Source organism: Bacillus sp. FJAT-26390, assembly GCF_001682865.1.
In the GTDB taxonomy this organism is placed as follows: Bacteria; Bacillota; Bacilli; order Paenibacillales; family Paenibacillaceae; genus Pristimantibacillus.
Genome location: NZ_MAQX01000034.1, coordinates 384,024 through 441,694, shown reverse-complemented (window position 1 = coordinate 441,694; position 57,671 = coordinate 384,024). Strand labels below are relative to the sequence as shown.

The following is a 57,671-nucleotide window of genomic DNA, read 5'->3' as shown; positions in this document are numbered from 1 at the left end:
CGGCGACGGCAGTACTTTTTTTGCGATGGATGCCAAGTATTTCTACCCGATGATGTTCTGGAGCTACATCTGGCAGACGATTGGCTGGGGCTCGATTATCTATTATGCGGCAATTACCGGCATTAACCCGAATCTATTCGAAGCAGCCAAAATAGATGGAGCAAACAAATGGCAGGAAATTCGCTACGTTACGCTGCCTTCCATTATGCCGACAATCGTAATCGTGTTTATCCTCTCATTGGGAGGCATTATGACTGCGGGCTTCGATCAGCTTTATTTGATGAGAACGCCGGGCAATATGCATCTCTCCGACGTGTTGGACACGTACATTATCCGCGTCGGTATTCAAAGCGCGCAATTTGGTTATGCGACAGCAGTTGGTCTTATGCAAGGCTTGATCGGATTTGTGCTCGTCGTTCTAGCTAACCGGGTAACCCGAAAAGTATCGGACAATTCGTTATGGTAAAGCAAGTATTCCTTCGGAGAAGCGTTTAACACGTTTTTCATAAATCAGACAGATAGGAATGGGAGAGAGATCATACATGAAAAGATGGAGTAAGCTGCTCATTACACCAATTGTTGCTGCTTTGCTGCTAGCGGGCTGCTCGGGGAATGGGAACAACGAACAAGCAAGCGCTGGGAACTCGAAGGATAATTCGTCAGCAGGCAAGCCGGAGACTTGGATTGCTGATCGTACGATCAAAGGACTTGTGTTTATGGACAGCGACATCGACACTGAAATGAACCCGGAAATTGCGGCCGAGCTTAAGAAAAAGACAGGCATCACGCTTGAAATGCAGGCGGTTCAGGGAGGCGATTCCACCGAATTGCTGGCAGCCGGCATCGCTTCTGGCGATCTGCCCGATTTTATCGCGTATTATTTGGACAACAGCGGGCGTCCTGAGATGGCGGTCATCCTGAAAGCGGCAGCCGAAGGAATGTTTGCGGATCTAACGCCTCTATTTAAGGACACAAAAATATACAGCAAGTATCTGGAGGAAGGATACCTCCCGAAGGATACGAAATACGGCTCGATGTTCCGTCCTGAATTCAATGGATCATCCTACCTTGCCCATATGAATATATTGCGCCAGCCGGGCTACACCGTACGGAAATATGTAGCGGGCCCGTTTATCCGCAAGGATATTGCCGAAGCGCTAAAAATCGATCCAAGAGAAATTCGCACGACGGAGCAGTTCTACGAGCTGGCAAAGAAGATTAAAGCTGGCGGCTTCAAGGATAAAAACGGCAAGGATGTATACCCGATTGGTCCTGACTACCACGGCGGCAGGGAAGACAGCTCGCTGTACGCCGACCTTGTATGGGGGGAGAACGATCAGCTCATTAAACGCGGTGCGGATGGGAAAATCCTTCACGAGAGCCAAACGGAGTATCCGATGAAGCGGGTCGCGTACATGCAGAAGCTTTTGAACGAAAAACTGATGGACCCTGAATTTTTCACAATGGAAGAGACACGGGCCACAGAAGGCGCTTTGAACGGCTCCTACGCCATCATTGGCATGCACAACTATATGGATTTTAACAAGGACGAGCATTATTTGCCGATGGGACCGATGAACACGACTAATGGTCCTTATCAAATGATGATTCCTTATAAAACGGCTTATGGCGCGTGGTCGATTCCAGCAACGACTGAGCATCCGGAAGAAGTCGTGAAATTCGCTGATTTCCTGGCTAGCCGCGAAGGAAAGCTGCTCTGGCAGTACGGAATCGAAGGAAGAGATTATACGCTAGACGATAAGGGCAATCCCATCGTGAAGCAAGAAGTGCTGGATGTCGTGAAAAACGATCCGGATCAAGGGAAAAAGCTTGGCTTTGAATTAGCCGGCAACACTTGGGGCTCGCCGCTTGGTTCAACCGACAAAGACCCATTGGTTGACTTTGGCGAAATGATCTACGGTGATTCCGTTAATCCAGAGTTGAATGCCGCTCCGGAGAGAATGGCGGAATACTGGGGTTGGGACAAGCTTCGCAGCAATGCCCGTCTAGTGGATGGATACAGGCCATTGTCGTTCCTTTCGGTTTTTGCGAAGGGCGAGCAATTGCAGGCGGCTCTTGATAATTACAAGGACAGCATGATCAGAGCTTATTACACCAAATCTTTGGATGAAGCGAAAAAAATCGTAGATTCCGCCTCGGCACAGCTTAATGCAGCGGGATTGGATGAATATTTGACGCTTATAGACCAAAAGGATAAAGATGTAAAAACAAAGCTGATTATGCAATAAGTTGAGTAGCGGGCGCCTTCTTCCGAAGTTGGCTGAAGACGCCCCTTCTTCCTTTACGTAGCTAGAGAGGATGACCATCGTTGAACGAAACGTATAAATTATCTCCGGGGGAGAAGGCTTTTCGAATCGTCAATGCCTTGCTTCTAATACTGTTATGCTTGACTATCATTCTACCTTTTCTAAATGTAATCGCGCTTGCTTTCAATGAGGGCAAGGACGCTGAGCAAGGCGGCATTTACTTCCTGCCGCGCGCATGGTCGCTCGAAAACTTTGAAGAGCTGTTTTCTTCCGGAAATATTATGCAGGCTTTCTTCATATCTATGTTCCGTACAGTTATCGGCACGGTGGCTAGCGTCATTTTTACCGCGATGGCGGCTTACGCTTTGAAGAGCAGAACGATGCCGGGCGTCAAGCTGTTCACGATGGCTATCTTTTTCACCATGCTGTTTAACGGCGGCTTGATTCCGTATTATATCCTGTTAAAAGATATCCATTTGACCAATTCGATATGGGTTTATATTATTCCGTCTCTGTATAGCGTTTGGAATATTTTGATCATGCGGACGTTCTTCCAGCAGATTAGCGGAAGTCTTGAAGAGGCTGCCCGAATCGACGGCTATAATGATTTTGCAATTTTTTGGCAGATCATCATGCCTCTCAGCAAGCCCGTAGTCGCCGTTATTAGTTTGTTTAATGCCGTCAGCCATTGGAACGATTGGTTTACGGGCGCATTTTTTGTGCGGAATGCAGATTTGAGGCCTTTATCCACCTTGCTTCAAGAAATGTTGACCAGGCAGGAATCGCTGAAGCGGCTGCTGACCAACATGGCAAGCGGCGCCAATCTCGATATGCTGGATAGAATGCATGTAACCGGCAATTCGCTCAAAATGGCGACGATTGTTATCGTAGTGACGCCAATCATTATGATTTATCCGTTTATCCAGAAGTTTTTTGCAAAAGGCGTGATGATCGGTTCTTTGAAAGAATAGGGAGGAGGAAATGATATGAATGCTATGCCAATCTTTAAGCTAGGCCAAGGCGGTGCGGGCCGGGCGATTATATTTCCTGTCTTTAAAGATAGCTTCGAGCAAGCGCACAGCGGAGGGCTGCTGGCCTCGTTTCTTGAAAAGCATGAGCCGCGTAAGCGGATGGGCGAGCGTGGAGAAGTAACATGGTTCTACGGCCGCGGCGAGCAGCCTCATTATTTGTTCGTTGGCGTGGGCGAGAGAAGCCAAAACGCCGCATTCCGTATAACCGAAGCAGCCGGAACCGCTGGACGAGCGGCGGAGCAGGAAGGACTGCAATCGGCGGTTATCTCCTTTGAGGCGCTTGGCAAACGGAAGGACGAGGAAGAAGAATCCTTCGTTGCAGCATGGGTGGAAGGCTGGCTGCTTGGGACGTATGCCTTCGATCGCTACCGTTCGAAAAAAACGCATCGCTCCGTAACGGCTATTTTGATCGAGGCTGAGCGTAAGGAGAGTCTGGCCGAAGCGGTTCGCCTTGGAGAAATCAGGGCGCAAGGCACGATGCTGGCCCGTGATTTGACCAACGAGCCATCGAACGCGCTTACTCCGCTTAAATTTGCCGAACGCGTTCGCGAGCATTTTGAGGGCGTAAAGGTCAGTGTCGATATCAAAACGGGTGAAGAGCTGGAGCGCCTCGGCATGGCTGGCCTTCCCGCCGTCGGCCGCGGGAGCATCAATCCGCCCGTATTCATGGATCTTCGATATTGCAGCGATCCGGCAAAACCGCTTACCGTTCTAGTCGGCAAAGGGATTACCTTTGATACAGGCGGCATTAGTCTGAAGCGGGACAATGACATTAGCGATATGCGAATGGATATGGCGGGTGCCGCTGGCGTAATCGGCGCCTTGAGCATTATCGCGGCGCGCGGCATCCCGGCGAACATTGCCGTGTTGGTTGCGGCAGCGGAAAATGTGCCGGATGCCAATGCATTACTGCCAGGCGAAGTGCTTCGGTATGCGAACGGAACGACCGTCCAAGTCGGCAATACCGATTCGGAAGGGCGGCTGGTGCTGGCGGATGCGCTTGTGTACGCGGGTCAAATCGGCGCTCAGCGGGTTGTCGACATGGCAACGTTAACCTATTCCTGCGTAGGCGCAATCGGCTCGAAATTAGCAGGCATTTGGGGAGACGATAGGCTGGTGCAGGCGATCCGAACCGTAGGCGAAGGTGTTGGAGAAAAATTGTGGCAGCTTCCGCTTGTGGATGAATATGAAGACTATTTGAAAAGCGATTATGCCGATATTTGCAATATTAGCCGTGTTGGCGAAGCCGGAGCGATTACCGCCGCTTTGTTCCTTCGCAAATTTATAAGCCCTTCGTATAAGTGGGCTCATATCGATATGAACGGATTGAAGGAAGCGTCAGGCTGCAATGGCCATTTGGTTATTGGCGCAACCGGATATGGCGCTAGGCTGCTTGCCGAGTGGGTTGCTAGAGACGTCTAACGCGCAGTTATAAACTAAGCAAAGGGGAGCCTCCTGAGAGGCTCCCCTTTGCTATGCTTTAATGGCCTGAAGCTTCATGGTCATTGGATATTTTAAGTACATCAAACACTTTAAACAGGAGGCTGAGCAGAATCGCAACGACAGTTGCGAGTGCCATTCCGGACAAAGAGAAATCGCCAATCGTAAGAGTCACGCGGCTAAGGCCCGTAACAAGCACGACGGTTGTTAGAAACAAGTTGGTTGGCTTGCTGTAGTCCACCTTCGATTCTACGAGCATCCGAAGGCCGGAAGCGGCGATAACGCCGAACAGCAGCAAGGAAACGCCGCCCATTACCGGTCCTGGAATCGCGGAGATGAGCGCCGAAAATTTTCCTGAGAACGAAAGCACGATGGCAATGAGGGCCGCCCCTCCGATAACAAAGGTCGAATACACCTTCGTGATCGCAAGCACGCCGATATTTTCCCCATACGTCGTGTTAGGCGTGGAGCCTACAAACCCGGATAGGATGGTAGAAATCCCGTTGCCCAGCATGGAGCGGTGAAGGCCGGGGTCCTTCGACAGATCTTTGTCTACGATGTTGCCGGTAACGACCAAATGCCCGATATGCTCGGCGATGACGACAAGCGCCGCAGGCGCAATGGCAATGATCGCCGTCCACTCAAACACAGGTGTGGTGAAATGCGGCAACTGCACAACACCGCTCGCTGCAACGTTGCTGAAATCGGTAAAGCCCATGAAATAAGCGAGAACATAACCGGTTACGATACCGATCAGAATCGGAATGATGCGCATGAATCCGCGGAACAGTACCGAGCCGAGCACCGTTACGGCAAGGGTAACCGTCGAGAGCGCTACCATTTTAGGATCAGGCGACCATGCCGCAGTAGAGGAAACATCCGTAGGCCTAATCCAGCCAGCCATGCGTGCTGCGACCGGAATAAGCTCTAAACCGATAATCGCGACGATTGCACCCATCGCTGCAGGTGGAAATACAACGTTGATCCAGCCCGTCCCGGCTGCTTGAATGATAAGCGCAACGACCGTGAAGATGACGCCCGATATGATAAATCCGCCTAGAGCAGCCGCATAGCTGCCGCCAGATGCATGATCACCGATAACGGCGCCTGCTGGCGCGAGAAAGGCAAAGCTGGAGCCCAGATAAGCCGGAATTTTGTTATTGCATATCCAGAGATAAAGCAGCGTTCCGATTCCGTTCATGAGCAAACAGATTGCCGGATCGACGCCGAGTATATTCGGAACAAGCACGGTTGAGCCGAACATGGCAAAAAGATGCTGCAGGCTAAGCAGAAAGCTTTGCAGAGCTGGAGGCCTTTCGTGAACCCCAATAGCGTTTTTCATGAGAATAAGCTCCTTCAATATGATAGGTTGTCTATTTTTGACCCTTGTCGATTCTACATAGTCAGCATCGGTTTGGCAAGTGTTTTCTTATCATACGATTGACATCTACGAATACATTAATGAAGAAGGGGAGGTGACAGGATGGAATTGTGGGTGATCTGGCTCATTCTCGCTGGCATATTGGTAGTCGTGGAGATGCTAACGCTTACGTTTTACTTGCTGTGGCTAGCCATCGGGGCAGCGGTTGCTGCTGTCATTGATTGGATTTGGCCGGGCTCCTTTGTGCTTCAGCTGGTTGCTGCCTGCATCATTGTTCTTGTGCTTACGGTCTTTACCGGGCCGATCGCTAGACGTTTTCACTCCTCACGCGGCTATAAGGATGTCGTGGACGAGCTGGTCGGCAAGCAGGGTATTGTGCTGGAGCAGATTGCGGCGGAAACGCCCGGCATCGTCAAGGTAGGAAATGAAACGTGGAGCGCAGTGTCCGCCGAGACGCTGGAAAAAGGAGATGCAGTAGTCGTCGTTAGTCGTGGAAGCGCAGTGCTCCAAGTTGAAAAATGGGGAGGCTAATGGTTAATGGGTATAATTGTAGCGATCATTTTGCTGGCTATCGTCGTTGTGTTCGTTGCTTTGTCGATCAAAATCGTCCCGCAGCAAAGAATAGGCGTCGTTGAGCGTCTAGGCAAGTTCAATCGGCTGCTGACGCCTGGCGTCAACATCCTGATTCCGATCATCGACCATGTCCGGACGTATCATGATTTGCGCATTCAGCAAGCGAATGTGCCGCCGCAGACGGTCATTACAAAGGATAATGTACAGGTGAAAATCGATACGATTATTTTTTATCAGGTGACGGGCCCAGAGCAGGCAACCTACGGCATTTCCGATTATGTATACGGGGTACGCAATATTAGCACGGCCACGATGCGGCAAATTATCGGCAAAATGGAGCTTGACGAGACGCTGTCCGGACGCGAGAAAATCTCATCCGATATTCGAATCGCGCTTGATGAAGCGACCGAGAAGTGGGGCGTGCGCATCGAGCGTGTAGAGGTCATCGACATTCAGCCTCCGGTCGATATTCAAGATGCGATGGATAAGCAAATGAAAGCGGAGCGAAGCAAACGGGCGATGGTGCTTGATGCGGAAGCGGCGAAGCAGGATATGATTTTGCGCGCAGAGGGCGATAAGCAAAGCAAGATTTTGAAGGCAGAGGGCGATAAGGAAGCCCGTATCCGCCAAGCGGAGGGGCAGCGCCATGCCCAAGAGCTTGAGGCGCTCGGGGAGGCAAAGGCGATCCAAGCGATTGCCGAGGCGGAGAAAAACCGGATCGAGCTTATCCGCTCCGCCGGCCTTGATGAGAACGTGCTGACGTACCGCTCGCTCGAGGCGCTCTCCGATATTGCTCAGGGCGCGGCGAATAAGGTGTTCATTCCAACTAGAGCGGTCGAGACGCTTGGCAGTATTGGCGCAATTGGAGAAATGCTTAAAGCAAGTAAAGGATAAAGCTTTACAACCAAATAGATGCCCCATTTGCGGCTGTGGCTGCTTTGGGGCATTTTTTTATGGCGCTGCAAGGTGTTGCGATGAGGGGGCGGAGAGAAGAAACTAGCGAAAGTTAGTTGGTTTGGAGTACGAATCGTAACATTCTTGGCTAGTTCTGCCATTTGATCGGCTTTACACTGATTTAAGAAAGCGCTTTATAAATGAAACGAGGCAGAGGAGGAAATGATGTTGAGCAAGATGAAATTCGGGCGAGGCTTGATCGTTATTTTAGCATTGGTTCTGTTATTTGGGGCGGCAATGAACGTTCCTAATGCGCAAGCCGAGGACCAAGCGGGGGCTGTGAGCTATTCCTTTGAGGCTGAGGCAGCAGGCAATCTGCTGAGCGGCAAAGCGGAAATTAAAAATTGCGAGGCGGCTGTTGGCTGCTCAGGCAATCAGCTGGTTGGAAGCCTTTGGGGAGGCTCGGCGCTGCAATTTAATGGTGTAAATGTTGCCGCCGCCGGTGTTTATACGATGACGGTGCATTATATTTCCGGCGATCCGAGATCGTTTGCCGTTTTGGTGAACGATGGGACTAGCGACCGCTATGATCTTCCGAAAACGGCGGATTGGAGCACACGGGGCAGCTACGAGATTGAGATTCCGCTTAAGGAAGGCAATAATACGATCCGATTCGATGACGAGAGCGGCTATTCCCCCGACATCGATAAAATCGATTTGCGCTTATCGGATGGAGGAACAGATCCGGGCGAGCCGCCGGTCGGCAGCGGACAAGTCTATGAGGCGGAAGCGCCAAGCAACCAGCTTACAGGAAATGCTGCGGTACGTGCTTGCAAGGCGGAAACCGCATGCTCGGAAGGAAAGAAGGTAGGCGATATTTGGGGCGGTTCAACGCTGCAATTCAATCAAATAAACGCGCCTTCCGAAGGCAACTATACGTTAAAGATCAGCTATATCTCAGGTGATCCTAGAGCTGTATCGATAAAGGTGAACGGCGGCGAGCCGGAAGCCTATTCTTTACCGCAGACTGCAAACTGGGACACAACGGGCTTGTATACGATCGAAGCCAGGCTGCAGGCAGGCAGCAATACGATTCTGTTCGACGATAACGGAGGATGGTCGCCGGATATAGATAAAATTGAAGTGATCGGCTCGGAGGCGCCAGGCGAGGAGCCGGGTGAGGTTGGAGAGATCGGCAATATCGGCGCGAAGATCGATTCTGCCAAGTATGGCCCGATTAAGGTGGAGGAGCATAAGTCGGGCTTGATCTTGTCGAACGGCGAATACAAGCTGACTTACAACACGAAATCCGGGCTTGCGGCATACGAGTGGAACGGCAAGACCATTGCCAACGGCGTATACAGCAGCATCATGCTGGATAAACAGCTGGACAGCAAAAGCTACGCTGAGCATCTGTTCGCGATGAAAAAAATCGAGAAAATAAAAGACGGCCATGGCAAAGGCATTCGGGTAACGATTGAAAACAAGCAGGCAGGCCTGCCGACGATGAAGCAGATTTATCACATTTATGAGAATCTGCCATACTTCTTGGTGAGTCAACAAGTGGTGAGCGATTCTGCGCTTAGCACGAATGATATCGCACCGCTTGTTGTAAGCAATAAGGGCGGCATCGATATCGGCAGCTATTCGGACAATAGAGTGCTTGTTGCTCCGTTTGATAATGACGCGTGGTCGAGATACCAATCGCGTACGATTAATACAAGCCTGAACAATAATAACTATGTCAGCTCCGAATTAACGGCGATTTACGACAATACGAGCCGCAGCGGCCTTATCATCGGTTCGGTTACCCATGACAATTGGAAAACGGGCATTTTTTGGAGCGGCTCGGATGATCGTTTGAACAAGCTGAAGGTATATGGCGGGTTCTCATCGTCTACCTCAACGCATGATACGATTCCGCACGGCAAGGTGACGGGAACGACGATAACATCGCCGCAAATTCTCGTAGGCTACTATGGGGACTACCGTGAAGGGCTGGAAAGCTTTGGCGAGGCGAATGCGGCGGTTGCGGCACCCCTTGAATTTGACCACGGCGTTCCAAAAGGCGTGCCGGTGGGCTGGAATAGCTGGGGCGCATACGAGAGTGACCTGAGCTACGATAAGGTTGTTGCCGTTTCCGATTTCTTTAAGGAGAATTTGCAAAAATCCTCCTTCGCAAATAAAGGCGACGTCTACATTAATATGGATTCCTATTGGGATAACCTGACCGAGCAGCAGCTTAAGCAAGCCGTCAAGGTCATTAATAAGAACGGACAGAAGGCAGGCATTTACTATGGTCCATTCGTCTATTGGGGCGATAATATGGATCAGCCTGTCGAAGGCACGAATGGAAAATATACGTACGGCGAAATCATTCTGCGTGACCAAAGCGGCAATCCTTTGCCGAAGGTAGACGGCGCCTATGCGATTGATCCGACCCATCCTGGCTCGAAGCAGCGGATCGAATATTATTTTAATCGCTTCCTCGATTACGGTTTTGCGTATATCAAGATCGACTTTCTAAGCCATGGCTCCTTCGAGGGCAAGCACTTTGATCCGAAAGCGCAAACGGGCATTCAAGCTTACAATCAAGGAATGGCGCATATCAATAAGGTGCTGGGCGGCAAAATGTTCATCAGCGCGTCGATCGCGCCGTTGTTCCCGAGCCAGTATGCTCATGCAAGGCGCATATCATGCGACGTTGACGGGACGCTCTCCAAGACGGAATATCAATTAAACAACCTGACCTACGGCTTCTGGCAAAATGGAACGATCTATCCGTACACGGACCCTGACTATATGACGCTCGTGAAGGGCGGCTCGTTCGATGCAGCGCAGACAAGAGTCAATTCCGCCGTCATCTCCGGTACAGTATTTATGAATTCCGATGATGTAAACAATCCGGCAGCGCAGGAGCTTATGAAGAAGCTGCTGACGAACAAGCAGGTCAATGAAGTGGCGCTCAAAGGCAAAGCTTTTAGGCCGATTGAGGGCAATACCGGGACGGGTGCCGCGGATATGTTCGTCATGAAGGACGGAGCGGATTATTATGTCGCGGTGTTCAACTATACGAATGAGCCTGCAACCAAGACGTTAGATTTCAAACGCGCAGGCATACCTGCAACTTCTAAAACGAAAGCAACCGATCTCTGGACGAATAAGGCCAGCGATATTACAGCAGGACAATTGAAGGTAGAATTGAACGGCGCGCAGTCGAAGCTATTCAAAATTAAAGCCAAATAAATCTAAAATCCCCCGGGCGGAAGCAACGACGCTACCCGGGGGATTTTTTTGAGCCAAGAGGATGTAAGGTCACTTTCCGGGAATACGGATCGTGACGGTCGTGCCAATGCCTAATCTGCTATAAATCGAGATGCCATAGGAGTCGCCATATAACAGCTTAATCCGATTGTCGACGTTGCGGATGCCATAGCCCGACAAGGTGTCGCCGCTCGTTGGAAGCTCGCTGCCGAGCTCTCCCTGCATGCGCATGCCCATGCCATCGTCAATGATTTTAAGCAAAATATCGGGTCCCTCGCGGTAAGCCTTGATCATAATGTTAATACCAAGCTTGTCATCCCATATAGCATGGTTCATTGCATTTTCGACGAACGGCTGAAGCGTCAGCTTCACGATTGGGCACGGCAGCACCGACTCGTCGATTTGATAGTGGACACGGATAAGATCGGCGAAGCGCACCTGCTGAATAGCTACGTAGTAGCGGGTCAGCTGCACCTCTTCATGGATCGATATTTGGTTTTTGCCCTTGTTAAGCGATATCCGGTAAAACTTAGCCAGATCGGTCACCATCTTATTCATCCGCTGGTCCGAATTGCGAATGGCGAGCGATGAGATGGATGCCAGCGTATTGTATAAAAAATGGGGATTGATTTGAGCTTGGAGCACATTCATCTCTGCTTCCCGCTTATCGATTTCCTTCTTATAAACGTCAGAGATCAGATTGCTGAGCCGCTGCGCCATTTTTCGCAGCACATTGCCCAGTTGCCCGATCTCATCCCGCCCAAGCGGCCGAATGTCGACGAGGTCAAATTCCTCCCGTTCGATGCGGCGGATCATGCCAACCAAGTACTCGACGCGTTTGGTGAACAGCCGCGCTGTGACGTAGATAAGCAGAGCCATAACGCCAAAGCTGATCAGCGCATAAATTAATATCCGCTTAGCGGTGTTATTGGCTTTGGATAGGAAGCTGCTGTAAGGAACGAGAGAGACGCTCTTCCAGCCAAACTTGGTCGTGTTGTAGACAACAAGCATTTTTTCTCCGTTAAAGGTGCTGTCGAATCTGCCTTGACTGCTGCTCGGAAAATCATCCTTCACATATTGCTCAAGCGGACGGTTCAACATCGACTTGTCCTTCGCCGACATAATGATTCCTCTTTCATTTGCGATGAGTACCGTTTTCTCCGATGTTTCCTTCTCCATTAAGCGGTAAATATCCGATTCCAAAATGTTAATGGTTAATATTCCGTACGCATTGTCGAGATTGCTAATGTTAAGCATGCGCGTCAACGTGAACATAGACGGCTGATCGGCGGCCGGCGGCGTAGAAACAAAGCGTACGTTGCCGTAGCTGTTGAGCAGCGAGCGATAAATGACCGAATTTCTGAACGACTGATCCATTCTTTTGATATAGATGCCGTCAGCCGGCAAAGAATCATTATTGATATATATCGATATGGATTGAATGTCAGGATTCGTTGTGAGCATATTGGAAAACGTATTATTGATGTATTGATAGGCATCAACAAACAGAGAAGGCTCTACCGAGTAATTATTCGTTAAATAAGCGCGCAGCGTAGTGTTCAAATAAAGGGTCGCGGAAAGCTTCGTGTACGAGTCCAGTTTATTTTCCAGATTGGAATTGATTTGCGCGACGGACGATACGGAATTTGTATACATTTGGTCCGAGAGCTCGCTCTTGATCGTTTGATAGGAATATAAGACAAAAAACAGCAGCGGGATTATCGCGCCGAGCAAAAACATGACAAACAGCTTTTCCCGCAGCCGCAAATTGTTAAAAGGCCTAGTCAGCCATCCTGTTAGCCTTTTCATGCACGCTCACTCCAGCCTATAAATACATTTTCCGATATTCGTTAGGGGTGCTGCCTCTATGCTTCTGGAAGATGGAGCAGAAATACGAGACATTCTCGTACCCGACGTTGTGGGCAACCTCGCGAACCTTTAACGATTTATCCTTTAAAAGGTCAGCAGCCCGGTTCATTCGGATCTTCGTTAAATAATCCAAAATCGTCTCGCCCATCTTTTCCTTAAAAATCGTACGAATATAGTTCGGTGAAAGGTAGACCTCCTTAGCGATCTCTTCAACCGTAAGCGGAAGATGATATCTCTCGCCGATGAGCTTTACGATTTGGTCGGCAACCGATTGGTTGCGGTCAACATCGCGCTCGCTTGCCGCCTTTCTCATCTCATCGCAGAAATGGCTGACATATGCTTGAATATGGGCGGCTGAGCTCATCGACGATATTTCCTTCCAATGATCCATAAGCAGCAGCTCCTTGAGCGAGCCTGCCAGCAGCATGGAGAAATGCTGTTCCAGAGCGGTTAATAACCGCAGAATCGTCCGGATGGCATAATTGCGATCGATGCGCTCGTCTCTAATCGTTTGGAAGAACGCTTCCAGCTGCAAGGCTAACTGCTCGGCGTCGCCAGACTGTATAGAGGACGCAAGCCGGGCTGCGGCCTGCTCGCCGTCTTCATCCTTTTGCTTGGACGGCTTCAAATCATTAGTCGTTATTACACCCCCATTTAGCTTGTAAAATTTCTCGTCATTGCATGACCGCGCTTGCAAGCAGGCCTCCCAGATTTGGTGAAAGCCGATAAATGGATTGGACAAGCCAATCGTCATTTGCGATCCATCGGCGGGTGCTGCCTGCTCGCGGAACAGCTCCCAGAAATCTGCTGCAGACTGAGCCGCGCGCTGCTCGCTCTTCCATTGAAAGAGGACGAATATGGCGTTAGGCTCGGCCTCCACGATGACATAGGAATCGAGTTTTTGCCTCGCAACGCTGCGGAATAGCTCCGTCCGGTCGGTTGCTGCCGGGCTCGAAGGGAGCGCTGCTTCATTCGGATATGCCGGCGGCAAGTCGAAGGTGGCGTATACGGCCGCATACGGCTTGCTTTCGATAAAATCGGCTGCGCTCAGCGCCCACTGCCGGGTATAGTCATAACGTTTCTCCTGATCGGGCTCCCGTATAATGCGCATCATCAGCTTCTCCCGTACCCAGTCGCCGCCCTGATCCGCTAATTGATCCTCCTCGCATTTCTTCTTCACCTTCTCCAGCAAGGAGAGCAGCTCCTCCATATCGATGGGCTTCAATAGATAGCCGGTCGCTTCGATATTAAGCGCCGCCTTAATATATTGAAACTCATTATGTCCGCTCAGATATATGATTTTGACATTTTTATCGATTTGCTTTGCTCTTCTTCCGAATTCCAGACCGTCCATGATAGGCATGCGCACATCCGTTAAGATGATGTCGGGCTTTAATTCGGCGAGCTTGCCGAGCGCTTCCTTCCCATTGCGTGCGGTTCCCGCGACCGTAATGCCGATTTTGTCCCATGGCACATAATGCTCCATCGTCTCAAGCTCAATGGCTTCGTCATCCACTATCAATATACTGTACATGGTTGTCCCCACCTTTTATCCTGTATCAGGATGTTTTACTAGTTTATCCGCTATGACGCATTTCAACAATGGAGCTTATGGAACTCTGTCGTTTTCGGATACGAATCGTTAAATGCTTGTATAGAATGAGCTGCATAACGGGGCCTATAATGAGAGCACAAAGCAACGCAAGACTGGCAGGAGGCTATAGCATGGAATCAATATTGAAAGCGGAACCAAGTAAATCCGTTCCACCAAAAAGCAAGCGCAGCATTCGAAATTCTAACGTATGGGGCAGGTTGAAGGAGCAGCGGTTATTGTATCTACTGATGCTTCCGGCCTTGGTCGTTACACTCTTATTCTCTTACGTGCCGATGTTTGGCTTGTACATGGCTTTTATTAACTATTCGCCAGGCGGAGGATCATTTTTTGGACAGTTTTTCACGACGGAGTTTGTTGGCCTTGAGTGGTTCAACTATTTTTTTACGAACGGTGATTTTTACCGAGTGATGCGCAATACGCTGGCTCAAAGCTTCCTATCGCTTATCTTCGGGTTTCCGATGCCGATCATACTAGCGCTGATGATTAATGAGCTGCGCAACGGTTGGTTTAAACGGACATTTCAAACCGTATCCTACATGCCTCATTTCATTTCATGGGTCATTGCAGCCAATATCATCATTACGGTGCTCTCCTCGGGAGGCGTGCTTAACAATATTTTAACGGGGCTTGGGTTCATCGACGAGCCGATCCAATTTATGCAAAAAGGTCCGTTGTTCTGGTGGATTATCGCTATTGGCAACACTTGGAAGGACATGGGTTTCAACGCCATTATGTATTTGGCCGCTATCTCGGCAATCAATCCTGAGCTTTATGAGGTGGCGAAGGTTGATGGCGCCAGCCGGTTAAAGCAAATGCTTCACATCACGCTGCCGTCGATTAAACCTACGATTATCATTCTTGCCATTCTTGCGGTAGGCGGCATTTTGAACGCGGGCTTCGATCAGCAATATTTGCTGCAAAACAATACGGTGCTTCAATACTCTGAAGTTATCGATACGTACACGTACAAATACGGTTTGCAAAATGGAATGTTCTCTTACGGCGCAGCAGTCGGTTTGTTCAAGTCGGTCGTCGCTTTCATCTTAGTCTTAAGCGTCAATACGATGGCCAAAAAAATGAACGAGCAGTCGTTGTTCTAGTGCAAAAAATGAAAAGGAGAGCATGTCATGATAAAAGCTAAAAATGATTTTCTGTTTATGTCCGTTGTCTATATCTTCATCATAGCGGTGTTTATCGTAACCTTTTATCCATTCTGGAACATCTTTATTATTTCGCTTAACAGCGCAGAGGACACGCTCCGCGGAAACTTATATTTGTGGCCGCGAGATTTCAGCTTGGCCAGCTACAAACAAATCTTGTCCGACAGCGAGATTTGGCTCGCGATCAAAGTTACCGTGCTGCGGACCGTAATCGGTACGCCGCTCGCGGTCGTCGTCATCAGCATGCTTGCGTTTTCTCTGAGCAAGCGCGAGCTTGTGGGCAACCGCTTCTGGTCGCTGTACTTCGTGTTCACGATGTATTTTGGCGGCGGGCTCATCCCTTATTATATGGTGCTCAAAAGCTTGCATTTGATCGACAGCTTCATGGTGTTTATTCTGCCAAGCATGATGAACGTGTTTTATATGATCATCGTACGAACCTTCATGCAGCAGCTGCCGCAGGAGCTTGATGAATCGGCTAAAATCGATGGCGCTAATTATTTGCAAATTTTCTTTAAAATCATTTTGCCGCTCACAACGCCGGTGCTGGCGACGATCGGCATGTTCACGGCGATTATGCACTGGAATTCGTGGTTTGATTCCTATGTCTTTACGTATAACCCCGATCTAAAAACGCTGCAAGCGGTTTTGGTCAAAATCTTGAACCAATACCAAACGAGCGCGATGGTCGGCGATGCGCAGCAGGCTGCCGATGCCACCAAACGTTTGGCCGTTTCGCCGGATACGATTCGCATGGCTGCCACCATGGTCGCGACTCTTCCTATAATAATGGTGTATCCGTTCCTGCAAAAGTATTTCGTTAAAGGCATGACGCTAGGCGCAGTAAAAAGCTAAGCTTTTCGGATTAATTGCTGGAGGTGATGCGAGCGGGAACAACATGCTTTTTTGTTAGAAAAGGGATTATAATAAAATCACAACAAGGGGGATTTCTAAGATGAAAATTAAAAAACGGATCGTTCTTTTTCTAAGCTTAATCGTTGTAATATCCGTATTATCGGCTTGCGGCTCCAACAATACAAAAAATAACGGAAACACAACTGCAAATGGAAACGGTTCAGAAAGCGCGAATTCGAACGAGCCTTTGACGCTAACCTTCTTTGATAAAAATACATCCGACAAATTCACAAACACCGTTGCGGCGGAAATTACGAAGCGCACGGGAATTACGATTGAAATTCAGCAACCGACCGGCAATCCGGCAGAAAAGCTTAACCTGATGCTTGCAAGCGACGACTTGCCCGACATTATATTGTTCGACCGCAGAAGCGATCTGGTCAACAAATATATCGACTCCGGTGCTATTATTCCATTAAATGAATTGATCGAAAAATATGGTCCAGATGTAACGACCATGTATGGCGACGTGCTGAACAAGACGCGCTATAAGGATGGGAAAAACTACTATCTATCCAATTGGTACGGATTTGAGAACGAACCCGTCTACAGTTTCAACATTCGCAAAGATATTTTGAAGGAGCTGGCTCCTGATAAAGCGGAAGGCGGCGTGCCTTTCACGCAGTCGGAATTCAAGCAGCTGCTTGTAGATTTCAAAGCAAAATATCCGAGTATGGATGGCAAGGATACGATCCCGCTCACGATGGACGGAGAAAACTTCGGCGGTTCGTTCAACACATTCAAAGGGATGTTTGGCCTAATGCCTATGTTCGAGGACAACGGGAAAATCAAGTTTGACGTAAAAGACCCGAAATATCGCGACATGATTCTTTATATGAATGATTTGTACCGCTCCGGCTTGATGGATAAGGAATGGGCAATCAATAAAAAGCAGGTTTGGGAGCAGAAGCTAGCAACAGGAACGATTCTGTCGACTACAGGCTCTTTCTGGGATCCCGGTGCCGCTAATACCATTTTGTTGAAGGATCGCGGCGAAGAGTCGCAGCTGTTCCCTTACAAAGTTGTAGCGGATGGCGTAGATCCAGGTAAGACGACTTATGGCGGACGGAGCTCACTGGGCTGGGATGCCATCACGATTACGAAGAAAAACAAAAACCCGGAACGCACGATGAAATTTATGAACTTCTTGGCAAGCGAGGAAGGCCAATATTTGCTGATGTGGGGTATTGAAGGACAGCACTGGGATATGAAGGACGGCAAGCATACGCCTCGTCCGGAAGTGCTGCAAGGCTTTAAGAACGATTGGAATGCATACGCGAAAGAAACGGGCATTCGCAAATGGACTTGGTTTATTAAAAACGGCAATGGATCGGACGGAACGCCTTATGATTTACCGGGCCGCTATCAACGGGGTGCAGTAGATCAAATGGCGCTCAAGAACCTATCTGATTCCGTATACGACTCGGTTATCTACGAGGGTATAGGGCCTCAGGGCGGAACGCCTGAAGCGCTTAATGAGCAGAAAGTAACCGATATTGTTAAGCAGGCATTGACGAAAGCGATTATGGCGAAGACTGCTGATGAAGCAAGCAGCATCTTCGATAAAATGCTGAGCGATATGAAAGCGGCTGGCGACGAGAAGGTAGAGGCAATCTACACGACCAACTACAATAGCCGTCTGGAGCTTTGGAAATAACGAAAGCTTGTTTGACGAAGGCCGGCGCAGCCGGCCTTCTTTAATTCCAACTTAGGAGCTGATTAACAATGAACATAGGAACATTCGAGCTGAGGCAAGCAGAAGGCGAATACATCGTAGACAATGGCATCATTCAGGCGAAGGCGAATGCGGGGGATGGAACCGTGACGCTGCGCTGGAGCACTGGCGAAGCGCTGATCGGACTTTATGCGGAAGCGCGTTACGGGCTGGAACAGCTGCGCTCAACGTATTATAGCAAGCATATCGTGAACGAAACCTCGGTTCAGCCGATCGAGGATGGCTTCGGCAGAGGCGTGAGCTGGAGCTTCGAGCATGAGGAGCTTGGGAAGCCGGCGATGCGCCAGCATTTTCGCATGTATGAGCAGCTCCCTTATTTGCTGACTGAGCTCGAAGTGGAAAGCGAATCCGAATGGGAGACCAATGAATTGACTCCGCTTGCTGCTTATTTGAATGATGGAAGCGTTGTGCAATTCGCTGAGGGTACAGACACTAGCGAGGAGATCAGAGCGCTGTTCGTTCCTTTCGATAATGATAAATGGGTCCGCTTTGCATCGCATGCCATTCCTTGCAGCGTGCATAGCTACGAGACGACAGCTATTTATCAATCGACAAGCCGCAACGGCTTTGTCCTTGGATCGGTAACTCATGATACCTGGAAAACAGGCTTAGTCGTGGAGGGTACGTTTGCGGAAGCGGTTGGCAGACTTCGCGTTTACGGCGGAGCAGCTGATTTGCAAACAAGGGATACCATTGCTCATGGCTCTCTTCGCGGCAAAAGCATCGTATCGCCGACGATTTTTGTAGGGGCTTTCCCTGATTACCGCGATGGGCTTGAGGCGTACGGCAAGGCGAACGCGGTGCTGTCCCCCGCTCTCCCATGGGATGGCGGCGTGCCGATGGGCTGGAACAGCTGGTCTGCTGTCATGGGTAAGCTGGATTATGACGTTTATACGCACACTTCGGATTTTTTCTCCAAGGAGCTGCAGCAAAACGGTTTTGCTGACGACAATGGAAGCTTGTACGTGAACTTTGATGCCTTCTGGAATAGTCTGAGCGAGGAGCAGTTGAACGATGCGGTCAGACGGGTGAAGGCTAACGGCCAGAAGCCGGGCATCTATTTCACGCCCTTCGCGTTTTGGGGAAGCGATCCGATGACGCCGGTTGAAGGAACGGACGGTGCTGTGCTCTACCGGGACATCCTAATTAAGGATCGTGCAGGGCAGCCTCTTCCGAAGCTTGATGGCGCATTCGCCATCGATCCGTCGCATCCCGCAGCGCTTGAGCGGATTAAGCGAATGCTGGATCGTTTTGTAGAGCAGGGCTTTGATTATGTGAAGCTGGATTTTCTGACGCACGGCGCTATGGAAGGCGTATTCCATGATCCTAAGGTAAGAACAGGCATTCAGGCGTATAACATTGGCATGGCTGCTATCTGTGAGACGCTTGCTCCAGAGCGTATTGGCCGGCCTTTCCTGATCAATCTGTCTATTGCACCGTTATTGCCGCATGGTTATGCACATAGCCGCCGCGTATCCTGCGATGCATTCGGGACGATTGATGATACCGAATATATGCTGAACGCACTCACTTACGGCTGGTGGATCAATGATAACCTCTATCGCTTTAACGATCCCGATCATGTTGTCCTATACAAAAGCGATAATCAGCGTGCGATCAGCGAGCATGAGGGAAGAAGCAGGTTGAACAGCGCGGTTATTGCGGGTACCTCGCTGCTGCTTGGCGATGATTACCGTGTGGAGGAAGCTGCGCGGCGTGCGAAGCAATTGGTGACGAATAAAGAGGTTATGGCGCTTGCGCGGCGCGGCGAAACCTTCCGTCCGGTCGAGGGAAGAAGCGGCAGCAAGAGTGAAGGGCTGTTCATATTAAGCGCAGCGGAGGGCACATACGTTGCCGCGTTTAATTTTGACGTAGAGAACGAGAGCGCAAAGCTCGCATCATTTGCCAGAATGGGCATAGATTCCTCTAAGGGGATAGTCGTTCGGGATTTATGGAGCGGAGAAGAATGGCGCATAGAGACTGCTGGCGATGAGCATCGTATTGCGCTGGCGCCGGCCGAGTCTAAGCTGTTGTTATATAGGCAAGCTTAATAACAATAAAGACGGCTTAATTCGCAGATAAATGAAGGGATTTGCTTATTTATCCAGTAAAATAAGAAAATTTGCCAAAATTCCGTGACCTTTGCCTGACTTTCTCGTATTATCCCCTAGAGGCATTTATTTCTAAATGATAATAGACGCTTGAAAGGGGAGAGATGTCATTGAGCTTTACGGATCAAGATCAGAACCAAGGGCCTAACCTTGGCATGAGCGGCCGCCGGCCGCCGGAATTAAAACCAGGCACGGTGAAGAAAATCGTCATTGGTGCCGTTGCGGCAGTGGTTGTCATTTTTCTAGGAACGTCATCCTTTTATACGGTGCAGGAGCAGGAACGGGCGGCTATTTTAACGTTCGGCAAATATTCGGGGGAAACCTCGGCAGGTTTGCATTTCAAATGGCCTTATCCGATCCAGCAGGTGATTACCGTGCCGGCGGAGCTGACGCAGCGGATCCATATCGGCTACCGCCAGGAAGGGTCGGCAGCGATTCCGGTCGATGAGGAAGCGATGATGATTACCGGTGATGAAAATATCGTCTCCGCAGACGCGGTCGTACAGTGGAAGATAAGCAACATTCACGACTACTTATACAATATTGCGGATGCGGAGCAGTTTTTGCGCAATGCGGCCAGCTCCTCGATCCGTTCTGTCATCGGCTCAGAGAAGCTTGACTATGCCATTACAGACGGTAAGACGGTCATTCAGGATAAGGTCCGCGAGAAGCTGATCGAGCTGCAGGCCAAGTACAAAACAGGCATCCAGATTATTGATATTAAGTTCCAGGATATCGAGCCGCCAAGCGGTCAAGTAGCGGAAGCCTTCCGCGAGGTGACGAACGCGCGCGAGGAGAAAAACACCAAAATCAACAACGCCGCCAAGTATGAAAATGACCGCATACCGAAAGCGCGCGGTGAGGCGCAAGCGCTGCTTGAGAATGCGGAAGGCCAGAAGAAGTCGCGGATTTTGAACGCAGAGGGTGACGTTGCCAAGTTTAATGCGATATTCGGTGAGTACAAAAACAATCCGAACGTTACGCAAAGCCGTTTGGTGCTGGAGACGCTTGAGAAAATATTGCCGAATGCAAAAATCTTCATTACGAATTCAAACAGCGATACGGTAAATTATTTGCCGCTGAATGAGCTGCTGCGCAGCGGAACGGGCAGCACGGCGACACCGCCGGCAACAACTCCGCCAGTCACAGAAGCTCCGCAAGGAGGTGACGCACAATGAAAAGAAACCAATGGTTAACGTTGATCATCGTGCTCGTAGTCGTTATTTTGGGCTCAGGCTCGATGTACATCGTGAAGGAAGGCGAATATAAGGTTGTGCTTCGTTTCGGTGAGGCGATGAGAGCTGTACCTGAGCCAGGCCTAAAGTTCAAGCTTCCTTTCATTGAGAATGTATCGACGCTGCCGAAGTACCAAATGACTTATGAAAGCAGCCCGACTACGATTCTGACGAAGGATCAGAAGCCGATCGTAGTGGATAACTACACGGTGTGGCGGATCACCAACGCATCGCAATTTTTGAGAACGGTGCAATCGGTCAGCGGCGGCATTCAGCGGATTGACGAGGCGGTATACAACTCCGTTCGCCGCAAGCTGTCGGAGGTCAATTACGATAATATCATTAGCGAGAACACGGCGCGCGGCAACATTAACGACGAGATTACGAAGGACGTTATCAGCGCTTTGACAAGAGATAACTACGGCATTGAAGTTATCGATGTCCGCATCAAGCGTACCGACTTGCCGGAGGAGAACAAGCAAAGCGTGTACAACCGGATGATTTCGGATCGCCAATCGATTGCGGCCCGTTATTTGTCCGAAGGCGATGAGGAGTCTCGCAAAATTACGTCCAAAGCGGATCGTACCGCTACGGAGCTGCTCGCGCAAGCGCAAGCCGATGCGAAGAAGATCGTCGCCGAAGGCGAGCGTGAAGCAGCTGTTATTTATAACAAAGCTTACGGCAGCGATCCGCAGTTCTACAATTTCTACCGGACGCTGGAGAGCTACGCAACCACCTTGCAAAATGAACCGGTCATTATGATTCCGATTGATTCGCCTTATGCGAAAATATTGCTAGGCCAATAAAAGAAACGTGTTCTATTCGTTAGTTGAATAGGACACGTTTCTTTTTGTATGGCTATAGGCTGCCGCATGATTGGCGAATGATTAGCTCGGTATCAACGATGATGCTCTGCGCATTCGTTTGTTTGTTAATTAAATCAAACAGCATCATCGCGGCGAGGCGGCCAAACTTCTCCTTGTCCTGTCTAAGCGTTGTCAGGGAAGGATCCGTATATTTGCTGGCGTCGATGTCATCGCAGCCTATGAGGGCAATGTCGCCGGGGATGGCAAGGTTATGCTCCTTGATTGCCCGCATGGCGCCGAAAGCTAATATGTCAGAGATCGTAAAGATCGCTTTCGGAAGCGCGGAGCCGCTAGCAAGCAGCGCTTTCATCGCCAGATAGCCGCTTTCCTCGTCATACTCCTTGCTATGCAAAATCCATTCCGGCCTCGCAGCGATGCCGAAGCTGCGAAGCGCCTCCATAAAGGCATTTTCCCGGATGGTCGCGACCTCCGACTTGCGCTCAATTCCGATAAATCCAATCTCCCGGCAGCCATTCATATAGAAATGCTCGACGGCCTTGGAGGAGATCTTGGCGTTATCCGACATGATGTAAGAGAAATTATCGGTAAATTTAATATCAAGTCCTACGCACGGAATTTCGGATGCGGCGAGTTGTTGGACGCTAGGCTCGATATCGTCGCCGGCAATAATGATGCAGCCGTCTACATGAAAATGCCGGCAGCGCGCGAGGTAATCCTCTTTTGTATCAAAAAACTGCTCATTCGAGAACAGCAGGACATCAAACCCGAACAAGCCGATTTGCTTCTTGAAGGAATCGATAACGTTAATGAAAAAAGGGTGCTTGAGCTCTGAGTTCAATTTGCCGGCGAATACGACGCCGATCAGGTTTGATTTTTTCGTTGCAAGCGTTCTCGCAGAAGAGGACGGCCTGTAGCCGTTTTCCTCCATAATCTTCATAACCCGCTTGCGAGTGTCTTGGCTTACGTCTGAGTAGTTGTTAATAATCTTCGACACCGTAGCGATGGACACCCCGGACAGCTGCGCAATGGTTTTAATGTTCATCACAGGACACTCCTTAACAGCAAGTACGAAACGGTTGCAAAATCGCCTAGCAGAGTACGATCTTGAGCGCACTCTTTCATCCGTTATTCGATTTATCCAGTAAATAGTAGAGGATAACCTACCTCTTGTCAATTGAGATAACTAGAATCAGAATGCTAAAATGCTTTGGGTTTGTTAGCTACTTCGATTTTTTGCGCGCTGATATAATTTTTATATAAGGAACGCGGTGCATACGCGCCTGCTCGCAGGCTGATTGCGTTCTACATTTCATCCAGCGGGAGGAACAAACATGTCTCAGCAGCCAACGCTTCAGGACGACATCTCGGCAGCATCAGCCGCAGCCGCCGTCGTCAAAACAAAAGGAAAACCGCTGTTTTATTACCTCATAAAACAATGGCCATTTCATCTAATGGTGCTTCCATCCCTCGTCTTTCTGATCATCTTCGCGTATTTGCCAATGGGTGGACTTGTCATGGCCTTTCAGGATTATAAACCTTGGCTCGGCCTGACCGGCTCGGAATGGGTCGGACTCGATCAGTTCCGCTACTTGTTCGAGAGAGAAGATAGCTTGCAGGTCATATGGAACACGTTAATTATTGCTATTTTCAAAATGGTGCTGAATCTCTTTGCGCCATTCGTGTTCGCTATTCTTTTGAATGAAATTTTCCGCTTTACCGTCATCCTCTCCGACGTGTGGAAGGAGTTCGGCTTCGGCACGGTCGTATTCCTAGCTGCGCTCGCTAACGTCAATCCTTCGCTCTACGAGGCGGCTGAGGTAGATGGCGCAAGCCGCTGGAAGCAGACGCTTCATATTACGGTGCCTTCGATGATTCCGATCGCGATCGTAGTGGGCACGCTCGCCCTTGGCAATGTGCTGAACGCCGGGTTCGATCAAATCTTCAATTTATATAACTCCCTCGTGTATGCGAAGGGCGATATTATCGATACCTTTGTATACCGTACAGCGATTCTTAGCGGCGAAATGGGCTTTGGTACGGCGATCGGATTGTTCAAATCCGTCATCAGCTTTGTGTTAGTCGTCATCTCATACCGTCTTGCTTACAAGCTTGCGAACTACAGAATTTTTTAAAAAAGGAGGCTGTGCGGCATGTATCATAAATCACCATCCTATCGCGTATTCAACACGTTTAATACCGTCCTATTGATCGCCTTATCGCTGCTCTGCGTCATCCCGCTGCTGCATGTGTTTGCCGTCTCGCTGAGTGCCAAAGCTGCAGCGGATGCCAATATTGTCGGACTATGGCCGGTCGATTTCACGCTGGAGGCTTACAAAAAAACGACGAGCAATCCGATCTTTCTAAACTCGATGTGGATCGCCGTCAAAAGAACAATAATCGGCACGCTGTTAACGCTTCTCTTATCGTTTTTGGCAGCTTATCCGCTGTCAAAAGAGAACTCCGCTTTCCGCGGCAGAAACGTGTACGCATGGCTGTTTGTTTTCACGATGCTGTTCAACGGCGGACTTGTCCCGTTTTATATGGTTATTCAGAAGATCGGCCTGATGGACAATTTCTGGGTGTTGGTGCTGCCTGGAGCAGTAAACGTATTTCTAACGATTCTGATGCTCAACTTCTTCCGCGGCGTCCCTAAGGAGCTGGAGGAAGCGGCGCTGATCGACGGGGCAGGCCATTTCCGCATCTTGTTCAGCATCTACCTGCCGGTTTCGTTGCCGGCGATCGCGACGCTCGCTTTGTTCAGCATGGTGTTTCACTGGAACTCGTGGTTCGACGGTTTGCTGTACATTGGCGATCCGAAGCAGTATCCGCTGGCGACCTTCCTCCAAACGGTCATCATCCAGCGCGATATGAGCTCCATGAGCATCAATCCGGCAGATTTGGCGCTCATTTCGCAAAAAAACAGTTAAGTCAGCCCAAATCTTCATCGGCGCTCTCCCAATCCTAATCGTCTACCCCTTCCTCCAAAAGTTTTTTGTCAAAGGGCTGGTCATGGGCTCCGTAAAAGAGTAGTGGCTGCTTCAACGATACCACCATGGACACCGAGCAAAGCGCTCGGTGTCCATGGTGGTACTTTCTGCACAGAAATCCCATATTAACCCCTAACTAGCTGTAAACAATAGAAACAACCCATCCCACCATATCAAGCCCCAAGTTACCCGCTTACGCTGCACGAACGACAACGTAGCCCAGTAACCAGCTCATTGAGCCCCATTACAATGCACAAACTGCAACCTATCTGACAACAAGCGCAAAGAACCCTGACAAATTATCCGGCTAGGATAACTAATCAGGGTTCTTTAGAAAAGTTTTTAAAGTTATACCCGCCCAATTAAAGCGTGTCCCGCAGGGACGAAAGCGCTCCGACTCAAACCTCACCATTCAGCGTCTCTTTAGCACCAACGTTACTCATGCGGGTGTCCAGAGGGCGCAGCGCCTCGGGGCCCTCCCTAGGCAGGGAGGGTTTGGGAGGGTACGAAACGCCTTTGAAGGTTTGGTAGTAGAAGCCTTTGAAGGTTGGTAGCAAACGCATTAAGGTTCGCGTCCCAATGAAAGCGTGTCCCTCAGGGACGAAAGCGCTCCGACTCAAACCTCACCATTCAGCGTCTCTTTAGCACCAACGTTACTCATGCGGGTGTCCAGAGGGCGCAGCGCCTCGGGGCCCTCCCTAGGCAGGGAGGGTTTGGGAGGGTACGAAACGCCTTTGAAGGTTTGGTAGTAGAAGCCTTTGAAGGTTTGGTAGCAAAGGTTTACTCCATTAGGCCAAGCGCCCCCTCCCCCGAATACTAATAATCCGATCAATCAGATAAGCCCCGGCAATGAAAATAAGAAACAGATTCGGATATCCATATCTGGAGAACGCGACAAACGGGATATAAATAACGGTAAAATAGGCTAACGTCAGCAGCAGCAGCATGTAAGGGATATTGCGCTGCCTAACCGCGTTGAACAACATGAGCAGCAAGCCTGCCGAGCCGATCAGCATCATCAGCACATGCGGCGGATAGACGTACGCAATAGGGATGTCGAATACCATTCGCCAGTAGTAGGGGCCGAGATACAGCCCTTTAATTTTCTCGGTCGTATACCACTTCAAATAGTCCGTAGGCTGCTGCGTAAAGCCATAACGCATAATTTTTTTGGCCGTATCAGCCATTGCATCGTCTGAGCCTATAAATAAGCTGGCTCTATCGCGTCCCTCGTATTCCGGGTGAGCATCGAAGAAAGCCGGCGCAGGAGCAGCGTTATTGATTAAAGCCCCTAACAGCATCGGGTTTCCGGCAGATTTGGTGAACGGAATAAACTCGTCAAACGTGATGTAGTTGCGTATCCACCATGGAGAGAGCAGAAGCACCATCGTTATGGATATAACAACCGTATGCTTGACGATCGTTTTCCAAGACACTTTATTGAACAACCACAGTATGAATAACACGACTGGAAAAAGTCCGGTATGCGGTTTGAAGTAGCAGCCGAGTATGACAAGAACCGCGACGATGACATAATGCTTCGTTTTATTGCTCTTTAAAGCGAGCAGGCTGAAGCAAATTAACAGCATGAATATCGTTCGGAATATCGTCTCGGACAAAATAACGCCAGAAGAGAAATAATCTGGTAAATATAACGCTGTTGCAATGCTTGCAATAAGAGCGGCACGGCTGTTAAACAGCTGATTCGCAATGACGAAAATCAGATAAATGGAGAAAGCCTGCAGCGCCGCCTGCAAAACGCGAAACGCAATTACGGCAGCGTCCCCCTGCCCGAAAATGAGCATTAAACCGGACAAAACAAACGGCATGCCAGGCATAATGAAGGAGGACGGCGACTCGCCGCTATTGTAAGCAAGCGTATGTTTGTTCAGTAAGATTTTTGCGCTGTTTACGTATTTCACGTCATCATTGTTTAATTTTTCATAGGTGCCCAGCAAGAAGTAGTCTCCGTAAATGAGAACGCATGCGGTACTGATTGCGAATACGAGAAGGATCGTTACGAGCAGTGAGGTTTTGATAGGCTTCGATACTTGGCTTAAATTAAACAATAATTACACACCTTTCAAATGTATTAACCTTATTATAACGAATAAAGAAAGCAAAATGTTCCAGCCTATGCGATCATTCCTTTGGTTTACTATATTTGTTTTCTAATAAACGTTCGTACAATTGCTATAGACCTCCCGAGCATAGAGTAGATGGAGGTGAAATGCTGTGTTTAAAAAAAATTATGCCAGCCGAAACATAAACGGAAAGCTTCTTGTCAGTGAATACTTATCTGCGAATAAGAAGCTGGAGCAATACGTGCCGCAAACCGTCTCGTTTAGTCTTGAGCATCTGGAGATGATGTTTAACCACTACGATATGGTTTATGTTAAGCCCGATATTGGCTCGCACGGGAAAGGCATCATCAAAATCGAACGAGCCGATTCAGGCTTTGAGCTTTATGAAATTGTGCAAAAAAAACAAAGCCGCAGCTTCTATAAGACTATTCCTGAAGTCTATGGTCGGTTGAAGAAGCGGAAGACGTGCAGGCTTATTGTTCAAAAAGGGATTTCTTTGGATCGGGTGAATAATCGTCCATACGACATTCGGGCTATGGTGCAGCGCAAGCCTGGAGGCTCATGGGTTTGCACGGGGCTTATGGTAAAGGTCGGAGCGCGCAATAAAATCGTCACGAACTATTATCAAGGCGGCGCAATCTATTCGATGAAGAAGCTGGGAAAAAGACAAGGGCTGTCAGTAGGAGCGACTGAAGCGCGCGTAAGAACGCTCAGCCGTGTCGCCCTGCAAATAGCCAGTACGCTTAGCCAAAGGCGCTCGGGGATGCATGAGATAGGCGTCGATTTTGCTTACGATAAGAAGCAGCAGCTGTGGGTGTTGGAGGTAAACTCTAATCATCCGCAATTTTATCCGCTTAAAAAGCTCGACCCTGCCGCCTATCGCAAAATGAAACGTTTTGCGGCGAGCTACGGCAGACGCGATGCATAAGTAGAGGCAGGGCAGCAGGTCACGGCAGTCGCCATGGCCTGCTGCCCTTTTTGTCACAAATTAATTGGTTGCGCTTACTTCGATGATTGAAAAGTATCATTTATAGTTGTTCAGGTGCCTATTAGTCCTATTCGGATCACGATAAAATACAAGAAGAACAACAAGAGCAAGGGGGATTGAGTAGTGGCGCAGCTTTCCGTAAATGACGAGCTAGAATTAAAACCAAAAACTAAAAATGTATTTTTCCGTTTCGTGAAGCAAATGGATATCCAGATGATGGTGTTGCCTGCATTGTTACTCATTATCGTGTTTAGCTACATTCCGATGTACGGCGTATTGATGGCTTTCCAAGATTACAGCATTTTCAAAGGTTTTTTTGCAAGCGAATGGGTCGGTTTGAAACATTTCGACATGTTCTTCAACTCTCCGGAGTTTTTTAAGGTCATGCGAAACACGGTCATCATCAGCTTGCTGAAGTTCTTTATAGGATTTCCGGCACCGATTGCGCTGGCCTTAATGCTCAATGAAGTGAAGAACATGATGTTCAAGCGACTCGTGCAAACGGTCAGCTATCTGCCTCACTTTATGTCATGGGTAATCGTCGCGGGACTGATCATGTCCATGCTTTCGACGGATAACGGCAGCATAAACATTTTGCTAGAGAAAATGAATTTTATCAACGAACCGATCAATTTCTTGTCGCTTCCGGAATTATTCTGGTCCATCCTCGTATCGACGGGCGTTTGGAAGGAAATCGGATTTGGCTCCATCGTATACTTGGCGGCTATCGCCAGCATTGATCCGAGCATGTACGAAGCGGCTTCGATGGACGGAGCGAGCAAGTTTAAACAAATATTTTTGATCACCTTGCCTTCCATCATGCCGGTAGTCCTTATCTTCATGATTTTGGCGATAGGGAATCTATTGAATGCAGGCTTCGAGGATATTCTCTTGCTTGCCGTTAACCCGGTGCTCCGAGACGTCTCTGATGTCATCGATACGTACGTTTATCGAGTCGGTATTCAAAGTTCAAGGTACTCGTACGCTACTGCGGTAGGATTGTTCAAAGCCGTAATCAGCGTTGGACTTCTGACGATGGCGAACTATCTGGCACGCAGAGCCGGCAGCAGCTTGTGGTAGACTATAATTAGCCCGGAAAGGCGGATGATGCAGTGATCAGGCTCAGCTTTGGAGACCGCGTGATGACGGTAACCATCTACATTTTACTAACACTATTAGCATTTATGACCTTCTATCCCTTCTGGAATGCGTTGGTCATATCCTTTAATACCGGTATCGATACGTCAATGGGCGGTGTAACCTTCTGGCCGCGCGCTTGGACACTGGAAAACTACGGCATCGTATTTAAAGACGATCGCATGATCGGCGCCTTTATGATATCGATCGCCCGTACGGTTGTCGGTACGGCAGCTTCCATTATGTTGACAGCCATATTCGCATACGGTATCTCTAAGAAAGAACTGATCGGCCGCAAATTTTACATGATCCTATGTATCATTACGATGTATTTCTCCGGCGGTCTAATTCCTTCATTCTTGCTGATCCGAGAGCTTCACCTTATGAATACGTTCTGGGTGTTCATCATTCCTTCGCTAATCAGCGTGTGGAACATGATCATATTCCGTACCTTCTTCCAAGGCTTGCCTGCAGGTCTTGAGGAATCGGCGAAAATCGACGGAAGCGGCAATTGGGGCATCTTTTTCCGAATCGTCATTCCGCTCTCTGGACCGGTTATTGCTACGCTGTCGCTGTTCACGGCAGTCTTCCATTGGAATGATTGGTTTGGCCCGAGTATCTATATTACCAATGAGAAGCTGCTTCCTATACAAACGATGCTTAAGCAAATTTTGAACTCCAACATCGTATCGGATCAGATGTCTCAGCTCGATTCCGCGGCACAAGGCCAAATGGCCAAAATGAGAACGGTGACGAGCAAGTCGTTGTCAATGGCGACTATGATGGTAGCAACGATCCCAATCATTATGGTTTACCCATTCGTTCAAAAGTATTTCGTGAAGGGCGTTCTCGTAGGATCGCTGAAAGAGTAGGGCAACAAGTATGAAAAGAAGTTTAAAGCGAAAGCTTTGAACATATAAAAATGAGCTTGAAAGGGGATTTTAAACAGATGAAAGCGAAAAGTAAACTTCTCGTCCCTATGGTCTCCGCTTTTATGGCCGTTTCATTATTGGCCGGCTGCAGTGGCGGCAACGGCGGTAAATCCGGCAACGGAGAAACGCCTGGCAACAAGGCGGAAGAAAATAACAGCAACAAACCTGCATCCGTGTATGAGCTAGGCAAGGAGCAGCTTGATTTCACGCTTTACGGTCACTATGATTGGTACACTATGCCGGCTTGGGGTGGCGACATCACGAGCACATGGATTAGAGATACGAAGAAAGTTAATGTTAAACCGATTCATTCCGGCGGTGCAGCTCCTCAGAAGCTGAACACGATGATCGCAACGGGCGATCTGCCTGATGCAATCTGGCTGGAGCGCGTAGATGTAGAGAAATTGCGCAGCGCAGATTTGCTAGTGCCGTTTGACGATTACCTCGATAAATATCCTAACTTGAAAAAATGGCTCGGCGAAGAAGGAATCAACATGCTTCGCTCCGAGGATGGCAAATTGTATCAGTTCCCGAACTGGTATACAAAACAGCCAAATGGTAACTCAGGTTACGTTGTAAACAAAAAGATCTATTCGGAGCTAGGTTCTCCAAAGCTTGAAACAACCGACGATCTTTACAACTACTTGAAGCTAGTTAAAGAAAAGTATCCGAACGTAGTTCCTTACGAGCCGCATCTCGCAAAAGATGGACAAGGTCTTGATGTTCTTTACTCCGCATTCAAAGAAAACGATCAGAAGTACCCAGGCATGCGCGCTGTACCTAACGGCGACAAACTGACTTCGATCTTCCTTGACCCGCAATACCGCGAGTCGTTGCAGTATACAGCTAAATTGTTCCGCGAGAAATTGATTACGCAGGATGCAATGACGCAAACACTTGATCAAATTACAGAAAAGGTTATGACAGGCCGCGTAGCCGTATTCGCAGCTGCAAGCCCGACAGAAATCGCGATGCAAGCGCATGCTGAGCTCGTGAAGAATGATCCAGAAGCTGGTTACTTCATGATTTGGCCGGTTCATAAAGAAGGTCTAGATAAAAATAAAATTTTCCCTGGAACTTATGGTATGCTAGGTTGGAACGTAACGGTCATTACGAAAAAAGCTAAAAACCCAGAAGCAATCTTTGCATTCTATGACTGGTTGACTGGTGCTGAAGGACAAAGCGCATTGATGTGGGGCCCTCCAGGCATCTACTGGGATGGCGTAGAAGCAGACGGAGAAACACCAATTTTCACAGAGAAATACACTTCCGATGCAGGCGAGCTTGCTAAGCTTCAAGCGATTACGACTAACCTGAACTGGGTTGGTAACACGGTATTCCTAGATACTACAAAAGCGAAATTCGAATCCACATTGCCGGTTGAGCAACAAAACTGGTCGACTCGCTACCAACGTGAAATTACGTGGAAAACGCAATCCAATGCTACGGAATTCATCAACATCGATCCACAGCCGGAAACAGAGGAAGGCATTATCCGTCAACGTATTGAAGACTTGTACCTGGAAGTTAGAGCAAAAGCATTGTTCGCTAAGAACGACGCAGACGTACTGGCTATTCTAGACCAAGCCGAGAAGGATGCTCAAGCAGCTGGTTATGACAAGCTTCTTGCATTCAAAACTACAAAATGGCAGGAAAATCTCGCGAAAATGAAAGCGCAATAAGTTTATAGCCTTTTATAAAACGGCGGGTATACTAAGATCATTAGTGTACCCGAGTTTTTTCGTTTATACAGAGCTATGTACGGAGCATGAAACATCTATCGCGTTTTCCTAATTGGAGCTGATAACATCATGTATAAAGTATTGCTTGCAGACGACGAGCGGCTGGATTTGGAAGGTATGCGCACCTTTATTCCTTGGGAGGACCTTGGAATGGAGGTCGTAGCTGGCGTGATGAACGGCTTTGATGCTTGCAAGGTGCTGGATGCGGAAAAGGTAGACATCCTCGTTACCGACGTCCGCATGCCTAATATGACAGGATTAGAGCTCGCGAGGCGAGCGCTTGAAATGTCCAAGGACATTAAAATTATATTCGTCAGCGGCTATCAGGATTTCAGCTATGTGAAGCAAGCGTTGTCGCTTAATGCGGTCAATTATGTGCTTAAGCCGATGGATGATCAGGAGCTGATCGATTCCTTGCTTAAGGTCCGTGACGATTTGGACCAAGAGCGGGTAAGGCAGGATGCCTACTGGCAGATGGTGCCGATCGTTAAAAACGAATACTTGCTGCAGTTGCTTGAAGGGACAAGCAGTGTGAGGACGATTGAGGTATTGAATCAGGAATATGAAATGAACCAGTTCAGATGGCCTGGTTATGCTGCGGTGATCGAAATCGATGATATGTCTTGGAAGCAGCGTGACGAGAACCGGAACGACCCGGATGAGATGCAGGAGGTTGTATCCATCTGCAAGGAGCTGGGCGTGCGGCAAATTTGCAAAATAAGCAAGGCCCGCGTCGCGCTTCTTATCGAAGGCCCGGATAACGACGCCATGTTAGAGAAAATCGTTGGCCTTGTAAATGAGCAAAATTTGTTCTCTATTACGGCAGGTGTGGGCGAGCGGTGCCGCTCTATCTCCGAGGTAACGATCTCTTACCGGCAGGCAGTGGAAGCGCTTGATATGAAAATGTTTTACGGCAAAGGAAAGGTAATCGGCCATGGCGAGGTTAGGCCGGCGGAGAAGGAAGATGTAAGGCATCTCGAAGCTAAGCTTGAGGCGTTATTTGGAGCGATGTCCGGTTATGAGCTTGTACGCATTCATGACGAGCTTGATGATTTATTTCAGGTTGCCAAAAATTTAAAATCGAAATTCACCCTGCGCAATTATGCACTCTACATCTTGATGAAGCTCGACAATTACTTGCAAAGAACGAATGAAAATGTGTTCCAGCTGCTAGGGATGGAGCTGAACAATTACGATATTATTATGCAATTTGAAACGATCAATGATATCCATGTGTGGCTCAGACGCAGAGTTTACGAGATTTCCGAGACGCTGCAAACGAATAAGCAAAAGAAAAATTGGAAGCTTATTAAGCAAATGATCGAATATATGAAAGAACGGACGAATGATAACATTACGCTAAGAGATTTGGCTGAGCAATTCTCATTGTCGCCAAACTATCTCGGATTGATTTTCAAAGAGGAAACAGGGAAAAACTTCAGCGAATATTTCATTCAGCTGCGTATGGAGAAATCCTGCGAGCTTCTTAAAACGACCAATATGAAAATTTATGAAATAGCCGATTGCGTAGGCTATCGACACCTGCCTTATTTCAGCAGGCAATTCAAAGAAACTTACGGCATGACGCCGCTGGAGTATAGACGAACATGACCATCCACAAGAAGGAGCATCGCTACATTCCTTTTGGCATCAAGCTGATGCTAACCTATAGCTTGTTTATCATTATCCCCGTGCTGCTGGTCGGCTACGCAGCCAACGTGATTTTTACAAACTCCATACAGGAACGAACTCGCGAAATTAACCACGGGACGCTCGAGCAAATGAAGGACAATATCAATTACAAGCTGGAGGATATGTCCCGCATTTCAGGCATGCTTTATTTTGACAGCAATCTAGCCTCTTACCTACGCCGCTATGAGGAGGGCTGGGTCAGCTATGAAGCTACGACAAAGCAGCTGCTTCCCCGAATTTTAACGACGATCGATGCCGCCAATAACAAAATGAGGCTTGTGATCTATTTGCATAACAACACACTCCCTGAAATTTACCATAACTATAAAGACACCGATCCGCTTAATGCGGAAGGGCCGCTGTTCGATTTGTACCATATTGAAAGAATTAAGGACAAGCCATGGTATTTGGATTATCCGACAGAGCGGTACGGCGAGACGATGCAGTGGAAGCAGATAGAGGGAGATGCGAAATTCGGCCATATTTCTTTGCTCCGTAGGCTGGTTGATATGAATGATTCTACCGCAGTTAAGGAAATTGGTTTTGTTCGGATCAGCCTGCGGCTGACGGATTTGCTTGAGAGCGTTGATTCCGAGAAAATCGGCAAGGGCACCAAAATTTTTGCCATGGACGAAAATCGCAAAATTATGTTCTCCTCCGGCGATACGGACTACAAGCTGGGCGAGACGCTGAGCGAAGAGAAAATTTCGAATTATTGGGTTATAGATGAAAAGATACCGCAGCTCAACTGGCATCTTATCGCGCTCGTTCCGACCGACATCATGGAGAAAGCAACGAACGAGGTTAGGCTGTGGACGATACTTATTTGTTTGGCTTGTTACATTGTCTTCTCGTTCGCGGGCTTGTTTATATCCCGTTTCTATTCCCGTAAGGTGTCAAAAATCGTTCGTGTGCTGGATTCGTTCCAAGAGGGCAACTTCCAAAAAAGCATCAATTTCAAAGGCAATGATGAATTTACGCGCATCTCCATTGCCCTTAATGAAATGGGACAGAACATCGACGAGCTGATTCAAGAAGTGTATATGACGAATATTAAGAAAAAAGAAGCGGAGCTAGAATCGCTGCAAGCACAAATCAATCCTCATTTCTTGTACAATACGCTTTCTTCGATCAGTCGCTTGGCTAAGTTCGGCGAAGTGGACAAGCTGCAGCGAATGGTGCTCGATTTGGCTAAGTTTTACCGGCTGTCGCTGAATGAAGGTCGAACCGTTATCCCGATCAGAAATGAGCTGGAGCAGGTCAGCGCCTACATCAACATTCAGAAAACGAAGTTTGCCGATGGCATGCAGGTGTTGTTTGATGTTGATCCCGATATTTTAAAGTTTACGACCGTAAAGCTCATTTTGCAGCCCTTTATCGAAAATGCGCTTGAGCATGCATGGTATGGCGAGCGGATTAACATTCGGATCGTCGGGAAACTCGAGGGAGAGCTGATCACCTTCCAAGTCATTGACGACGGCGTCGGCATCCATCCCGAGATGCTGCGACAGCTGTTCGATCCCGTTGAGAGCTTGAATGTCGGCTATGGCATTCGCAATGTTGACGGGCGAATTAAGCTTCATTTTGGCGCTGAGTACGGCGTCATGATTGTCAGCAAAAGAGGAATGGGTACGTCAGTCATTATAACCATTCCAGCAAAAACAAGCGTTAACCAACAAGAACGCCCTATTTAAAATAGGGTGTTTTTTTGTATCTTTTAAACTTAATGTAATAAAACCTAACATAGTTATTGACACATCCGTACATTCCGCACTATAATTCGGTTAAACGTAAGGTTTTATGACAAAAGAATATCGGCTCTCAACATTATTGATGAGGGCGACTAGCAGTCTAGGGTTCCGTTAACGACGGCTCGGCGCGGCAATAACGCGTTTGGCATGTAGTTAAGCCTGGTCCAAGAGACGGCGTATAGATGAAGCGGCGCGAGCGGCCGCCCGTCTATATAACACGGAAGGATAAAAGCCTGGGAGATCATTCTCCTTGGCTTTTATTTTTTTTATAACGCTTTTTAGGCGCTAATAAAAAGATGACAGGAGTGGGGAGTAATGAAAAAATCACTGAAGGCAGCACTGGTTCTCATGCTTATTGTATCGATGGCGTTTGTGGCGGCGTGTTCTGGCAATGCAAAGGAAACGGCGGGAGGGGCATCGGGGGATCCCATTACGATTGCGCTCAGTCCTTGGCCGGGTTGGTATATGTGGTATTTGGTAGAGGAGAAAGGATTTTTCGAGAAGCACGGGGTTGACGTTAAGCTGGAGTTTTTCCCCGTGTACAGCGACTCGCTCCAAGCGATCGCCGCTGGCAAGGTTGATGCGAACAGCCAGACGTTAAGCGATTCGCTGGCGCCGCTCTCGAAGGGAATTGGCCTGAAGGCAGTACTCGTCAACGACAACTCCTTTGGCGGAGATGCGATCGTGAGCAAACCTGACATTAACTCTATCCAAGATTTGAAAGGCAAGACAGTGGCGACGGAGCTCGGTACGGTCGATCACTTCCTTCTGCTTACTGCGCTAGCGGAAAACGGGATGGATGAGAAGGACATTAAATACGTGAACATGACGGTGAATGATGCCGGACCTGCCTTTATTTCGGGCAACACCGATGCTTCGGTGCTTTGGGAGCCGTTCCAAACGACTGCCGTAAAGGAAGGGAAAGGCAAGGTGCTTTATTCGTCCAAAGATACGCCGGGGCTTATTCCGGATTTGCTCGTATTCCGCGAATCAGTCGTGAAGAATCGTCCGGAAGACGTACAGAAGATTGTTGATGCGTGGTTCGATGCGCTGGCATGGTATGAAGACAACAAGGATGAGGCAATTAAGCTGCTGGCTGAAAAAGCCGAAACGACGCCCGAGGACTTTAAGCTTGGGTTAGACAGCATCAAGCTGTTCGGCGTCGAGGATAACGTAAAGGCATTCGAAAAACACGATGATTATACATCGCTCAGCTACACCGGCCTAAAAACAGCGGATTTTCTGCATAAGCTTGATATGGTCGATAAGCTTGATAGCGTAGATGAGCTGCTCGATCCACAGTTTGTAAATCATAAAGCAGGGAAGTGATAAGCGATGGGGACGCCAATACGACGTAAAAAGTATAAATTTCAAATTTTTAAAGACATCGGCCCAAAGCCGTTTGCCGTAACGGCGGGTTTCTCCTTCGTCTTGCTGCTTGGCATTTGGTCGCTGCTTAGCTACACGGAGACGGTTAGCCCGATCTTTTTGCCGAAGCCGCATGCCGTGCTTATTCAGCTTATTTTAAATCTTGGCAGCCCGGAATACTGGGGACATATCGGCATTAGCGTATTCAGGGTTACAGCCGGATTCTTGTTGGCCTGCGTGATCGCCATTCCGATCGGATTGTTCGCCGGAACGTTTAAGTACGGGGAAGCCTTCGTGGAGCCGTCGATGGAATTTATCCGGTATATGCCGGCGGTTGCTTTCATTCCGCTTATTATGGTGTGGGCGGGAATCGGCGAATGGGCAAAGGTGCTGTTAATTTTCATCGGCTGCTTCTTCCAGCTCGTGCTGATGGTGTCGGATATTACAAGGCGCGTACCGCATGATCTGCTGCATGCATCCTTTACGCTTGGAGCGAGCAGATGGAAGGCGATTGAAACCGTGATTATACCGGCGATCCAGCCTCAGCTGATGAACACGCTTCGTCTTATTCTCGGATGGGCATGGACCTATCTTGTCGTAGCGGAGCTCGTAGCCGTAAGCAGCGGGCTTGGCTATCAGATTATGAAGGCGCAGCGGTTTCTGAATACCGATGAAATATTTGTTGGCATTATCGTAATCGGCTTGCTGGGCCTTGTAAGCGACCGGGTGTTTGCTTTTCTAAATCGTCGTCTGTTTCCTTGGGCATAACATTGCGTAACGATACCTGACATAACAATTGACAAAATCGGTGAATCACTATTATACTCCGATTAAACGTAAGGAAACATCACAACAAAATATAGGTTCTCATGATTGCCATTGAGGACGACAAGCTGTCTAGGGTTCCGCTGGTTAGCACAGGCGCACTCCTTTTGATGAAAGGAATCGCCGGTTGTTAAGCAGGCCTGGTCCGAGAGACGGCATATAGCAGGGCGGTTGTTTTACAGCTTAGCCCGCTATAGTACACGGAAGGATAAAAGCCTGGGAGACTACTCTCCCGGGCTTTCTTTATTTTTAACACCAACATTTATTGAGGGGGAACCAAGGATGAGCAGCATTTGGAGCACAACCATCCGCCCAGGCGGCAAATGGTCAGGAACGATTAGTCGAGGGAGATTGCTAAGGTTCACCGCGCTTGAGGCGGGAGCGAATGTGTCCGTTCTTTTGTACAATGCGAAGGATTTGACGGAACGCTACAATATGCCGGATACGCTAAAAGCGCAATATACCTCACATCTAGCCAAAGGGAATATGCTCATGAGCGATAACGGCAGATCGCTTGCGAGCATCGTGGACGATGAGCTCGGCTGGCATGATACGATTTGCGGCTATACGAGCCGCGCTGCAACGGATGCCAAATATGGCAAGACCACCTATCAGGAGCTGCGAAATGAATGGCTGCACAGCGGGCAAGAAAATTTTGCAGTCGAGCTGGTGCGAAATGGACTCGGCGTGAGGGATCTTGTTCCCGTCGTGAATCTGTTCTCCAAAGTATTTTGTGATGAGCAGGGCACGATGCACTTTAGCTCAGAGCACTGCCGCGCTGGTGCGGCGGTAACGCTGAGAACCGATATGGATGTGCTGCTGGTGCTGTCTAATACGCCTAACCCGCTTGATCCAAGCAGCAAGTATCCATCGGTGCCTGTTCAAATCGAGGTGCTGGATGCGGAGTCGGTCGCGGATGATGACTATTGTTTAAACTACCGTCCGGAGAACCGGCGCGCCTATGAAAATACGCAGCAGTATTATTTGCTGCAAGGCCTATAGAGCTTATTAAACATTGAATAGGAGGAATGACAGATGTCTGTTTTTAATCGAGTGGAAAGCCCGCGTAAGGCAGAGGATGCCATATACGATGAAGTGATAGCAGCCGGTGACGGCTGGATGTATGATCTGGAGCCGGGCCAAGTGCTGCGAATCGTTGATTTGGACGGCAATCAAGCAGCGGACACATTATTCTATGATGCGGACCATCCGGAGGATCATTACAGCGCGGTAGCGACGATCGCCGGTCAAGGCAACATCTATTTGACGACAGGCACGGTGCTGCTCTCGGAGTCGGGCAAGGAAATGCTGAAGATTATTGCGGATACATGCGGTCGGCATGATACGGTCGGCGGCTCATGCTCGGCGGAGAGCAATACCGTTCGCTACTCGCATGACAAGCTTCACATGCATAACTGCCGCGATACGTTCATGCTGCAGCTGGCAAAGCGGAATGGAAATTATACGAAGCGGGATTTGGCTCCGAATATTAATTTTTTCATGAACGTGCCGGTTACGGCTGACGGCGGCCTGCAATTTGCGGATGGCGTATCCTCGCCTGGCGCCTACGTAGAGCTTGAATCACTTTGCCGCACAACGGTGCTGCTCAGCAATTGTCCGCAGCTTAACAACCCGTGCAATGCTTATAATCCAACGCCGGTTCGGGTGCTCGTTTGGGAGCAATAGAGTCATATATGCGCTAAGAAATTAGAGAAAAATCATTGGCGAGGAGAGGTTACCATGTTCACGAAAGTATTGATTGCAAACCGCGGCGCAATCGCCGTCCGCATAGAGCGCACCTTGCGCAAGCTTGGCATAACCTCCGTTGCTGTTTATACCGCAGCCGATCAAGACAGCCTGCATGTCGATCAAGCGGATGAAGCCGTTCTGATTGGGGATGGCGCTGCTAAAGAAAGCTATTTGAACGCGGAGCTCATTCTGCAAACGGCGCTTGAGACGGGAGCGCAGGCTATACATCCAGGGTACGGCTTCCTTAGCGAAAATGCTGACTTCGCCCGCGCTTGCCGCGAGCATGGCATCGTCTTTATCGGTCCGACGCCGGAGCAGATGGAAATGTTCGGCCTCAAGCATTCGGCGCGGGAAATTGCCGAGCGCGCAGGCGTTCCGCTGCTACCGGGCACGGCGCTGATTACGGAGCTTGAAGAAGCGCTTGTACAGGCCGCGCAAATCGGATATCCGGTTATTTTGAAGAGTACGGCGGGCGGCGGCGGCATCGGGATGCGGGTATGCGCGGACGAGGAATCGCTGCGCGCAGCCTACGATGGCGTGAAGCATTTGGCGGAAACGAACTTCAAAAACGGCGGCTTGTTTCTGGAGAAATATATTGCGAGGGCGCGCCATGTAGAGGTGCAGATATTCGGCAACGGCTATGGCGAGGTCGTAACGCTGGGCGAGCGTGACTGCTCGATTCAGAGACGCAATCAGAAGGTCATTGAGGAAAGCCCTGCGCCAAATCTGTCGGATGAGGTTCGAAATGCGATGTTCGAATCCTCGAAGCGCCTTGCGGCGGAAGCCGGCTATCGCAGCGCGGGTACGGTGGAATATTTGTATGATCCGGAAACCTCCGAGTTTTATTTTCTGGAAGTAAATACGAGGCTGCAGGTGGAGCATGGCGTAACGGAAGAGGTGCTCGGCGTTGATTTAGTGGAGTGGATGGTCCGGGAAGCGGCAAATGAGCTTACGGGTTTGCAGTCGCTCGTGAAAGCGCCAGTCGGACACAGCATTCAGGCACGTATATACGCAGAGGACTGCTTGCAAAACTTTCGTCCAAGCGCGGGGCAGCTTGATCAAGCGGTATTTTCCGAAAATGCCCGCAATGAGTTTTGGGTTAGAGACGGGCTTACGGTGACGACGCTTTATGATCCGATGCTTGCTAAAATTATCGTTCATGGCGCAAACCGCGAGGAAGCGATCAATAAGCTGATTCAAGCGCTTAGCGAAACCCGCATGTACGGCATTACGACAAACCTGCAGTATTTGCAAGCGCTGCTTGGCGATGAGGAGGTAACGAGCGGCAATGTCTACACGCAGCTGCTAAATGGCTTTGAGCCTGCCGAGCATGCGCTCGAAGTCGTTGACGGTGGCGTGCAGACGACCGTTCAGGATTGGCCGGGTCGGGTCGGCCACTGGGATGTTGGCGTTCCGCCTTGCGGGCCGATGGACCCTTACTCGTTCCGAATCGGCAATAAATTGCTCGGCAATGATGATCAGGCGGCTGGACTTGAGCTAACGCTGCGCGGCGGCGCTTATAAATTCCGCAGCGGCGCATGGTTCTGTGTAACCGGCGCGGATATGGGAGCGGAGCTGGACGGCGCTAAGGTTGAGCTTTATAAGCCGACCTATGCGGACCGCGGTCAGGTGCTTAGCTTTGGGGAAGCGCGAGTAGGCCTCCGCACGTATTTGCTCGTTGCCGGCGGCTTCGATATGCCGCGGATTCTTGGAAGCGCGGCGACCTTTACGCTTGGCGGGTTTGGCGGCCATGGCGGACGCGCGCTGCGCGCAGGCGATGTGCTTGGCGTGAACAAAGCGGCAGAGCCTGCTGTTTTGATTGAGCTTGCTCCGAGCGAACGACCGCAAATGACGCGCGAGTGGACGATTGGGGTCATTCCCGGCCCCCACTGCACGGGGGAGTTTTTGAAGCCGGAATATTTGAAGCAGCTTGCGGAGACGGCTTACGAGGTTCATTTTAACAGCTCTCGCACCGGGGTTCGCTTGATTGGCCCTGCTCCGCTATGGACGCGGGAGGATGGAGGGGAAGCTGGGCTTCACCCTTCGAATATCCATGACAATGCGTATGCGATCGGAACGCTTGATTTGACGGGCGACATGCCGATTCTGCTTGGTCCGGATGGGCCGAGTCTGGGCGGCTTCGTATGTCCGGTGACGACGGCTTCGGCGCAGTTTTGGAAAATCGGCCAGCTGCATGCCGGCGATAAGGTGCGCTTCCGGCTGCTGACGCTTGAAGAAGCGGATGAGCTGCGCGATGTGCAAGAGCGCAATTTGCTGGCCATTGGCGGCTCGGCTCGTGAAGGCTTGCCTTCCGCGGAGCTTTCGGAACTGGCATCGGCTTTGACGCCGGATTATCCGCTGCTTGTCAACGAGGTAGAAGGCCGTAGATTCCCGATCAAAATCCGCTGCAGCGGTGATGAGAACCTGCTTGTGGAGTACGGCGATTTGGAGCTTGACCTGCTGCTGCGCTTCCAAGCGCATGCGCTGATGCAAGCAATCGAGCAATCGGGAAAAATTCCGGTGCTGGATTTGACGCCGGGCATTCGCTCCTTGCAGGTGCATATTGACCGCTCCAAAATTACGGTAAGCGAGGCATGTAAAATGATTTTGGAGCTGGACAGCTCGCTGCCGCCTTTGGAGACCATTCAAGTACCGTCGCGGATCGTTCGTTTGCCGCTTTCATGGGATGATCCGGCAACGCAGCTGGCGATTGACCGCTATCAGCAAACCGTTCGGCCGGACGCCCCTTGGTGCCCAAGCAATATCGAGTTTATTAGGCGAATTAACGGGCTGGAAAGTATAGAAGAGGTGCAAAAGATCGTATACGAAGCGAACTATCTTGTGCTTGGCTTGGGCGACGTATACCTAGGCGCTCCGGTAGCAACGCCGGTTGATCCGCGTCACCGCCTTGTGACGACAAAATACAATCCGGCACGGACATGGACGCCGGAAAATGCGGTTGGCATCGGCGGCGCGTACATGTGCGTTTACGGTATGGAGGGTCCGGGCGGCTACCAATTCGTTGGACGGACGATTCAAATGTGGAACCGGCTGCGCAGCACGGAGAGCTTTAAGCCTGGCAAGCCATGGCTGCTGCGGTTTTTTGACCAAATTCAATTTTATCCGGTGGAAGCAGATGAGCTGCTGAAGCTTCGCGAGGACTTCCTGCGCGGCAGGTATGAAGCGGACATTACCGAAACAACGTTTGACCTTGGTGAATATTTGAACTTTTTAGGCTCCATTGAAGAGAGCGCCGCGGCGTTCAAGGAGAAGCAGCAAGCCTCTTTCCAAGCGGAGCGCGAAAGCTGGAAGGAGCTTGGCCTTGCCGAGTATGTGGCGGAGCATGAGCCGGCGCGGGTTGAGCAGGAGGAGCAATTGCAGGAGGGCGCGGCAGCGATTCGGTGCACGATGCCGGGCAGCGTGTGGAAGGTGCTCGTTGGCGTTGGCGAACAGGTGAAGAAGGGCGATACGTTGCTTATCGTAGAAAGCATGAAAATGGAATTTTCACAGCAAGCGTCATGCGACGGCGTCGTATGCTCCGTCCATGTAGAGCCGGGCGACCAGGTGCATACGGGCCAGCTGATCGTGGGGATTTTGCAGCATAAGGAAATGGAGGCGGTCGTATGAAGAAGGCAGCGATTCCACTTCAATTGACGGTTGGGTGGTTAAGGGAGAGCTATGCGAGCGGGTTGTTGACGCCGGAGGATGTCATAGCGGAAATCGTGCAGCGGTCAATATCAGATGCAGGCATGAATATTTGGATTACGCCTCCGTCTATGGCTTCGATTAAGCCTTATTTGGAAAGGCTAGCTGGACTTGACCCTGCTGATGCTCCGCTTTGGGGCATCCCGTTTGCGATCAAGGACAATATCGATGTAGCTGGCGTTCCAACGACGGCTGGCTGCGAGACTTTCGCATATACGCCGCAGGAGCATGCGTCTGTCGTGGAGCGGCTTGTCGCGGCAGGAGCTATTCCGCTTGGCAAAACGAACCTAGACCAGTTCGCGACCGGGCTTGTCGGCACTCGCAGCCCTTATGGCGAAGCGCATAATTCGCTTCGTCCCGAGCTGATAAGCGGCGGTTCGAGCTCCGGCTCGGCCGTTGCAGTAGCCCGCGGCCAAGCTGTATTTTCGTTAGGGACGGATACGGCTGGCTCAGGACGGGTGCCGGCTGCGCTTAATGAGATTGTCGGCTATAAGCCAAGTCTCGGCTCATGGCCGGTGAAGGGCGTTGTGCCTGCTTGCGCCAGCCTTGACTGCGTGACCGTGTTTGCGAATAGCTTGGAGGATGCGCTTGTCGTGGATAGCATTGCTAGAGGCATTGACGAGAATGACCCTTGGTCGCGTTACGTGCCGAGGCAAGAGGCTGGGCTGCCAGCCAAAATCTGTTTGCCGAAGCAGCCGGTAGATTTCTATGGACCTTTCGCAGAGAAATACGAGGACGCTTGGCAAGCTGCGGTGAAACGTATAGAGCAATTAAACATTCCGATTGCGTATGTGGATTACGAGTTATTTTCGGATGCGGCAGCTATTTTGTATGATGGTCCGTGGGTAGCGGAGCGCTGGGCGGATTTAAAAGATTTTATTGAAGCGAATCCGAATGCTGCCTTTCCTGTGACGGAACAAATATTGCGCTCGGGCGCTGCGGCAAGGCATGATGCGACTTCGGTATTCAGCGCCTTGCATAAGCTGCAGGCTTATAAGCTTGAAGCGCGAAAGCTGCTGCAGGATGCGGTGCTCGTCATGCCGACCTGCGGCGGAACATGGACGCGCGAGCAGGTGTGGCAGGACCCGATTCGCACAAATAGCGATATGGGACGCTACACAAACCACTGCAACCTACTCGATTTGTGTGCGGTAGCTGTACCGGCAGGCCTGGCAGATGAGTGGCTGCCATTTGGCATTACGCTGTTTGCGCTTGCTGAGAATGAGCATCTTATTAACGAAGCTGCGCGTTCGTTCGTGAATGAAGGTGAGCGAACTGTTGAAGCGGGAAATGCTGCCGGAAATGAAAATGCGCAGGCAGTCGTGGATGATACGTTGGCTTTGACCGCGCAGACATCGGCAAATGAAATTGGAGCTGCCTCGGATCCTGTTGAAGAGATGATCGTCGTTGCGGTTTGCGGCTTGCATATGCGAGGTTATCCGCTTGAGAAGCAAATGAATGGACTCCATGCGCGCTTCATACGCGAAGCGAGATCGGCACCACGCTATAAACTGGTGAAGCTGCCGACGACGCCAGCGAAGCCAGGCATGATCAAGCAATTGCAGGGCGGCGCATCCATTGAGCTCGAGCTTTGGGAAATGTCTCCGGCAGCCTTCGGAACGTTTACCTCTTTAATTCCGGCGCCGCTAGGCATTGGCAAGGTTGAGCTGAATGATGGTTCAGAGGTATCCGGCTTCGTCTGTGAAGCATATGCTGCTGCGAATGCAGAGGACATTACCGCATACGGCGGCTGGCGCCATATTCCGCAAGTATAATAAAGACTTCCGATAAACTCGTTATTCGAGCTTTTCGGAAGTCTTTTTCTTTTTTGAAACAAAAGGGGGAATACAAACGTCTTGTAATTGGAAATATTATCAAAATAGATGGTTTCAGTATAAGGAGAAAAATGTATGCGTATTTCTTTAATGAATAGACTCTCGACAGTTGTAGGGACTCTCATAAAACAAACTTTTATTATAGCGGCGACGTATACAATGCTTTACTTTTTAACGCAAGCAGTGGATAAACTAGGCATTGCTTTATTGGCAAATTTGATGGCTAAAGGTTTCCCATGGTATGGACACGAGTTTCCGTCCGCGGGCTTTGAGCTATTGTGCGAAGAACTACCCTTTTACTGTTCCGGCTACGTTAAGCCTTATCTTGTTATTAACACAGTCGGCAGCATGATTGTTTTTACAATAGCTTATGCTGCTTACAGATTAAAAGCCAGAAGCTAGCTTTCCACCCGATATTACCCCCTTGAATCGACAAAATTAGACGAATCTTTATAAAAGCTATGCATAAGGAGTGAATCACGATGGTGAATAATTACAAACGCTTTATCGAAAAAGCGAAGTCTACCGCTTCCGAATTCATTTCCTCAAGAAATGAAGAACAAGAAGAAGAAGAAGGTACGATAGAACTTAATCCGCAATATTATGTTGAGCTGAAAGCAATCGCCGATGTGCAGCATATGACCGTGCAAGCGATCGTCAATGGAATCATTGTCCAATACCTGGCAAGCGCCCCAAACGAATCAACCCCTATCTCAGTGGACCAAAAAGAAGATAACCCACTTCTATATTTGGACGGTATTTGCAAACTAGAGGATTAAGGAGTGCTTACATATGGATAACTACTTGAACATTAAGGAAACCATTTTTCTGGATGAAACGGCTTTAGCCGCTTTAATGAACCCTGAAGACCCCCGCTATATGAAAGCCCGTTCCCTGTTTCTGGATTTGCATGATCTTGAACGTAATTATGTGACTACCAACTCCATTATATTTGATCTTCACGTGTGGCTTCGCAACGAATACAGCTATCAGCAGGCGGAATATTTTCTGAATGCCATTGATAAGGCGGTGAGTAAAGGGAAGCTTGAGGTCATCTCCGGCGGCCCCGAATTTGAGAGGGAATCGCGCAGACTGCTTATGGACAGGCCCGAGCTTCGTTTCTCGCTCAGCGAAGCATTCACTGCTGTGACCATGTCCTTTTATCAGGTAAAACGCATCTTTACTTTCAATCGCAATTACATGATGCTTGCCAATTTGGATAAGGAAATTCGAATCATTCCATCCAATTAAGGACTTTAAACTAATACAGCCTGCCCTCATTAGTGGCGGTTGTATTTTTTTGTTGAAAAATGGTTCATTCTTTCTGGCGAGAGCGATGTCCGCAGGCTCCGTGTCACCTCTGCGGGAATAATCTCGCGCCGAATTTACGGAAATTCACTCGAACCGTGACTAGTTTTGGATGAGACAGCCTTCGACAGAAACATTTTCCTCCGTAGTGTCGTTAAAGAGGGTACATTCGCTGGCCCGCATCCGCTTACGGATTCTTCTTTTTCCGCGGTTCCAGCAGAAATTCTATAGGAGGATTGCAAAAATGAGGAAAATCGCTCTGGCATTGCTCGCGTTATCGTTGCTGCTTGGATTGGCCATCCCGGCCGTGGGAGCGGCGGCGCTCACGACGGAGGAGAAGTTCCAAGTGCTGAAGCGTCAAGGGATTATGACCGGTTTCGAGGACGGGTCATCCCGCCTGAACGAATCCATGTCACGCGAACAATTCGCTTCCGTGCTCTACAAGCTTCTCGAGTTGCCTCGTTCCAATTCCACGCCCGGCTTCGTGGACGTGCTGAAGACGCGCTGGTCGTTCGCGGCTGTCCAAGCCGTGCGAAGCGCGGGCATCATGATCGGCAAAGGGGGTAACCGATTCGAACCGAAAGCCCCGGTGAAGGTCGAAGAATTGGCCACCGTGCTGGTGAAGGTCAACAACGTCCCTGCCAGCCCGAATGTCGGCTTCGTTGGCAAAGCATCTGCTTGGGCGAAGGTTGCGGTCGGAACCGCTCTTAGCCAAGGATGGATCACCCCTCGGAACGACTATACGGTCAACGCCACGCGAGGCGTGCTCGTGGAGGCTGTTTACGCAGTCTATACGGGCTGGGACAGTGCGCTCGACGTGAAGTCGGTCGAAGGACTGAACGTTCAGACGGTGCGGGTGAACCTGAAGACGAAGACCGACTCGGCGGATATCGGCCGATTCTCTCTGCGGGACGATCTCGGCAATGTTGTACCGATCATTCTTGCGACGCTCAGCGGAGATGGGATGTCGGTATTGCTCACGACGAGCAACCAGCTCGAGAACCGCAAGCATTACTTAGCAATCGATGGCAAGGCATGGGATTTCTCTTCGACGAGATCGGACTTGGCGAAGCCAACGATAACCGGATTCGACCGGGTAACAGCTCGCTCCTATATCCTGACGTTCTCTGAGCAGGTTGAAAGCAAGACGGCTACGAATCCCGCGAACTACTCGTTTTCCGGCAATCTGAAGCTAACGAATCTGCAGCTCTCTTCGGACAAGAGACAGGTCACGTTCTCTACATCGAATCAGTCGGACAACACCAAATACTGGCTAACTGTTAAGAACGTCAAAGATCTCGCCGGCAATGTTATGGACACACGATCGGATTTGTCTATCATCGGCAACGACGACGCGGTAAAGCCGACGATCATTGATTCGGAATTTAAAGTAAATGCGGATGCTTCATTGACCGTTAAATTCAGCGAGAAGGTAAATCGGGATATTGCCGTGCAGACTGGAAGGTATAGCATTGGCGGCTTGGCGATCGTGTCAGCAAGCCTGGACAACGAGGGACGCACCGTCACGCTGCGGACTTCCGCCCAACAAGACAAAACCGTGTACAACCTTACCGTGTCGGGCATTCCCGACCAGGCTGGCAATGTGATGGATTCGAAATCGGGCCTTCTATTCGGGGGCATCTCCAATCCAATCCTTCCGGTGAAGCTTCAGAGCATAGCCGCGGTTAACGAGAACACCATCGAGATTACGTTCGACAGAGATATCAAGGACTCAGACGTCGGTTCCTTATCTGTAACGATTCTCAAAGACAACGGAGCCAATGTTTCGATGTCCGGCTGGAGCAAATACGCCGTCCGCAAGCCGGGAACGAATAGGGTCGTTGCCGTCCAATTCCGCACGGGAACCGATCCGAACCCGGGCTTGTTCCATCCTGGTCACGTGTACACGGCGAGAGTAAATGGCGTGTCATCACTCATCTCGCAGGACGGCGCGAACGAATCCGCGTTCGCGGGAACCATTGTCGCCAACGAGGCTCCGTATGCGAACCAGGTTATCGTCTTGAGCCGGACGACGATTAAGGTCGTATTCAGCGAACCAGTGAAAAACGTCAACGAGCCATTCTTCGTAATAAAGGAACAGGGAGGGGATGCCGTCGGTATATCCCGCGACGAATTAAACAATACGGGCGCGGTCGTTACCGAGGTAACGCTGAAGCTGTCCAAGGACATGAAGCCGGGCCAGGTGTATGAACTGACGTTCAAACCGGGCATTACCGATGCGGCAGGCTACAACGGATGGAAGACGAAGAACGGCAACGAGGATATCAGCCTTCTTTTCACCGGCGTTTAAAAAACGTCTGAAGGAATGAAACGCATCAGGAGCAGCGTTCTCCGTACGGCAGCCAGAAATCATCATCGGTGGACTGCGAAGCTTGTGCCGGATGAGCCGCAGCCAACGGCGCCTAAAGCGGAGATGCAAGGATGAATAGGGTACCCATACCTGGACACTTTGAAAAAGTGTTTACAGCTATGGGTATCTTTTTGTATATGAGAGTAGACAGCGATGGCGAAGCGAGCGTACGAGTGAAAAAATACCTTCGGATGCAGTGGATTCAACTCTATCTTTTCACCAACTTAACTATTATGCGTTTTGATGGCGAGACCCCTACAAGCAAAAACAGACCGCCCAAAGCTGGCGGTCTGCTCTTATCCGATCAAATATGCAGTTACCTGCTGAAGTAATCCTCCAGCCCTTCCGCAATTGCTTTGGCTGCTTTCTTTTGGTAGCTGGAGCCGCGGACGATGGATTCATCCTTTGCGTTGGACAAGAATCCGAGCTCTACGAGTGTTGATACCCTATCATTTTCCCGCAAAACATGAAGATTGCCAAAAGAAATCCCGTTGCTCTTCAAGCCGATGCCGTCTGCAAGCCTGTTTTCTATCGCGCGGGCCAATGGTTGATCTTTCGTTTCTGAATAAAAGAAGGTAAGTATGCCGGACGTATTTTTTTCCGAAGAATTATAATGGATGCTGACGAAAGCGTCCGCGCCGGCGGATTCGCTTATCATCACCCTGTCGGAGAGCTTAGGCCTCTCCTCATCCTTCGTTCTTGTCATGAGGACGCGAGCTCCGCGGTTGCGAAGCTCATCCTTGAGGTAGAAGGAGGTGGTCAAATTAAGCTCTTTCTCTATCGTTTCATGTTTCATTCCGATCATTCCGGGATCGTCTCCGCCATGTCCGGGGTCAATGACGATTACTTTCCCTTTAAGCCCATTCGATTTTCCTGAAGAAACCGAAGCCGAAGCTGTTTGCTTTGCGCCTCTCACGATATAACGATCTGATACCCAGCCGATTTGTCCATCAGCAGTCTGGATCTTTGCCCAGCCTTCCTGGTTGTCCATTATCGTAACGGCCTCACCCTTTGTTAGGCCTCCTAGAACCTTATAGCTCAATCCGGCGCCAGCCCTGATCCGCAGCGAATCCGCGAGCACAGTCGCCCGGGTGGTTGCAGAACTCTTTTGCACAATGCTATCTTGATCTGTCGCCGATGCCGTTACTACAGTGCCATCGACCTTCTTCAAATATTGACCTGCCACCCATCCGGAGAGCTGGTCCGACTTGATGCGCAGCCAGCCGTGTTCATCATTCGAAACGGTGACCAGCTCGCGATTCTTCAAAGCACCTACGATCGTCGATTCAAGTGAAGGCTCACTGCGGACATTCAATAAGTCGGTGTACACCCTGGCTGTATAACTACCGCTTGCTACCGCCTGGTTTGGCATATAACCGGAAATACTCATCAACCCACAGATCAAAATGATCAGGTATACATTTTTTTTCATACAAGTCTCCTTTAGAATTCTTAGGCTATGTAGGTCTATTATTATACCAGCAATTACTAGATTCATGCAGTCTTATATACGTAAAATTGCCTGTATTCTCCATGAGCCGTCAAAAAACTAGAGTCATAGCTATACGTTAGAGCGTGACGCTAGTTGCAAGAGTGTGAAAAAAAGGAGCCGCTTACGTCAGGAACAGACGTAAGCGGCACCGATTTAAATGTACTGCGGAGGAATGAAGCAAGGAAAATAGCTGCGTTCTTATCGCAGGTTTTGAACATGAACAATGGTCAATAATGGTATTGTTATAGGAGATTGCTTGAGCAGTGAAGAATTTAAGGGAGGCAGATGCTGTACGCTATGGCTGTCCGGTATGAGGTTATGATAAAATTGATGGAATCCTTCATGAATAAGGAAGTGTTAAACAATGAATATTGAAATGGTTATGCAGGAGCTTGAAGCTCTCGGCAAGGAACGAACCAAGAAAATATATGTATCCAATGGCGCGCACGAACCGCTTTTTGGTGTGGCTACAGGCGCAATGAAGCCCATCGCCAAGAAAATTAAAAAAACCAACCTTTGGCGGAGCAGCTTTACGCAAGCGGAAATTACGATGCCATGTACTTTGCCGGTGTAATTGCAGACCCAAAAGCAATGACGGATGCTGATTTTAACCGTTGGATAGATTCGGCTTATTTTTATATGATATCCGACTATATAGTGGCTGTAACCTTGGCAGAAACAGATATTGCACAAGACGTTGCCGATAAATGGATCGCAAGCGGCGAAGAACTGCGAATGTCAGCGGGCTGGAGTTGTTACTGTTGGCTTTTGGGCAGTCGACCGGACGGCGAATTTTCCGAAAGCAAACTTGCCAATATGCTAGAAATTGTGCAAAATACGATTCACGATTCTCCCGAACGAACAAAATATGCAATGAATCGTTTTATTTACACCGTGGGGGTATCCTTTACGCCTCTCCATGATAAGGCGGTCGAGACCGCAAAAGCAGTTGGCCAAGTAGAAGTCAAACGGGACAAGACAAAAAGCAAGTTCCTACACGCTTCCGAGACTATTCAGAAGGCAGTAGATAAAGGGCGGCTTGGTTTCAAACGCAATTATGTAAGGTGTTAATGATTGAGTGACGAACAGGCAAAACGATGTGCATAACATCTCATTTTGTGCGTATGTAAAAGGAGCAGCCGACCAGCTGCTCCTTTTCAATTTTAGTGCGCCCAGCATGGGCGCTATCTATAGGGTTCAAGTCCCGAATGGCGAAGGCAGTAGTAGCCATAGCTCAAGGCAAGGGTGTTCATCGCGAGGTGGAATCTGAAGGAAGCTGGCAGCAAATCTCCGGTCTGAGGAACACGAACTTCATATAAGGCTAGCGAACGTTGGATGAGGTTGCTAAACAAACCAAAGTCCTTACTGCCGAAGGCGTGCGAGAGTAAATGAAGCAGATAGATGGAGAGGAAGATAGCGTTCTTACCTGGGGAGATCTGTACGGAACGCGAGAAACCTCGTAAACCTGCTTGTGAAAGCAGGCTGAACGTACAGAAGTCAGCAGACGCCAAAGTACAGAAGCTGTTGCAAGGTTAAGCACCTTATAATATGAGCCGGTGCTGACATCAGTGGCAATAGAGAGTTGAGAGCGATCTACCATCACTTCTTCCATCGCCTCAGTGAGCTCCGCGACCTCTTCCTGACTGAGGATATTGTCCACCTGAACGAAACCGTTCTTCTGATAGAATTCAATGTGCTCTTGCGTTACGACATGAGTCATCCGCCCATCCATCCTTTCGATTGTTATGGATTTACTGTACCATGCCGCCTCTGCCTGCTCTTGGGGGATCTTATCCGTTATTAGGTCAATCTTCTTAGGAGTAAGTGCTGAATGAAAGGGCATGTTGGTTTAACTAACACTTTCCCTGCAAGGAATTGGGAGAGTCATCGTTTTACAATTAAGGAAATGGTGTGCTGATCAGGGTGTTAAGCCTGTAAGTGGATGTTGGTACTATAACGAAGCTTCTAAGAGGACTCTGGAGAGTGCGGGCATGGTCACGAAAACCAGACTACTGAATATGAAAGTAACTTATTTTCTTTAAGGTTTGCCAGCCAGCTGCCGAAGCCGGAAGAACGCCCGCGAGTCATTTCGGCATTTTATATATGCGCGTACTCCGGATTCATAGTTCCTCCTGTTGGAGTCAGAGTGCTAACTCAATTCGAAAGTTACATCACAATAATTTTACAAATGATTTTAAAAATAGATGCTTTGCGCTTGGCGAACCCGGTCTTTTGTAAATTTTTTGTTCTATCCTCCCGGAAGTCTCCATTTCCTATACAATAAGAGCATTCGGTTCATTCAGGAGGCCAAGCTTATGGGGTCATATTCGAAGGAAGAAAAAAGCTGGATGTGGTACGACTGGGGCCATTCCGCCTACTCCATTATCATTTCGACTGCCGTCTTTCCGCTTTTCTATAAAGCGGCGGCAGAGGACGCAGGCGTCAGCGCCACGAATTCTACGGCTTACCTGGGATATACGATTGCGATTTCGACGTTTATCCTTGCCCTGTTAGGCCCGATCTTGGGCACGATTGCGGATTACCAAGGGTTCAAAAAAACGTTTTTCGCCGGCTTCAGCTTGCTAGGCATCGTCGCCACGGCGCTGCTTACGTTTATTCCGAACGACAGCTGGGAGCTGCTGCTCGTCTGTTATATGTTCATCGCGATCGGCTCGGCGGGCTCCAATGTGTTCTACGATGCCTTTCTCGTGGACGTCACCGATGACGAACGAATGAACAAAGTGTCTGCCCGCGGGTTTGCGTTCGGATATATAGGGAGCACGATTCCTTTTATCATCAGCATTGCGATCATTCTTCTTGCTGAGCAAGAGGTTCTGCCAATCTCCGTCACGGCGGCGAGCCAAATCGCGTTCTTCATTACGGCTCTCTGGTGGGGCGTCTTCACCCTGCCCATGCTCCGCAACGTACGCCAGAAGCATTACTTGAACCGCGAGCCTCGGATCGTTGCCAACAGCTTCAAGCGTCTTTACGAGACCTTAAAGCAGATCAAGCAGCATCGCGCGATTTTCCTTTTCTTGCTCGCTTACTTCTTCTACATCGACGGCGTTGGTACGATCATTACGATGTCCACCGCCTATGGGACCGATTTGGGCATCGAATCGACCGACCTGCTCATCATATTGTTCGTCACGCAAGTCGTCGCTGCCCCGTTCGCGATGTTGTACGGGCGTCTGGCGGATCGGTTCTCGGGCAAAATCATGCTGTACGTCGGCATCTGCGTCTATATCATCGTATGTATCTATGCATATTTCATGAAGTCGGCGTTCGACTTCTGGGTGCTTGCGATGCTGGTTGCTACCTCGCAAGGCGGCATCCAGGCGCTGAGCCGGTCTTACTTCGCGCGGATGGTGCCTAAGGAGAACGCTAACCGGTTTTTCGGGTTTTATAATATTTTCGACAAGTTCGCTTCGATTCTGGGTCCCCTTCTTGTCGGCGTAACCGCGCAGCTCACCGGCCACACGAGCATGGGCGTATTCAGTCTCGTCATCCTGTTCATCGTAGGTATCGTCATCCTTATGCGAGTGCCGGAGCCGGGTACAGGGCAGATAGTCGGCTTCTCGGGCGGGCATGGCGACAAGACGAGCGGGCTGGACTAGTCACCGATGCACCGTGCTTGGTCATAAATTGCTGCAGCCAGTTCAGCTATAGAGGATAACATTGGTATTTCCAATACGAGAAGCATGCACTTGTCGCGAGATCGGGATAGGAGCTGCTTCTTTTTAATGACTTGAAAAGCGATATCGTCCTCAACGTTCGATTAATCGAGCAAACCCATGGCTTGATAAGAGCCGAGAAAGGAGAGGCGGGTAAGTTGTAAAGCCATATGCCGGGATGAGTAAACCATTCGCTGCTCCAACCATTTTTTCGCCAAGTGAAAAGTAGAGAAGCTGACGTAGTCGAGCAGCAGGTCCTGTGGAACAGCCTGTTTGTAATCCATTGGGATGTTGGAAATTCGCCAATAAAAGGCATCACGGATGACAGCGATCATTTTATCGGAGTAGTAGCTAGATGCCGCCGGATCTAGTTTCGTCAGCAGCACGCGGTAAAACGTTTCATTGGCCTCCAGATGATCGAACAAAGCAATGAAAAACGGATCGGAACTATCGAATCTAGGTAAGTAAGCTTCTAGTCTCCCCGCTTTATCCTCCGTGAATATGGCGTTTAATTCAGTGAGCTTTCCCTCCACCATTTTGATCAACAGATCATCTTTGTCGCTGTAATAGGCGTAAAAGGTAGAACGGTTCACGTTAGCCCGCTCCGTAATTTCCTTAATGACAATTTCCTTGAAGCTCTTCTCCTGCAGTAAAGCAAGGAATGCTTCGGTAATGAATTGTTTGGTCCGAATAATGCGACGATCTGAAGATTGCTCCATTCCCACACCTCCATGTTCAACATATTTAATAAATTTGTCGGAAAAACAACATGTAAATGAGCTTGTTTGTTACTGTGACCTAAACAGGGAAATAGATTTCCATCTATACGTGGTCATTTTAGAGACAAACAAATGCATGTTTTCTGTAGGGTTATTCTCAAGAATTCAAACATTTTCCCAGTTAACTGTTGGATTTTCGACAAAATTCTCAAAACTAACGGTTGTAGGAAAATAAATTATAGCTATCATAATAAATAAAACCAATTAAATCAATTGGGATAATGTAAATAATTAATTATACGAAATGGGGAATGTAGCTTGAGAGGAGAAGCATTCTTGCGCAGCTTGAATGATGGCCGTCAAGTTTGGCTCGAAGGCGTTCAAGTCGGGCAATTGCCTGAGCATCCGGCATTCAAGGGTACTTTGGACACGATTAGGCAGTTGTTTAATACATTGGACGATCCTGCCATAAGGGACATTGTCGGGTTCAAGGTAGACAATACAGATCGTTATGCGCACAGCTCGTTTCTTGTTCCATATTCGCATGAACAGCTGGCAAAGCGAAGCCGTTCATTCGATTACTGGTCACAGCAAACACATGGGATGATGAGCCGTTTATCGGATTATGCCCGCTCGCTCGTAACCGGCTGGTATGCGGCGCGGAAGGAACTTGGGCGGCTGGATCCGCACTTTGAACATAAAATCACGAAATATTACGAGGAAGCGCGTGACGGTGACCTATTTCTGACTACTGCCATTATCGATCCGCAAATTGACCGCTCCAAGGATTTGGACAATTCCCGCATTGCAGATCGCTTCCTCCATGTTGTAAAAGAAACGAGCGAGGGCATCGTCGTGCGGGGAGCCAAAATGATTGCAACGGGGGCGCCTTATACGCATGATTTCATCATTTCATCTTTTTTGAAATTTGAAGCGAAAGACCGGAATTACGCGCATGTGCTTATTGTGCCAGCGAACTCACCTGGACTGCATATCGTATGTCGGGAATCGTTCGCAGACCTCCGGGGACAGGATCATCCACTCAGTGCGAGATACGAGGAAATGGATGCTGTGTTGTTTTTCGAAGATGTACTCATCCCTTGGGAACGAGTGCTGCTGTTCGGCGATTCGGCGAAGGTGCTGGCGCTAAGGAACAACAAGTCGGCCAATGCGCTGGCATTCCATCAAAATATCGTCCGCTATGTGGCGAAGCTCGAATTTGTAGCGGGCATCACTTTTGCAGTAGCAGATTCAATCGGGGCGGGAGGCTTTCTCCACGTGCAGGAAAAGCTCGGCGAACTGATCACGCAGATTGATGTCATTAAGGCACTCGTCATCGCCTCGGAGACACAGGCAAAGCCGGATGAAACGGGCGTTCTGGTCCCAGAGCTATCCTACATTCATACTGCGCGCAGCATAGGCACGAAATTTTACCCTCGGGCGATCGAGATCTTGCAGCAGGTGGGCGGAGGCGGGTTCGTTCAGGCACCGTCAGGCATGGAGGATTTTTATGGCCCGCTCACGAATTTGATGCACCGTTATTTCGAGGGTGCTTCAATCAGTGCCGAGAAGAAGGTTCAGCTGTTCAAGCTGGCTTGGGATTTAATCGGCAGTCCGCTAGGCGCAAGGCACGAGCTGTACGAGCGGTTCTATGCCGGGGATCCGGTTCGGGGATATGCCAATCAATACAACGATTACGACAAGCAGCGCTTGACGGATCCGGTGTGGCAACTGCTGAAGCAGTCAAGCAAAAACAGCAGAACACCTATGTAACGATGAAGAAGATAAAGAATAAACGAAAGGATGAGCATGAATGGAAATATTTTGGTTTATTCCAACGCATGGCGACGGTCGTTACATGGGTACAAGCGATGGAGCGAGGGCCGTCACCTACAATTATTGCAAACAGATTGCCCAAGCAGCGGACGAGCTCGGGTTTAACGGGGTACTGCTTCCGACGGGCAAATCCTGCGAGGATTCCTGGATCGTCGCCTCTACTCTTGTGCCTGCCACCGAGAGGCTTAAGTTTCTCGTTGCTGTAAGGCCGGGTTTAGTTCAGCCGACATTGGCGGCAAGAATGACAGCGACGCTGGACCGGTTCTCGAAAGGAAGACTTCTCATTAATGTCGTAGCAGGCGGTGATCCGGTGGAGCTTGCCGGCGACGGGCTGTTCTTGGACCATGATACGAGATATGAACTGACCGACGAGTTTCTGCATATTTGGCGCAAAGAGCTTGCGGGGGAGAGCGTCGATTACGAGGGAGAGCATTTGCACGTGCAAGGCGGAACGGTATTGTATCCGCCCGTTCAGAAGCCTTACCCGCCGCTTTACTTCGGTGGTTCGTCCGATGCGGCGATGGACGTCGCGGCGGACCATGTCGATGTTTATCTCACCTGGGGGGAGCCTCCTGACCTTGTTCGATGCAAGTTGGACAGAATGCGCGAATTGGCAGCAGCTAAAGGAAGAGTGCTGAAGTTCGGCATTCGGCTTCATCTTATAGTTCGGCGGACGGAAGAGGAAGCTTGGCAGGCAGCCGACGATCTCATTTCCCATCTGGATGAAGAAACGATCGCAAACGCGCAGCGTATTTTCGCCCGAATGGATTCGGAAGGGCAGAAGCGGATGAGCCAGCTTCATAACGGAGACCGCTCGCATCTCGTCATCAGCCCTAATCTGTGGGCAGGGATCGGATTGGTTCGCGGCGGAGCAGGAACGGCGCTTGTCGGCAGTCCTGAGCAAGTAGCCGAAAGGATTAACGAATATGCAGCGCTTGGAATCGACACATTCATCTTGTCAGGTTATCCGCATTTGGAGGAAGCATACCGTACGGCTGAGCTGCTATTCCCGCTGTTGCCTCTACGCAATCAGGAGAATCACGATGATCGATCATTCATCAGTCCGTTTGGTGAAATGATTGCCGGAAATGAGCTCCCGCCCGACAAGGGCAAGAAGCAGCAAGATGCTGTTAACGAAAAGGCAACAGTTTCTGGAGCG

General features: G+C 49.5%; 42 protein-coding genes, 2 pseudogenes and 2 riboswitches (2 of these 46 cut by a window edge). Of the genes and pseudogenes, 36 read left to right on the top strand and 8 right to left on the bottom strand.

Translation table 11 applies throughout. The features are described from left to right. From A7975_RS29010 to A7975_RS28995, 4 genes are all read left to right on the top strand, one after another. Positions 1–466, top strand: the 3' portion of a protein-coding gene (locus A7975_RS29010; RefSeq protein WP_065387445.1) for an ABC transporter permease. Its footprint begins 458 nt before the window's first position; the window shows 466 of its 924 coding nt (coding positions 459–924); the start codon falls outside the window, past its left edge; its stop codon occupies positions 464–466. Between the two features lie 76 nt (positions 467–542). Continuing rightward, a complete protein-coding gene (locus tag A7975_RS29005) occupies positions 543–2,249 on the top strand; it encodes an extracellular solute-binding protein (RefSeq protein WP_065387444.1) in 1,707 nt (568 codons plus the stop codon). An 80-nt stretch (positions 2,250–2,329) separates the two neighbouring features. Beyond that, positions 2,330–3,238 (top strand): carbohydrate ABC transporter permease, encoded by a 909-nt coding sequence (locus A7975_RS29000; RefSeq protein WP_065387443.1) that lies wholly within the window; start codon positions 2,330–2,332, stop codon positions 3,236–3,238. Positions 3,239–3,253: 15 nt separating this feature from the next. Beyond that, on the top strand, positions 3,254–4,720 hold the full coding sequence (locus tag A7975_RS28995; RefSeq protein WP_255314602.1) for a leucyl aminopeptidase family protein: 1,467 nt from the start codon (positions 3,254–3,256) through the stop codon (positions 4,718–4,720). Positions 4,721–4,778: 58 nt separating this feature from the next. On the opposite strand, the gene uraA is transcribed toward A7975_RS28995, so the two are convergent. Then, positions 4,779–6,080: a uracil permease gene (gene uraA, locus A7975_RS28990; protein ID WP_065387442.1), complete on the bottom strand. Its 1,302-nt coding sequence runs from the start codon at positions 6,078–6,080 to the stop codon at positions 4,779–4,781. Between the two features lie 141 nt (positions 6,081–6,221). Here uraA and A7975_RS28985 point away from each other — a divergent pair, with 141 nt between their 5' ends. From A7975_RS28985 to A7975_RS28975, 3 genes are all read left to right on the top strand, one after another. Continuing rightward, positions 6,222–6,650, top strand: coding sequence for an NfeD family protein (locus tag A7975_RS28985; RefSeq protein WP_053372161.1), 429 nt, complete (start codon positions 6,222–6,224; stop codon positions 6,648–6,650). A 6-nt stretch (positions 6,651–6,656) separates the two neighbouring features. After that, a complete protein-coding gene (locus tag A7975_RS28980; protein ID WP_053372160.1) occupies positions 6,657–7,586 on the top strand; it encodes an SPFH domain-containing protein in 930 nt (309 codons plus the stop codon). A 222-nt stretch (positions 7,587–7,808) separates the two neighbouring features. Continuing rightward, a complete protein-coding gene (locus A7975_RS28975) occupies positions 7,809–10,832 on the top strand; it encodes a carbohydrate-binding protein (protein WP_065387441.1) in 3,024 nt (1,007 codons plus the stop codon). 69 nt (positions 10,833–10,901) lie between these two features. Here the strand turns inward: A7975_RS28975 and A7975_RS28970 are convergent, their stop codons facing one another. After that, positions 10,902–12,659 carry a sensor histidine kinase gene (locus A7975_RS28970; RefSeq protein WP_065387440.1) on the bottom strand — a complete coding sequence of 586 codons (1,758 nt, stop codon included), beginning with the start codon at positions 12,657–12,659 and terminating at the stop codon, positions 10,902–10,904. Between the two features lie 16 nt (positions 12,660–12,675). After that, entirely contained in the window at positions 12,676–14,253 is a 1,578-nt protein-coding gene (locus A7975_RS28965; RefSeq protein WP_065387439.1) for a response regulator, read from the bottom strand. Positions 14,254–14,444: 191 nt separating this feature from the next. On the opposite strand from A7975_RS28965, the gene A7975_RS28960 reads away from it, so the two are divergent. The 6 genes from A7975_RS28960 to hflC all read left to right on the top strand — a co-directional run bounded on the left by A7975_RS28960 (position 14,445) and on the right by hflC (position 22,296). After that, complete coding sequence (locus A7975_RS28960) at positions 14,445–15,434, top strand: ABC transporter permease (protein WP_082198519.1); 990 nt, start codon at positions 14,445–14,447, stop codon at positions 15,432–15,434. A gap of 27 nt (positions 15,435–15,461) precedes the next feature. Further along, complete coding sequence (locus A7975_RS28955) at positions 15,462–16,349, top strand: carbohydrate ABC transporter permease (RefSeq protein WP_053372156.1); 888 nt, start codon at positions 15,462–15,464, stop codon at positions 16,347–16,349. Between the two features lie 100 nt (positions 16,350–16,449). Beyond that, on the top strand, positions 16,450–18,066 hold the full coding sequence (locus A7975_RS28950; RefSeq protein ID WP_065387438.1) for an extracellular solute-binding protein: 1,617 nt from the start codon (positions 16,450–16,452) through the stop codon (positions 18,064–18,066). Positions 18,067–18,134: 68 nt separating this feature from the next. After that, positions 18,135–20,195 carry an alpha-galactosidase gene (locus A7975_RS28945; RefSeq protein WP_065387437.1) on the top strand — a complete coding sequence of 687 codons (2,061 nt, stop codon included), beginning with the start codon at positions 18,135–18,137 and terminating at the stop codon, positions 20,193–20,195. Positions 20,196–20,365: 170 nt separating this feature from the next. Further along, positions 20,366–21,433 carry an FtsH protease activity modulator HflK gene (gene hflK, locus A7975_RS28940; RefSeq protein ID WP_255314601.1) on the top strand — a complete coding sequence of 356 codons (1,068 nt, stop codon included), beginning with the start codon at positions 20,366–20,368 and terminating at the stop codon, positions 21,431–21,433. Beyond that, on the top strand, positions 21,430–22,296 hold the full coding sequence (gene hflC, locus A7975_RS28935; RefSeq protein WP_053372153.1) for a protease modulator HflC: 867 nt from the start codon (positions 21,430–21,432) through the stop codon (positions 22,294–22,296). Before hflK ends, hflC begins: the two co-directional genes overlap by 4 nt. Positions 22,297–22,348: 52 nt before the next feature. Here hflC and A7975_RS28930 read toward each other — a convergent pair whose 3' ends face one another. Further along, positions 22,349–23,359 carry a LacI family DNA-binding transcriptional regulator gene (locus A7975_RS28930; RefSeq protein ID WP_065387436.1) on the bottom strand — a complete coding sequence of 337 codons (1,011 nt, stop codon included), beginning with the start codon at positions 23,357–23,359 and terminating at the stop codon, positions 22,349–22,351. 409 nt (positions 23,360–23,768) lie between these two features. Between A7975_RS28930 and A7975_RS28925 the strand changes: the two genes are divergently transcribed. After that, on the top strand, positions 23,769–24,449 hold the full coding sequence (locus A7975_RS28925) for an ABC transporter permease subunit (protein ID WP_065387481.1): 681 nt from the start codon (positions 23,769–23,771) through the stop codon (positions 24,447–24,449). A gap of 18 nt (positions 24,450–24,467) precedes the next feature. Continuing rightward, positions 24,468–25,347, top strand: a pseudogene (locus A7975_RS28920) (carbohydrate ABC transporter permease). 745 nt (positions 25,348–26,092) lie between these two features. Here A7975_RS28920 and A7975_RS28915 read toward each other — a convergent pair. Continuing rightward, positions 26,093–27,373 (bottom strand): glycosyltransferase family 39 protein, encoded by a 1,281-nt coding sequence (locus tag A7975_RS28915; protein ID WP_065387435.1) that lies wholly within the window; start codon positions 27,371–27,373, stop codon positions 26,093–26,095. Between the two features lie 166 nt (positions 27,374–27,539). Here A7975_RS28915 and A7975_RS28910 point away from each other — a divergent pair, with 166 nt between their 5' ends. The 17 genes from A7975_RS28910 to A7975_RS28830 all read left to right on the top strand — a co-directional run bounded on the left by A7975_RS28910 (position 27,540) and on the right by A7975_RS28830 (position 49,123). After that, complete coding sequence (locus A7975_RS28910) at positions 27,540–28,316, top strand: YheC/YheD family protein (protein ID WP_065387434.1); 777 nt, start codon at positions 27,540–27,542, stop codon at positions 28,314–28,316. A 183-nt stretch (positions 28,317–28,499) separates the two neighbouring features. Beyond that, positions 28,500–29,456: an ABC transporter permease gene (locus tag A7975_RS28905; RefSeq protein ID WP_053372143.1), complete on the top strand. Its 957-nt coding sequence runs from the start codon at positions 28,500–28,502 to the stop codon at positions 29,454–29,456. Positions 29,457–29,488: 32 nt separating this feature from the next. Continuing rightward, positions 29,489–30,385, top strand: coding sequence for a carbohydrate ABC transporter permease (locus tag A7975_RS28900; protein ID WP_053372142.1), 897 nt, complete (start codon positions 29,489–29,491; stop codon positions 30,383–30,385). Positions 30,386–30,462: 77 nt separating this feature from the next. Next, entirely contained in the window at positions 30,463–32,127 is a 1,665-nt protein-coding gene (locus A7975_RS28895; RefSeq protein WP_053372141.1) for an extracellular solute-binding protein, read from the top strand. 129 nt (positions 32,128–32,256) lie between these two features. Further along, the gene (locus A7975_RS28890; protein WP_065387433.1) at positions 32,257–33,798 is read left to right on the top strand and encodes a response regulator; all 1,542 of its coding nucleotides are present in this window, start codon (positions 32,257–32,259) and stop codon (positions 33,796–33,798) included. Continuing rightward, positions 33,795–35,573 (top strand): sensor histidine kinase, encoded by a 1,779-nt coding sequence (locus tag A7975_RS28885; protein WP_065387432.1) that lies wholly within the window; start codon positions 33,795–33,797, stop codon positions 35,571–35,573. The genes A7975_RS28890 and A7975_RS28885 overlap by 4 nt, the downstream gene beginning before the upstream one ends. Before the next feature lie 146 nt (positions 35,574–35,719). Then, positions 35,720–35,872: riboswitch (guanidine-I (ykkC/yxkD leader) on the top strand. A gap of 73 nt (positions 35,873–35,945) precedes the next feature. Further along, positions 35,946–36,959, top strand: a complete 1,014-nt coding sequence (locus A7975_RS28880) for an ABC transporter substrate-binding protein (RefSeq protein ID WP_065387431.1) — start codon at positions 35,946–35,948, stop codon at positions 36,957–36,959. Between the two features lie 6 nt (positions 36,960–36,965). After that, the gene (locus tag A7975_RS28875; RefSeq protein ID WP_065387430.1) at positions 36,966–37,766 is read left to right on the top strand and encodes an ABC transporter permease; all 801 of its coding nucleotides are present in this window, start codon (positions 36,966–36,968) and stop codon (positions 37,764–37,766) included. A gap of 118 nt (positions 37,767–37,884) precedes the next feature. Further along, a riboswitch (guanidine-I (ykkC/yxkD leader) is annotated at positions 37,885–38,048 on the top strand. 57 nt (positions 38,049–38,105) lie between these two features. Next, on the top strand, positions 38,106–38,825 hold the full coding sequence (locus tag A7975_RS28870; RefSeq protein ID WP_065387429.1) for an urea amidolyase associated protein UAAP1: 720 nt from the start codon (positions 38,106–38,108) through the stop codon (positions 38,823–38,825). Between the two features lie 33 nt (positions 38,826–38,858). Continuing rightward, a complete protein-coding gene (locus A7975_RS28865; protein WP_065387428.1) occupies positions 38,859–39,509 on the top strand; it encodes an urea amidolyase associated protein UAAP2 in 651 nt (216 codons plus the stop codon). A gap of 54 nt (positions 39,510–39,563) precedes the next feature. Continuing rightward, positions 39,564–43,199 (top strand): urea carboxylase, encoded by a 3,636-nt coding sequence (gene uca, locus A7975_RS28860; RefSeq protein ID WP_065387427.1) that lies wholly within the window; start codon positions 39,564–39,566, stop codon positions 43,197–43,199. Continuing rightward, on the top strand, positions 43,196–45,052 hold the full coding sequence (atzF, locus tag A7975_RS28855) for an allophanate hydrolase (RefSeq protein WP_065387426.1): 1,857 nt from the start codon (positions 43,196–43,198) through the stop codon (positions 45,050–45,052). Before uca ends, atzF begins: the two co-directional genes overlap by 4 nt. 135 nt (positions 45,053–45,187) lie before the next feature. Beyond that, positions 45,188–45,514 carry a hypothetical protein gene (locus tag A7975_RS28850; RefSeq protein ID WP_053372132.1) on the top strand — a complete coding sequence of 109 codons (327 nt, stop codon included), beginning with the start codon at positions 45,188–45,190 and terminating at the stop codon, positions 45,512–45,514. 80 nt (positions 45,515–45,594) lie between these two features. Next, positions 45,595–45,891, top strand: coding sequence for a hypothetical protein (locus tag A7975_RS28845; protein WP_065387425.1), 297 nt, complete (start codon positions 45,595–45,597; stop codon positions 45,889–45,891). Positions 45,892–45,904: 13 nt separating this feature from the next. Next, positions 45,905–46,363 carry a hypothetical protein gene (locus tag A7975_RS28840; RefSeq protein ID WP_065387424.1) on the top strand — a complete coding sequence of 153 codons (459 nt, stop codon included), beginning with the start codon at positions 45,905–45,907 and terminating at the stop codon, positions 46,361–46,363. A 301-nt stretch (positions 46,364–46,664) separates the two neighbouring features. Beyond that, complete coding sequence (locus tag A7975_RS28835) at positions 46,665–48,731, top strand: Ig-like domain-containing protein (protein ID WP_065387423.1); 2,067 nt, start codon at positions 46,665–46,667, stop codon at positions 48,729–48,731. A gap of 131 nt (positions 48,732–48,862) precedes the next feature. Beyond that, entirely contained in the window at positions 48,863–49,123 is a 261-nt protein-coding gene (locus A7975_RS28830) for a hypothetical protein (RefSeq protein ID WP_053372129.1), read from the top strand. On the opposite strand, the gene A7975_RS28825 is transcribed toward A7975_RS28830, so the two are convergent. After that, positions 49,108–50,223, bottom strand: a complete 1,116-nt coding sequence (locus tag A7975_RS28825; protein WP_065387422.1) for an N-acetylmuramoyl-L-alanine amidase family protein — start codon at positions 50,221–50,223, stop codon at positions 49,108–49,110. The genes A7975_RS28830 and A7975_RS28825 overlap by 16 nt on opposite strands. Before the next feature lie 424 nt (positions 50,224–50,647). Between A7975_RS28825 and A7975_RS28820 the strand changes: the two are divergent. After that, a pseudogene (locus tag A7975_RS28820) lies at positions 50,648–51,354 on the top strand (DNA alkylation repair protein). A 250-nt stretch (positions 51,355–51,604) separates the two neighbouring features. Here A7975_RS28820 and A7975_RS33860 read toward each other — a convergent pair. Then, positions 51,605–52,003: a phytanoyl-CoA dioxygenase family protein gene (locus A7975_RS33860; RefSeq protein WP_053372127.1), complete on the bottom strand. Its 399-nt coding sequence runs from the start codon at positions 52,001–52,003 to the stop codon at positions 51,605–51,607. Between the two features lie 595 nt (positions 52,004–52,598). On the opposite strand from A7975_RS33860, the gene A7975_RS28810 reads away from it, so the two are divergent. Continuing rightward, a complete protein-coding gene (locus tag A7975_RS28810) occupies positions 52,599–53,900 on the top strand; it encodes an MFS transporter (protein ID WP_082198515.1) in 1,302 nt (433 codons plus the stop codon). Between the two features lie 161 nt (positions 53,901–54,061). On the opposite strand, the gene A7975_RS28805 is transcribed toward A7975_RS28810, so the two are convergent. Beyond that, positions 54,062–54,676, bottom strand: a complete 615-nt coding sequence (locus A7975_RS28805; protein WP_053372125.1) for a TetR/AcrR family transcriptional regulator — start codon at positions 54,674–54,676, stop codon at positions 54,062–54,064. 336 nt (positions 54,677–55,012) lie between these two features. Here A7975_RS28805 and A7975_RS28800 point away from each other — a divergent pair, with 336 nt between their 5' ends. Both A7975_RS28800 and ssuD read left to right on the top strand, forming a co-directional pair. Continuing rightward, positions 55,013–56,449 (top strand): 4-hydroxyphenylacetate 3-hydroxylase family protein, encoded by a 1,437-nt coding sequence (locus tag A7975_RS28800; RefSeq protein WP_483295936.1) that lies wholly within the window; start codon positions 55,013–55,015, stop codon positions 56,447–56,449. Positions 56,450–56,489: 40 nt separating this feature from the next. Beyond that, a protein-coding gene (ssuD, locus tag A7975_RS28795) for an FMNH2-dependent alkanesulfonate monooxygenase (protein WP_065387419.1) crosses the window boundary here: on the top strand, positions 56,490–57,671 show its 5' portion. 15 nt of this gene lie beyond the right edge of the window; 1,182 of the gene's 1,197 nt are visible here — the first part of the coding sequence; its start codon is at positions 56,490–56,492; its stop codon lies beyond the right edge, outside the window.

Bases quoted from the DNA above. Each gene is read 5' to 3' on its own strand.
- A7975_RS29005 (WP_065387444.1), top strand. From the start codon at position 543: ATGAAAAGATGGAGTAAGCTGCTCATTACACCAATTGTTGCTGCTTTG.
- A7975_RS28995 (WP_255314602.1), top strand. From the start codon at position 3,254: ATGAATGCTATGCCAATCTTTAAGCTAGGCCAAGGCGGTGCGGGCCGG.
- uraA (WP_065387442.1), bottom strand. From the start codon at position 6,080: ATGAAAAACGCTATTGGGGTTCACGAAAGGCCTCCAGCTCTGCAAAGC.
- A7975_RS28985 (WP_053372161.1), top strand. From the start codon at position 6,222: ATGGAATTGTGGGTGATCTGGCTCATTCTCGCTGGCATATTGGTAGTC.
- A7975_RS28980 (WP_053372160.1), top strand. From the start codon at position 6,657: ATGGGTATAATTGTAGCGATCATTTTGCTGGCTATCGTCGTTGTGTTC.
- A7975_RS28975 (WP_065387441.1), top strand. From the start codon at position 7,809: ATGATGTTGAGCAAGATGAAATTCGGGCGAGGCTTGATCGTTATTTTA.
- A7975_RS28970 (WP_065387440.1), bottom strand. From the start codon at position 12,659: ATGAAAAGGCTAACAGGATGGCTGACTAGGCCTTTTAACAATTTGCGG.
- A7975_RS28965 (WP_065387439.1), bottom strand. From the start codon at position 14,253: ATGTACAGTATATTGATAGTGGATGACGAAGCCATTGAGCTTGAGACG.
- A7975_RS28960 (WP_082198519.1), top strand. From the start codon at position 14,445: ATGGAATCAATATTGAAAGCGGAACCAAGTAAATCCGTTCCACCAAAA.
- A7975_RS28955 (WP_053372156.1), top strand. From the start codon at position 15,462: ATGATAAAAGCTAAAAATGATTTTCTGTTTATGTCCGTTGTCTATATC.
- A7975_RS28950 (WP_065387438.1), top strand. From the start codon at position 16,450: ATGAAAATTAAAAAACGGATCGTTCTTTTTCTAAGCTTAATCGTTGTA.
- A7975_RS28945 (WP_065387437.1), top strand. From the start codon at position 18,135: ATGAACATAGGAACATTCGAGCTGAGGCAAGCAGAAGGCGAATACATC.
- hflC (WP_053372153.1), top strand. From the start codon at position 21,430: ATGAAAAGAAACCAATGGTTAACGTTGATCATCGTGCTCGTAGTCGTT.
- A7975_RS28930 (WP_065387436.1), bottom strand. From the start codon at position 23,359: ATGAACATTAAAACCATTGCGCAGCTGTCCGGGGTGTCCATCGCTACG.
- A7975_RS28925 (WP_065387481.1), top strand. From the start codon at position 23,769: ATGGTGCTTCCATCCCTCGTCTTTCTGATCATCTTCGCGTATTTGCCA.
- A7975_RS28895 (WP_053372141.1), top strand. From the start codon at position 30,463: ATGAAAGCGAAAAGTAAACTTCTCGTCCCTATGGTCTCCGCTTTTATG.
- A7975_RS28890 (WP_065387433.1), top strand. From the start codon at position 32,257: ATGTATAAAGTATTGCTTGCAGACGACGAGCGGCTGGATTTGGAAGGT.
- A7975_RS28885 (WP_065387432.1), top strand. From the start codon at position 33,795: ATGACCATCCACAAGAAGGAGCATCGCTACATTCCTTTTGGCATCAAG.
- A7975_RS28880 (WP_065387431.1), top strand. From the start codon at position 35,946: ATGAAAAAATCACTGAAGGCAGCACTGGTTCTCATGCTTATTGTATCG.
- A7975_RS28875 (WP_065387430.1), top strand. From the start codon at position 36,966: ATGGGGACGCCAATACGACGTAAAAAGTATAAATTTCAAATTTTTAAA.
- A7975_RS28870 (WP_065387429.1), top strand. From the start codon at position 38,106: ATGAGCAGCATTTGGAGCACAACCATCCGCCCAGGCGGCAAATGGTCA.
- A7975_RS28865 (WP_065387428.1), top strand. From the start codon at position 38,859: ATGTCTGTTTTTAATCGAGTGGAAAGCCCGCGTAAGGCAGAGGATGCC.
- uca (WP_065387427.1), top strand. From the start codon at position 39,564: ATGTTCACGAAAGTATTGATTGCAAACCGCGGCGCAATCGCCGTCCGC.
- atzF (WP_065387426.1), top strand. From the start codon at position 43,196: ATGAAGAAGGCAGCGATTCCACTTCAATTGACGGTTGGGTGGTTAAGG.
- A7975_RS28850 (WP_053372132.1), top strand. From the start codon at position 45,188: ATGCGTATTTCTTTAATGAATAGACTCTCGACAGTTGTAGGGACTCTC.
- A7975_RS28845 (WP_065387425.1), top strand. From the start codon at position 45,595: ATGGTGAATAATTACAAACGCTTTATCGAAAAAGCGAAGTCTACCGCT.
- A7975_RS28840 (WP_065387424.1), top strand. From the start codon at position 45,905: ATGGATAACTACTTGAACATTAAGGAAACCATTTTTCTGGATGAAACG.
- A7975_RS28835 (WP_065387423.1), top strand. From the start codon at position 46,665: ATGAGGAAAATCGCTCTGGCATTGCTCGCGTTATCGTTGCTGCTTGGA.
- A7975_RS28830 (WP_053372129.1), top strand. From the start codon at position 48,863: ATGAATAGGGTACCCATACCTGGACACTTTGAAAAAGTGTTTACAGCT.
- A7975_RS28825 (WP_065387422.1), bottom strand. From the start codon at position 50,223: ATGAAAAAAAATGTATACCTGATCATTTTGATCTGTGGGTTGATGAGT.
- A7975_RS33860 (WP_053372127.1), bottom strand. From the start codon at position 52,003: ATGACTCATGTCGTAACGCAAGAGCACATTGAATTCTATCAGAAGAAC.
- A7975_RS28810 (WP_082198515.1), top strand. From the start codon at position 52,599: ATGGGGTCATATTCGAAGGAAGAAAAAAGCTGGATGTGGTACGACTGG.
- A7975_RS28805 (WP_053372125.1), bottom strand. From the start codon at position 54,676: ATGGAGCAATCTTCAGATCGTCGCATTATTCGGACCAAACAATTCATT.